The following is a 57,671-nucleotide window of genomic DNA, read 5'->3' as shown; positions in this document are numbered from 1 at the left end:
GACTTACAAACCGGGCGATCGTCTTCCGAGCGAAGCAGCGCTCATGTCGAACTACGGCGTGGCGCGCATGACCGCGCGCCACGGGCTGTCCATGCTCAAGGACGAGGGCCTGACCGTCACCCGGCACGGCTCGGGTGTGTTCGTCCGCGCCTTCGAGCCGATCATCCGGGACAGCACCGGCGGCAAGGTCGACGACTCCACGGTGACCGCCGAGATCGACGAGACCGGTGCCGGACTTCTGGTCCGCACGCTCGCCGTCACGGCGGAGACCGAGCCCTCGGAGAGGATCCGAACCACGCTCGGCCTCGCCGAAGGCGACAAGGTCACCGTGCGCGAGCGCCTGCACCTGCGAGAACGCAAGCCCGTGCTGTTCGCGACGTCGTACCTGCCCGCGTCGATCGCGGCGGGCACGCCTATCGCGGACCAGGACGTGGGCCCGGGCGGCACGCACGCGCGCCTGACCGAGGCCGGGCACGCGCCGGTGCGGTTCCGCGAGGACGTGGTGGCCCGGATGCCGACCATCGAGGAGATCGAGGAGCTGCGGATCGAGCCCGGTACGCCGGTGCTGTCGGTCACGCGGACGGCCTTCACGAAGGACGGCACGCCGGTCGAGGTCAGCCACGTGGTGCTCGACGCCGGGGAGTTCATGCTCCGGTACGACATCGACGGCTGAGCCGGAGAATCTGAGCGGCAGACTCTGAGCCGCGGGCTCAGCCTTGGCCTGGCCGCGCCCGCGGCTTGAGGCGCAGGTCGGGCAGTGCCGGCGCGCGCAGGGGCCCGCTCGAGTAGCCGTGCACCTGGCCGAACCGGCGCCCGGCGGCGCCGTCGGCGTATCCCGTCGCGCCGCCCTGCCCTGCGGGGCCGAGCTCCGCGACCTGAGCCATCCAGTCGTCGCGGGCCCGGACGATGTCCTCGTGCGTGCGGCCCATGAAGTTCCACCACATGATGACGTCCTCCGCGAACGGCAGCCCGCCGATCAGGACCGCCCGCGCGGGCGCCCCGGCGCCCGCCCGCACTACGAGCGCGGGCCGCCCCGGCGCCACGTAGCCGAGGTTCGACGTCGGCACGGCGCACCCCTCGAACGCCACCGCACCGGTGTCCACGAGCAGGGCGTGCTCGTGCGCAGGGTCGACGGCGAGCCGCACCTCGGCCCCCGGCTCCAGGTCGATCTGGGCGCCCACGAGCGGCGTGTACGCCGTCGCGGGTGAGTCCAGGTCCCGCCCGCCCACGGCGAGGCGTCCGATGAACACCTGCACGACGGCGCCGTCGACCCGCGCGACCGGGAGATCGCCGTGGTGCTCGAAGTGCGGGTCGACGCCGAGCGCGGAGCCGGGCAGCGCCGTCCACAGCTGGACGCCGTGCAAGCGGGGCGGGCGCCCTTCCGAAGGCGACTCCTCCGAGTGCGAGATGCCCGCGCCCGCCGTCATCAGGTTGAGCTCGCCCGGCCGGACCGTCTGGAGCGAGCCCACGGAGTCGCGGTGCAGGATCTCGCCCTCGAAGAGCCAGCTCACGGTCTGCAGCCCGGTGTGCGGGTGGGGTGGGACCTGCATGCCCGCGCTGGAGGACACGTCGTCGGGTCCGTAGTGATCGCTGAAGCACCATGCCCCCACGAGCGACCGGGACCGCTGCGGGATGGTGCGACGCACGTTCATCGCGCGAGGCCCACCGAGGGGCACGTCGCGGGGCGTGAGGAGCTCTATGCCGTCGCGCTGCTCGCCCGCAGTGCAGACCTGCTCGGCCGGCCGGGTCTCGAGGTTGCTCATGGGCCGAGCCTAGATCGGCGTCGGAAGATCGGAGACAAGGCCAGGGCCCCCGGGGCAGGCCGGGGGCCCTGGCTTGAACCGCGCAGCCATGGTCCGCTTTCTTCGAGGACCAGACCGTCGTGTCGACGTCACGACCCCGATGCGCTCGTCAGGCCCGGACCGCCAGGCCTGTTCTCCACGGACGCTTCGGACGCGGGCGGTCTTCCGGCCCCGTACAGGCACCTGTGGCGTCATCCACAGCCCGCACCGCGGTACGGGACGTCCTGTCGTTCTCCGGTCAACCATGTGTCCGATGCTCGGGCCGGTCGGTACTGCTGCAGCGCACCGTATCTGCACCCGAATCGTCGAACCATTGCCTCGTTTCTATCCGCGTGCCGTGAAAGCGGCAACCGCTCCACGGTTGTAATTTTCACCCTGTGTTTACCCACAGTTCTGTCCACAGGTGCAACCCCGGATTTCCCGCACCACACACAGGCCTGTGGACAAAATCTGTGGATAACTGGAACGGCGTCAGACCCAGGCGCGCGAGCCTGGCGCACCACCCGCGGTCGGGTCGTTGCGCCCCTCGAGCTCCTCGGGGGTGGCGATGAAGCCGCCGTCGTCCACGAGGATTCCCGCGATGCGGCTCTGGAGCGCTACCGCGAGGCGGGCGAGCGAGACGCGCATGCGTGCCCGGGCGATGACGTGCAGGCCGGACGCGTGCTCCAGCTCCAGCTCGTACGGGTCGGCGGGCATCCAGCTCAGGCGGTAGGCGAACGGTCCGTAGCTGCGCCAGTCCAGGGCACCGAGCGCGCGCGGCACCCGGTCGACGCGCTCCACGTCGATCACTATCGAGCCGTCGTACGCGGTGCTGCCCACCAGCGTGTAACGCGGCGACCCGTCGGGCGTGGCCTGGTCGGCGGACACGTCAGCGGTGGCGATCAGCGACCGCAGCATGGGCAGCACGTCGCCCGGCAGGAGCGCGTGCGCCGCGTAGAGCGCGAGGTTGACGGACGCGGCGGGGTCCGGGACCAGTGGCTGCCGGCCGTCGGCGAGCACGCCACCCGCCGTCTTCCGGGCCGCGGCGACCATCCACTGCACGATGCGCAGCTCCTCCCCCTGCGGGAGCGCGTGTGGGAAGGCGCGGGCGATACCGTCCCGGTCGCCGTACGACGTCGGCGCCGCGCCGCGGACGTCTCGCAGGCCGTCGCCGCGCGCGACCGAGTACGCCTCCGCCTTGGCCGCGGAGATCTCGAGCTCGGCGAGGTGCGCCTCACCGACCTCGAACGGGCCGGTGGCGACATGACCCTCGCCGAGGCGCATGACACCGGGAACGAGCGAGTCCGGCTGCGCCATGCCCCGGAACCGGGCACCCGCCATCCGTCGCGCGCCCGAGGTGCGGGACGGTTCTCGGAGCCATGCGACATCGGAGAACCACGCGGCAGCGAGCTCACTGACCGCGACCGGGCCGTTCGTACTGGGCAGGATCAGAATGTGACCCGAGGCGTGTTCCGCTGGAATCACACCCGCCAGAAATGTCATGCGGGGAACTTTACTGCCGGGCACTTTCCCCCATGATGCGGGCATGTTACAGAGAGGAAACACGCTCGTGACAAGACATGCACTTCCGGCTCGCCGTCGACCGAATCTGAATTGTGCGGAGGCGCAAATACATGCTTATGAATGCTCATGGCGACTGAGTCTCAGTACAAGAAGGTGAAATCTGCGGTTCAACTCGCGCAAAATCGGTTTATGACGACTCGGCGCCATCTCTCCGGAGGAGCGGGCGCGCCCGGGCAAGCGACGACCGATCCGGGGTTCCAGTTACCTGACGTGGCGGGCATATGATGTCAGCATGCCCAAGATCATCGGCAAGAGCCTGCACGAGCACCGCCAGATGACGAGGCACAAGCTGTTCACCGCTCTGTCCACCCTCATGGCGGAGCGCGGGTTCGACACCATCACCCTGGCCGACATCGCCGCGGCGGCGCACGTCGGCCGAACCGCTGTGTACAACCACTTCCACGACAAGGAAGCGCTGCTCCTCGGGTTCATCACCCACGAGACGGAGCAGTACGCCCACACGCTGGAGCGCGCGCTCGACGGCGTGAGCGACCCCGTGGAACAGCTGCGTACCTACATCCGCCAGCAGGCTCAGCTCACCCGTGTCTTCCATCTCGCCCCCGGCCCGGACCTGCGAACCGTCCTGTCCCGCGCCACGCAGCAGCGTCTGCGCGAGCACGCCGACATCGTGGAGGCGATCCTGCGCCGGATCCTCACCGCGGGGATCGACGCCGGGACGTTCCCGCCTCAGGACATCGAACCGACCGTGCACCTCGTCAACGCGTGCCTGTCCGGCCGGCTGATCCCCGACGAGCCCGTCGCCCGCGAGCGCACGATCCGCGCGGCCGAGTCGTTCGTGCTGCGCGCGGTCGGCGCCCGGGTGCCGGAGCGCGTCCCGGCCTGAGCCGGGTCATTCGCCGAGGTAGAAGTGTGGCGAGGTAGAACCGTAGATCGGCTGCGGTTCTACCTCGCCACAGTTCTACCTCGCCACAGTTCTACCTCGGCGTGGTGGGTGGGATGGGTGGGTGAAAGTTTGGTCTGGTGACGGGGTAGCCTCTGGCCGTGTCTTCCGCCGCCCGTCCTGCGCCCGCTCCCGGCACCCGCCCCGGGCCGCTCGGCGGCGCGTTCACCAGGGTCGTCGCGGCCAACCTCAGCTCGAGCGTCGGTGACGGCATCGCGCGGGTCGCAGCGCCGCTCCTGGCCGTGCAGCTGACGAACGACCCGCTGCTCGTCTCGCTCGTCGCGGTCGCGGCGCTGCTCCCCTGGCTGCTGTTCGCGATCCCGGCGGGCGTGCTCGTGGACCGGATCGACCGGCGGCTCGCGCTGGGTCTCGCGGGCGGTGTCCGCGCGCTCGTCGCGGCGGGCCTGCTCGCACTGCACGTCACCGGCGCTCTCACCATCTGGTGGCTCCTGCTGGTCGTGTTCCTCTACGGCATCCTGGAGACGGTGTACGACGGCGCCGTCCGCGCCGTCATCCCGTCCCTCGTCGGCAAGGGCGACCTGCCGCGGGCGAACTCGCGCATCGAGGCCACCGAGATCGTGGTGCAGCAGTTCCTGTCCCAGCCGCTGACGTCCTGGCTGCTCGCGTTCTCGGCCGTCTGGGCGCTCGGGCTGAACACGGCCGCCTACGCCGTGGCGGGCGGGCTGGCGCTCAGCCTCCCCGCCGTCGCGTCCGGCATGGCCGGACGCCGATTCGGCGGGCGCGCCGGCCGCTTCGGCGGACGTACCGAGCCGGCGCCGGACGCCGCGTCCACGACAGCCGGCGCGCCCGACGGCACGCAAGGCCCCGACTCGATGGTGGCCGGCTGGCGCGCCGAGCTGGTCGCCGGCTTCCGCTTCATCTGGAGCAGCGCGATGCTGCGGCCGCTGTGGGTGGTGAGCGTGCTCATCGGCCTCTGCCACGCCGCGATCACGTCCACGCTCGTGCTCTTCATCCTGGAGCGGCTCGACGTGCCCGAGGCCTGGTACGGCACCTTCCTGCTGGCCGGCGCCACGGGCTCGCTGACCGCCGCCGTCGTCACCAACCGGCTCAAGACGCGCTTCGGGACGGGTCCGGTCATGGCCGCCGCGAACGCCATCGGCCTGGGGGCGTGGTTCCTGGCCGGTGCGTTCCCCCTGGCCGGGGTGGGGGCGGCCGCCATCTTCGTCTCGTTCGGCTGCACGACGGCGTGGAACGTGCTGGTCATGTCGCTGCGCCAGGCCGCGGTGCCGAACGAGCTGCTCGGCCGGGTGCACGGCACGTGGCGCACCGCGCTGTGGGGCACGATGCCGCTGGGGTCGCTGATCGGCGGCCTGCTGGCGCGTTCCGGCTACAGCACGCCGCTGATCGTCGGGGCGACGGCGGGCCTGATGGTCGCCGCCGTCGGGCACCGGTACATCGTGTCGCTGCCCGACCCGGAGACCCTCGACCCCGCCTGACCTCCTCGTTGCGGGCGCGATCGTTGCGACTACGTGTCTCTCTTAGGCGCAACGGTCACGCTCACAACCAGGAGGGTCAGATCCAGCGCTTCCAGCGGAAGACGCCGAACAGGCCCACGCTCACGGCCAGCATCGCGACGAGAGCCGCCGGGTAGCCGTAGGCCCAGTCGAGCTCCGGCATGACGTCGAAGTTCATGCCGTAGACCGTGCCGACGAGGGTCGGGGCGAACAGGATGGCCGCCCAGCCAGAGATCTTCTTGACCTCCTCGCCCTGCCGGACGCTGACCTCCGACAGGTGCTTCATCTCCTCGTTCTGCCGCTGCGCGACGAGGGTGGCCGCAACGGTCAGGATGTCGCGGAGGGCCGCCCGGAACACCTCGATGCGGTCGGCGGTCTCGGTGAGGTGGTCCGCGACGTCGCGCAGGTAGGCCTGCAGCTCCGGGTCCACGCCGTACTTCTCGGCGCCCTTGGTGAGCGAGGCGCAGACGCCCTGCTCGGGCCGGACCGCGCGCTGGAAGTCGATGACCTCCCTGGACAGCTCGTAGATGCGCCGCGACACGTCGGGGGCACCGCCCCAGACGTCGGACTCGATCTCGTCGATGTCGTGGTCGAGACCCGCGACGACGGGCGCGTACCCGTCCACGACGCTGTCGAGGATCGCGTACAGGACGGCCTCGGGCCCGCGGGCGAGCATCTCGCGGTCCGCCTCCAGGCGCGCGCGCACCGCGGCCAGGTCCGGCGAGGCGCCGTGGCGCACCGTCACCACGAAGTCCGGGCCCACGAACACGTGCAGCTCGCCGAACTCGACCTCCTCGGCGTCGTCCAGGTAGCGGGCAGCATGCAGCACCACGAACAGGGTGTCGCCGTACCGCTCGATCTTGGGGCGCTGGTGCGCCTGGATGGCGTCCTCGATCGCGAGGGGGTGCAGGTCGAACTCGCGCGCGAGCGACGTCAGCTCGGCCTCGTCCGGCCGCTCCAGCCCGATCCAGGCCATCCCGCCGGGCCGCGAGCGGAGCGCGCTGAACGTCTCCGCGAGGTTGTCGTAGCCGGCGGTGCGCACGCCGTCGTCGTAGATCGCGGCGGCGACCACCGACGAGCGCGGGGCGGGAGGGGCGGGGCGGGGTGCGACGTCGGGCGCGACGTCGACGGCGCGGCGCTGGCGCAGGCCGCCCAGCAGCGGACGAGAAGGACGGGCAGGCAGGAACGTGGCCATGGGGAACTCCTGGGGTCGAGCGCAGGAAAAAGGACTGCGAACGGACACCGCAACAGGGACGGCCGAACGACCGGTGGACCTCACGCCCGGGAGGGGCGGAGCGCACCGGTGCGCGAGAACCCGCGCTCAGGCGGGCGGGGAACCGTCAGCTCAGCTGCGGTTCGGACTACTCGGAGGCTCGCTACGGGTCATGCGCGCCACCTCCTTGGTCCATGCGGCGGATCGCCGCGCCGTACGTTCTCGACGGGGTCAGTCTAGCCACGTCATGGCACGTAATCGAACCCATTCGAGAGCGGGATCACAAAATTCACCAGGCGTCGTGCGGACGGTGGTGCACGCCCGGCGGGGTGTGGAACTCGTGCGGCGTCGGGGCCAGGTAGGCCCGCGCGAACTGCAGCGAGGCGGCCAGGTCGTCGTGCCGCTCGGCGGCGGTCCGCGCCGCGCGCGTCGAGATCTCCACGCAGACGTCGCCGCTCCAGCGGCGCGCCACGAGCTCCTGCAGCACCTTCTCTGCCTGCATGCTGCCGCGGCCGGGCACCAGGTGCTCGTCGCGCGCGCCGTGGTTGCCGTCCGCGAGGTGCACGTGCCGCAGGCGGTCGCCGAACGTGTGCAGCAGCGTCAACGCATCCTGCTGCGCCACGCTCGCGTGCGACAGGTCGAGGGTGACGGCGTCGTAGTCGTGCTCCGCGGGGTCCCAGCCAGGCAGGTAGGCCTGGAACTCGCGCTTTCCGCCGCGCCACGGGTACATGTTCTCGACGGCGATGGTCACGCCGGTCGACTCGCTCAGCGCGCGCACCTGGTCCTGGAACTGCCGCGCGTACTTGTACTGCCAGCGGAACGGCGGGTGCACCACCACCGTGCCGGCCCCGAGCTCGAGGGCCATGTCCGTGGTCCGTTCCAGCTTGGCGACCGGCGACCGGCCCCAGACCCGCTGGCTGACCAACAGCGTCGGCGCGTGCACCGAGCGCACCGGCATGCCCGTGTCCGCGGACAGCTTCGCCAGGGAGCGAGGGTTCTGGGTGACTTCCTCCGACCAGATCATGACCTCGACACCGTCGTAGCCGAGCTCGGCGGCCGACTCGAAGGCGAGCGGCACACGACGCGGGAAGACCGACGCCGTCGAGAGCGTGACCTGCACGTCGGGTGCGGCCGGCTCCTGCGGATCGGTCCGGATCGGTTCGGGCATGCGGGCCACCTTAAAGCGCCTACGTGACTGGGATGTGACCAGGGGGTTCAGATGGAGTTCAGGGGAGAAGACGTTCCCGTACCACGGCGCGGGCTGCCTGCGCCGTCGGGCAGTCGAGAACCGTGCGTGCCAGCTCCGCGCACTCCTCGCGGGACACGCCTGCCAGGGTGCTCGCGACGTCGGCCAGCGCACGGGGGGTCATGGACAGAGACGTTACGCCCAGTCCCACCAGCACGGGGGCGAGGAGCGGATCGGCCGCGGCCTCACCGCACACTCCCACGGGAGCACCATGCACCGCACCGCCCTCGCACGCCACCCGGACGAGCTCCAGGACGGCGGGCTGCCACGGGGTCGACAGTGCCGCCACACCGGCCAGGTCGCGGTCGGCCGCCATCGTGTACTGCGTGAGGTCGTTCGTGCCGAGGCTGGCGAACGACACCTCGGCCAGCACGTGCCGGGCCTGCAGCGCGGCCGCCGGCGTCTCGATCATGACACCCGACTGCTCCAGGCCGTGCGCGGCGCAGGCGGCGGCGAAGTCGCGGGCCTCGTCCACGGTCGCGACCATCGGCGCCATCACCCAGACCTCCGCCGTCTCCGCGGCCGCGGCCTGCGCTATGGCGCCGAGCTGACGGTCCAGCACGCCCGGGTGCGCGACGGCGGTGCGTAGCCCGCGCACACCGAGCGCGGGGTTGTCCTCGTGCTCGGGCGTGAGGAAGCGCAAGGGCTTGTCGGCGCCGGCGTCGAGCGTGCGGACCACCACGCGGCCACCCGGGAAGTGGGACAGGACCGCCCGGTAGGCGGCCACCTGCTCCTCGACGCTCGGCTCCTCGCCCCGGCCCAGGAAGCAGAACTCGGTGCGGAACAGGCCGACGCCCCGAGCGCCGGCGGCCGCCGCGTCCGCTGCCGCCGCCGGGTCGGCGACGTTCGCCACGAGCTCCACCTCGGAGCCGTCGCGGGTCACCGCCCGGCCGTCGAAGGTGGCGGCGGCGATCCGTCGCCGGGCGCCTTTCACGTCCGCCGCTGACGGGGACCGCAGGACGGTGCCGAGGGTGCCATCGACCACCAGCTCCTCGCCGTCGACGAGGTCGCTCGCGCCGGGCAGTGCCACGACGGCCGGGATGCCGAGGGCTCGGGCCAGGATCGCCATGTGCGAGGTGGGGCCGCCGCGCGCCGTCACCACCGCCGTGACCACCGCCGGGTCGAGCATCGCGGTGTCCGCGGGGGCCAGGTCGCTCGCCACCAGCACGAACGGGTGACCCGGATCGGGTACGCCGGGTGGGGCGGCGCCAGTGAGGGCGGCGACTATGCGGTCCCGCACGTCCCGTACGTCGCGGGCTCGCTCCGACATGGGCGGGCCGAGCGCCTCGAGCTGCATCGCCACCGATCCCGCGGCGTCCCACACGGCGCGCTCCGGGGTGAGCCGGTCCTCCCGGACCCTGCGGGCGGCGCCGGCCGCCAGCGTCGGGTCGGCGGCCATCGCCGCGGTGACCGCGAGCACGTCGGCGGCGGTCCCCGAGGCACGACCCGCACGCTCCGCCAGGTCCCCTTCCACGCGGGCGGCAGCCTCCTCGACGGCGCGGACGGCGTCATCGGCCGAACCGGACAGGCGGCTGGTACTCGGCTCGGGGACCCGGGCCGGCATGCGCACCACGATCCCCACCGCACGACCCGGGCTCGCCGGGACCCCCGTGAGCCTCTCGCTCGTCATCCGTACGCTCCCTCAAGGCTCGTCGTCGAGTGCGCTCGGAACGTTACACGCGAGCGCCTCGGCGAGCGAGACTCGGTCGCTGCGGCGAGCTGGGAGCGCGCCGCGCCCCGGACCGCCGTCGGGCAAAGGACGGCTCTCGTGGTGGTCCGTGATCTGACAAGATGACCCCATGGCCGAGGCCCTGATCGTCGGATCCCCCGTCGCAGGACGGGTGGTCGCGATGCGCGACGTGCCCGATCCCGTCTTCGCAGAGAGCATCGTCGGCCCGGGGCTCGCGATCGACCCCGACCCCGAGCTCGGCGGGCGCGTCGTCGCGCCGTGCGCCGGGGTGGTGGTGAAGCTGCATCCGCACGCGTTCGTGCTGCTGGCGCCGCCCGCGGAAAAGCCGGCCCCGCCCGAGGGCGCTTCCGCGGCGCCTGCCGCCCCTGTCGCGGGCCGGGGCGTCCTGGTACATCTCGGCATCGACACCGTCCAGCTGAAGGGCGAGGGCTTCGCCCTGCTCGTCGCCGAGGGCGACACCGTCGCGGCCGGCCAGGAGCTCATCGTCTGGTCCCCCACCGAGGTGTCCGACGGCGGCCGCTCGCCCCTGGTGCCCGTCGTCGCCCTGGACCTGGGGCCGCGCGGCCTCGAGGAGCTGGTCCGGCCCGGTACGCGGGTCCAGGCGGGAGACGCGCTGTTCCACCTGCCGTGACCTGTCAGACGCTTCGGGAGGTGTCAGACCCTCAGGACACCTGAGTGATTTGTGGGTCTGACCGGTCCGCGGGATTCTGCCAGGTCAGGCGGCTCAGGTTGCCAGCACCTCGGGGAGCTCGGTCAGCGCGCTGATGACCGTGGTCCGTGCCGCCTCGGGGCGGAGGGCGTGCAGGTATCCCCACGGACCGCGGCGGAGCAGGACCGGCCGCATCCCGGCCTCGGCGGCGGGGAGGACGTCGTTGTCGAGCCGGTCGCCGACATAGGCGATCTCCTCGGGCGCGACACCCGAGAGCTCTGCGACGCGAGCGAAGAATCCGGGCTCCGGCTTCTGCACGCCCCACTCGTCCGAGGTGCGGATCGCGCTCGCCGGCAGGTCCATCGCCTCCAGCGCGGCGCGCGCCTCCGGCGGCTGGTTCCCCGCGATGACGACGTCGAAGCCCGCCGCGCGCAGCGCCGTGAGGGCGGGCCGGACGTCCGGGTAGAGGTCGTCGGCGTCGAACCCGGTGCGCAGGCCGTCCGGGTCGGCCTCCTCCCAGCGGGCGATCTCGGCCGCGATGTCGAGTCCCGGTCGCACCATCTCGAAGGCGTCGCGGTGCGGTCGGTCGAGCGCGGCGCAGCCGCCGAGCACACCCAGGAACGTGAGCGGCGGGACCCCGAGCCGCTCAGCCCAGCGGAGCCAGATCCGGGACTCGTCGATGAGCGTCTCTCCGACGTCGAACACCACGGTGCGCACCATGGGCCCGACCCTAAGACGTGTCAGACCCACAGGTCACCCGGGTGACCTGTGGGTCTGACACGTCGGGTGGGTGAGGCGGGTCAGCCGCGGAGCGGGAGCGTGAGCTCGGCGTCGCCGCCCGGCACCACGCGGACCGGGACCCCCCAGTCCTGCTGCGCCAGGTGGCAGGCGGGGAAAACGTCCGGGTCCGGCTCGCCGTTCGGCAGCAGCGGCACCTCGTCGCACGACGCCGCCTTCGCGGTCACGTGCAGCACACCCTCGGCCACCTCTGGGTTGATCACCAGGTCCCGGAACAGATCGGTCCCGTCCCCCGCCCCGGACAGCAGCAGCTCCGGCGGCGTCGCGCTGACCTGGAGCGACGTCGACGGACCCCAGCGGTCGTCGAGCTTCTGACCCGGCGCCGGCACGAACGGCACGTCCAGCCGGAGCGGCCCGGCGCCGACGTCGGTGGCAGGGCGGGCGACCCGGTGCGCACCGCCGTCGAGCACCTCGCCCGCCAGGGTCGCCGGGAGCGCGACCCGGGTGAGCCGGTGCGCCGCCGACTCGACCACGAGCAGGTGCACCGCACCGTCCGCGACCTCGACGAGCACGTCCGACGGCTCGGCGAGGTCCTTCGCGAGGGTGGTCACCTCGCCGGACGCCGGGTCGTACCGGCGCAGCGCGCCGTTGTAGGTATCGGCGACGACGACGGAGCCGTCGGGCAGCGTGGCCCCGCCGAGGGGGTGCTGCAGCAACGCCTGGTCGGCGGCGCCGTCGCGGTGCCCGAAGTCGAACAGGCCCTGGCCGACGGCGGTGCGGACGACAGCGCTGGGCGCGCCGTCGGCGCCGTCGGACAGCTCGACCCGGCGCAGCGACGAGGTCTCGGAGTCGGCTATCCACAGGCCACCGTCGGGCCGGCCCTCGGCATCGACGGAGGGCACGACGCCGGACGTCTGGGCGAACCAGGCGCCCTCGCCCGGACCGTCCTCCAGGCCCTCGTTCATGGTGCCGGCGAGCAGGGCCGCCGAGCCCTGCAGCAGGTCGACCTCCCACAGGGTGTGGTTGCCGGCCATGGCGACGACGAACGCGCCGCGCACCGGCGACCACGCGACGTCCCACGGGGAGCTCAGCCGCAGGTCGAGCGGCGCGACGGCCGTCCCGGCCTCGAAGGCCCGGGACGGGGCGCCGTCGCGCCCGGCGACGTTCTCCTGGCCGCCGACCATGAACTGCTCGCCGGTACCTGCCACCGTCGTGACCGCGCCGTCGTCGAGGCGCACGCCCCGCAGTGCGTGGTTGACGGTGTCCGCGACCACGACGTCGTAGCCGAGGTGGGCACGCAGCTCATCCGGCACCAGGCACAGGCCGTTCGGCTCGCTGAACCGCGCCTCGCGGGCGCGGGCGTCCAGCAGCCCGCGCTCGCCCGAGCCGATGCGCCGCACGAGCGTCTCGCCGTCGGGTGCGAGCTCGGCGAGGGAGTGGTGCCCGGCGTCCGCGACCAGGAGGTTCCCGTTCGGCAGCGCGAGGGCCTTCGCGGGGAACCGCAACGTGCCCGAGGCCGGGGCGGGCGGCACGTACGGCCCGTCGCCTCGGTGCAGCGTGCCCTTCGCGGCGTGCTCGGCGATCAGGTCGGTGACGAGCGCGGCGATCGCGGAGCCGTGCCCCTCGCCGGCCATCTGCGCCACGATGTACCCCTCGGGATCGATGACCACGAGCGTGGGCCAGGCCCGCGCGGTGTACGCGCCCCAGGTGATCAGCTCCGGGTCGTCCAGGACGGCGTGCCGCACCTCGTACCGCTCGACGGCGGCGGCGAGCGCGTCCGGATCGGCCTCGTGCTCGAACTTGGGCGAGTGCACACCGACGATGACGAGCTCGTCGCGGTGCCGCTCCTCGACCTCGCGCAGCTCGTCGAGGACGTGCAGGCAGTTGATGCAGCAGAAGGTCCAGAAGTCGAGGACGACCACCTTGCCGCGCAGCTCGGCGAGCGTGATGTCGCGGCCGCCGGTGTTCAGCCAGCCGCGCCCGACGAGCTCGGACGCGCGGACCCGGGGAAGACTCTGGACTCCTGTGCTCACCCGGCCATTGTCACTCCCGGGACGTGCTGCCCTTCCCGTTGTCCGGCCTGCGAGCACGCCACTGCTCGACCAGTGCCTTGTCGGCCCGACGGCGCGTGAGGTCGCTCTTGCTGGAGTGCACGGCCGCCCGGTGCGCAAGCAGAGCGTCGCGGTCCCGCTCGAGGGCCCACATCAGGGCCGCGCGCACGTCGGCGCGAGTCACCCGCGCGCTCCGCGTCTCATCCATCGTCCCGATCATTCTCGCCGTTCCGTGTTCACCGGGCCCGGAGCGGGCACCGCCAACGATTCAGGAGGAGACCCAGGACGTTTTGTGACATCCCAGGTCTTCCTGGCTTTCACCCGGCCATGGTTGGGTGTAGCAGAGGAACGTACCGCGCAAACCTGGCGAGGCGATATCCGTCTATCGGATGACTTTGTAGGACAGACCGGCGTGTCGCCACTGCGCGTGCCGTGTCGTGTGGGTGGGTGAGGAGAGGATCAAGGCATGGACCGCGACCAGGCCAGGAAGATGAAGGAGCAGCTCGCAGCCTTCGCCCGAGAGCTCGCTGAGAAGCATGGAGTCGTGGCAACGCCGCGGTCATTGGGCGGGCGATCGGCGTCGGAGGCCGCCGACGTCGTCCGCGCCCCCACCCTCGCCCTCGGCCTGGTTCCCCAGGCCGAAGGCGGTTTCGGCATCGCCGTCCGCTACCGGCTCGGGATCCCCCGGGCCCGTTCGATAGTGCGCAAGGTCTCGGCAGAGGTGGGACCCGACGTCGACATCCGACGCACCGGCCGCATCCGCCCCGTGAGCGAGCTGGGCCCGCGCCCACCCGCACCGACGTCGCAGGCCGACGGCGACACGGACCGACGCCGGCCGCTGCGGCCGGGCATCTCCATCGGCCACGTCGGTGTCACGGCGGGCACCCTCGGGGCGTTCGTGACCCGCGCGAGCCCCGGCGGCGACAGCGAGCTCTTCGCGCTCTCGAACTACCACGTGCTGGCCGGCTCCCCCGACGCACGGCCCGGCGACACGGTCCTGCAGCCCGGCCCCGCGGACGGAGGGCTGCCGCCGGGTGACCGGATCGGTGAGCTGACGGAGGTGGTGAACCTGGACGCGCACGAGCCCGCCTACACGGACGCCGCCATCGCACGGCTCGACCGGGTGCCGATCGACTTCGAGTACCCCGTCGGGCGCGTCGTGAAGACCGCACGCGCCCTCGGTGGTGAGATCGTCGGCAAGGTCGGCCGCACGACGGCGGTCACCCGGGGGCGGGTCACCGCCATCGAGCTGGACGACGTCATAGTGGGCTACGAGGATCTCGGCGCGCTCAGCTTCGACGACCAGATCGAGATCGAGAGCCTCGACGACGGCCCCTTCTCCCGGGGCGGCGACTCGGGGGCGCTCGTGTACCGGGAGGACGGCGTGGCGATCGGCCTCCTGTTCGCCGGGTCGGAGTCCGGCGGACACAGCGGGAAGGGACTCACCTATGCCAATCCGATCGACCAGGTCCTCGACATCCTGGAGATCGAGCTGGCCGGCGAGCCGGCGCATCCGTTCGGATGAAGTACGCACTGGCCGGAGTACGGAATGCACCAGTTCGAGTTTGTTCGGTATGCGCACCAGCGTTTCCCACGCCGGGCGTGTCGGTCCGGGCGTCCGCGAGCGCGGGCGTGTCCGCCCGGCGCGTCGCCGGCCGCAACCTGCCTGACCTGCGGCTCTGCTCGGGCCTCGAAAAGTGACCTTCGCCTCATGCCGAACACCATGCAAGGGGGTAGACACGGGGGACACAATGGATGACCAGGAGGTGATCGGGATGGCAACACTCGACGAGGCTCGGTCCGCAAAAGCCGCATTGCGGGAAAAAGTGACCGGGCTCGACGGTGTGATCGGAGTTGGCGTCGCCCCTGAGTTCACGACGTCCTTCGGGCAGCCTCCGCGCGAGTACCCAGCACGAAAGCACACTGAACCCGGCACGTCCGGTGGATCACCGGTCGAGGTGCTCGCCGAGGAGGTCTCGGTGGAGCAAGTGACAGGACCCGGCGGAAGCTGGGTACTGCAGGTCAATGTGACGGACCCAGGCCTCGTGGACAAGGTTCCCGAGGAGATCGACGACGTCGCTGTGCGCGTGCGCGTCGTGGGCGCCGTCCGCGCAGGCTGAACCCCATCGCGCCGAAGTAGAGCGTCCGTCCGGACGCACGCTCTACTTCGGCGACCAAGGTGCCGGGCGTCGGACGGACGCTCTACTTCGGCGTACTTCAGTCAGCCCAGCGTGGTCGGCAGGTTCGGCGTCTCGTCGAGCACCTGCTCGGCCAGGAAGGCCGAGACCACCTGGTACCAGACCTTGGCGTTCTGCGGCGTGAGGACCCAGTGGTTCTCGTCCGGGAAGTACAGGAACCGGTGCACGGTCTCGCCGTCGTCGGAGGCGGGCAGGCCCGACTTCGTCAGCAGCTCGAACCACAGGCGCAGGCCCTCGCCGATCGGCACGCGGTAGTCCTTGTCACCGTGGATCACGAGCATCGGCGTGCGGATATCGCCCACCGCCAGGTGTGGGCTGTTCTCCAGCGCCATCTCGGGAGTCATCTCGCGGGCCCAGTAGAAGCCGGCGTCCGTGGTGGGGCCGAACTGGTCCAGCGCCCACAGGCTGGCGTGCGTCACCACCGCCTTGAAGCGGTCGGTTTGTCCGGCCACCCAGTTCGCCATGTAACCGCCGAACGAGCCGCCCATCGCGGCCGTGCGTGTCTCGTCGATCTCGGGCAGCGCCTCGGCGGCGTCAGTGATCGCCATGAGGTCGGTGAACGGCGCCTTGCCCCAGGCGCCCCACCCCCGCTGGACGAACTCCTGGCCGTACCCGGTCGACAGCGCCGGGTCCGGCAGCAGCACGGCGTAGCCCTGGGAGACCATCAGCCACGGGTTCCAGCGCCAGCTCCAGGCGCTCCAGGAGCTCAGCGGGCCGCCGTGGATCCACAGCAGGAGCGGGGCCTTGGCATCCGGCCCCGCATCACGGGGCAGCGCCAGCCAGGCGCGTACGCGCGTCCCGTCCTCGATGGTGGTCTCGATCTCGGTGAGCGCGCCCGGCAGCTCCGGGGCCGGCACCGGCGAGCGCAGGAGGGTCGCGGCGAGCGGGGTCCGCTCGCCCGGTTCGCCCGAGGCGCGGAAGCCCGCCAGGTCGATCCGCACCGGCTCGGCCGGGGCCGCGTAGGAGGTGCGCAGCGCGAACAGAGTGGCGCCGTCGTGGGTGACCGATAGGTCGGAGAAGACGGCGTCGTCGGCGGTCAGCTTCTCGACCACGACGTCGCTGCCCGGGAGTGCCCCGGAGAACGTGAGCAGGAAGACCGGGCCGCGGCCGTCGTCGTCGGCCTGGACCAGCAGGCCGCTGCCGTCCGGCAGCCAGGTGGGGCCGCCGGGCCAGCGGTCCCAGTCGTCGGCGAGGACCACCGGCTCCGCGGAGCCGTCGGTCGGCACCAGGGCCAGCCGGATCACCGGGGCCTCGTCCGGGGTCGAGATGGACTCGGTCACGTAGGCGACCCAGGCGCCGTCGGGCGAGATGCAGGGGCCGGTGGCGTCGGCGTCGGGGTCGTCCACGAGCACCCGGCGGTCACCGGTGGCGGTGTCGATGGCGACGAGCGTGCTGCGGACGGCGGCACCGGCGTCGGGCACCGACCAGGTGGTGACCAGCGTGGCGCCGTCCGCGGACAGGTCCGCCGAGTGCTCGAAGAGGTGCCGGCCCGCGCCGGTGAGGTCGCGCAGGTCGAGGTGCTTGCCCGAGACCGGGCTCTCCTCGTCCGGGGTCTCGCCCTCGGCGGCCGGGGTTCCGGGCAGCGGCGCCGCCGGTTCGTCCGCGAGCGCCGCGAGGTCGCCGGCGAAGCGCCGTGGCTGGTCGGGTCCGAGGTCGTGGTCCCAGAGCCGGACCGGGTAGCCGGTGTGCAGGATCGCGGAGACTTTCTGGTCCTTGCGGGCCTTGCGCAGCTCGGCGTCCTGCGTCAGGTCCTTCGCGGAGGGCAGGAGGCCGGCGGCGACGCTCACCGTGTCGGAGTCGCGGGCCGTGAGCGGCCCGGAGGTGCCGCCCGGCGGCGCGGCGATCACGCGGGCCTCGCCGCCGTCAGCCGGCAGGAGCCAGAGGGCGGACGTGGGCTCGTCGCCTTCCTTGCCGTCCGGGTCCGGCCGGGCGGAGGTGAACAGGAGGTCGCCGGAGCGGGTGAAGACGGCGGACGACTCGCCCTTCGCGGACCGGGTCAGCCGTCGTGCCGGTGCCTCGCCTGCCGGGTCCACCTCCCACAGGGCGGTGCGGTAGGCGGTGCGCTCGCCGTCGAGCGTCTGGACTCCTACGACGATGCGGGTGCCGTCCTGGCTGGCCGTGAGGCCGGTGAGCCGCGGGATGGCGACGTAGTGGTCGAGGTCGTGGAACGGGGTCTGCGGAGATTCGCTCACCGAACACGTCTACCACGCACCCCCCTGGTTGTGGGCGCGATTTTTGCGACTACGCGCCCGTTTTAGGCGCAACGATCTCGCCCACAACCAAGGTCCGGTCAGGGGTCACCTCGCTTTGCGGCCTGGTCTGCCTTTTCGGCCAGCATCTTGTTGTAGGCCTCGAGCTCGGCGTCGCCGTCGCGTTCCGCCTTGCGGTCGTTCCGCTTGGCCTCGCGCGCGTCGGAGCGGGCCCAGGAGATGGCGACGCCGACGGCGAGCAGCAGGGTCGGCAGCTCGCCGATGCCCCAGGCGACGGCGCCGCCCTTCTGCTGGTCCTCGATCGCGCTGGGTCCCCAGGGACGGCCCATGAGCCCGAACCAGTCGGGCACGAGCAGCGCGGTCCCCGAGGTGAGCGTGACGCCGAAGAACGCGTGGAACGCCATGGTGGCGAACAGGAGCACGAGCCGCAGCGGGTACCCGGGGCGGGAGGGCCCGGGGTCGACGCCGATCAGGGCGTTTGCGAAGAGGTAACCCACGAGCGTGAAGTGGGCGACCATCCACAGGTGACCCGCGTAGGTGGTCAGCGCCAGCTCGAACAGGGGCGTGAAGTAGAAGACGATCATCCCGCCCGCGAACAGGACGGCGGCCACGACCGGGTTCGCCAGGAACCGGCCCACTGCCGAGTGCACCAGGACCAGGACCCACTCGCGAGGACCGCGCGATCCGTCCTTGCGCGCCGGGACGGCCCGGACGAGCAGGGTGACGGGCGCCGCCAGCACGAGGAACAGCGGCACGACCATCGCGAGGATCATGTGCTGCACCATGTGCGCGCTGAACAGGACGTGTCCGTAGGCGGCGGCCCCGCCGTTGGTGGCCCAGAACAGGACGAGGATGCCGAGGCACCAGGAGATGGTGCGGCCCACGGGCCAGGCGTCCCCGCGGCGCCGCAGCCGCAGGGCCCATCGCACGTACACGAACAACGCGGCCGCGCAGGCGAACGCGAGGATGACGTCCCACTGGAACTCGGTGAGCCAGCGCAGCGCCGTCGGCTCGGGCGGCAGCGGGTGGCCGGTGACGATCTCGGCCGGGGTGGGGTCGACTATCTCGTCGTCGGGCACGGGGGGCGCCGTGGAGCCGAGGGCGACCGCCACACCGGACACCGCGCCCATCACCCCGACCTCGACGGCGGCGAGCCGCCAGAACAGGCCGATCGCGGCATTCCTGGTGGTGGTGCCGGCGGAGAGCCGGGCGACCACGGTGCTGCGGTGCAGGTAGCCCAGGCTGCCCAGGACGATCAGCAGCGCCGCCTTGACCACCAGCAGGGTCCCGTAGTCGGTGCTCAGCCCGTCGAGCGAGCCGATCCGGATCCAGGCGCTGACCAGACCCGAGACCGCCACGGCGAGGAAGCACCAGAAGGCGATCTCGGAGTAGCGCCGGATCACGTCGGCGGTCACGGCGTGCCGCAGGCCGACGAGGGCGATGGCGCCCAGGCCGCCGATCCAGAGGGCCGCGCCGCCGAGGTGCAGGAACAGGGCCGAGATGGCGACGTCGTGGCTCGCGGCGCCGGCGGCGTGGCCGGTCGAGGACTGCATTCCGAGGGCGACCAGCGGCAGCGCGAGCGTGCACAGGGCACCGACCGGTCCGCGCACCAGGAGCGCGATCGCCGCCGTCAGCGCGGCGACGATGACGATCCCCAGGTAGGTACGCCCGATCTCGAGGTTCGACACGTACTCCATCAGCGCGGTGCCGAACGTCGGTGAGTCCAGGGGCACGTAGAACGACCACGAGAACCGCAGGACGAGCTGCACCAGCGCCGCGAGGGTCCACACGCCGGCGGCGACGCCCGCCACCCCGAGGGCTCGGTCCACCAGCGGCCCGCGCGGCAGCACGCAGGCTGCCAGCGCGAGCGCGCCCACGGTCACCGCGAGCGACAGCTCGGTGAGCACGGTCGCGACGGGTGCGCCCCAGCGGACGACGGCGCCCGGGTCGGTGAAGTTCGCGAACGCGGTGAAGGCACCGGAGAAGGCGCCGGCCGCGAAGAGTGCCGCGAGCGCCACCAGGCCCGCGGCGGGCAGGGCGACGACGAGCCAGGAGGGGCTCGTGGGGCCGCTCGCGGTGCTCGTCCGAGCAGGTCTGCTGGTCCTGTTCCGGGCGTCGGTCGGGGTCACGCAGTCCAGCCTAGGCGCGCTGCGGGGCGGTTCTGACCGCCTGCAGGTGTCCGGTTGACCACGCCGTGAGCTCCTCGGAACCGGGCATTCCGACAGCGTTCAGGAAAAGTTCGGCCGGATTATGCACCAAACCCAACCCTTTAGCCCTCTTCTGCGTTGTGACCAGTGTGGACCTCGCGAACATCATCACCGAGACCGACGACTCCGTGCCGTGCTCGGAACAGCCCGAGCTCTGGTTCGCGGAACATCCCGCGGACCTTGAAGAAGCGAAGCGCGCGTGCGCGGTCTGCCCGCTCAAGGCCCAGTGCCTCGCGGGCGCCCTCGCCCGCCGCGAGCCGTGGGGCGTCTGGGGCGGCGAGATCGTCGTCGACGGCACGGTGCGCAGCCGCAAGCGTCGTCGCGGCCGGCCGCGGTCGATCGGGGGCATGCGCGTGGCCTGACGGCCACGCGACCACTGAACTTTGCCCGAGGCACGGCGAACCGAGTCCAGTCGCCGTGAGACGCCGGAGCAGTCCGCTCTCCGCACCCAGGATCTCCCAGACGGATCCGGACGGGCGCACTGCCCCGGTCGCCAGACGTGTCAGACCCCCAGGTCACCATGGTGACCTGGGGGTCTGACACGTCACATCGGCTTCAGCCCCATACCAGGCCGTGCGCCGGCTCCTCGAGCACGCGCGCGACGTCAGAGAGGAACCGGGCGCCGAGCTCGCCGTCGGCCAGCCGGTGGTCGAAGCTGAAGCTCAGCTGCGTGACCCACCGCGGCTTCACCTTGCCCTTGTGCACCCACGGCTGCTTGCGGATCGCGCCGAAGGCGAGGATCCCCGCCTCCCCCGGGTTGAGGATCGGCGTGCCCGTGTCGATGCCGAAGACCCCCAGGTTGGTGATCGTGATGGTGCCGTCGGACATGTCCGTGACCGAGGTGCGCCCGGCCCGCGCGGTCGCCGTCAGCCCGGCCAGCGCCTTCGCGATGCCGAGCAGGTCGAGCGTGTGCGCGTCCTTGATGTTCGGCACCACGAGCCCCCGCGGCGTCGCCGCGGCGATGCCCAGGTTCACGTAGTGCTTGTAGATGATCTCCTGCGCCGCGTCGTCCCAGGAGGCGTTGATCTGCGGGTGCCGCTTCACGGCGAGCAGCACCGCCTTGGCCGCGACCAGCAGCGGCGTCACCTTGACGTCGGTGAAGTCGCGGTCCTCCTTGAGGTCCGCCACGAGCCGCATCGTCTTCGTGACGTCCACGCTGTGCAGGACCGTCACGTGCGGTGCCGTGAACGCGCTGGCGACCATGGCCTCGGCGGTGCGCTTGCGCACCGACCGCACCGGGACACGCGTCTGGCGCCCGTCCGGCGAGACCACGCCGGAGGCGAGCCACGGCTCGTCGTCCGGGTAGTGCGTCAGCGTGCGCACCGACGAGCGCTCGGCGTGGGCGACCACGTCCTCGCGCGTCACGATGCCGCCGGGACCCGACGCGTGCACACCCGCCAGGTCCACCCCCAGGTCCTTGGCGAGCTTGCGGACCGGCGGCTTCGCCAGCACGCGCGCCCGCGCGGCGGTGGTGGTCCCGGTGTCGGACGGCGGAGTGGCCGGCCTGGCCGGGGCGGGTGCGGGGGCCTCATCGGGCTCGGCCACCGGAGCAGGCTTGGCCACCGGGGCCGCGGCGGCCACCGGAGCAGGAGCAGCCGACGGCGCGGCGGCCGGGGCCGCCTGGTGCCGGCGACGCCGTCCGCCGGCCTTCGCCTCGGCCGTGCCGTAGCCGACGAGCACCGATCCGGAGCTCTCGTCCTGGGCGCCCGCAGGGGCGGGGGCGCCGGAGCCGGCGTCCGAGGCGGCACCGGAGACGGTGCCGTTCGGAGCCGACCCGCCGTCGGCGCCGTCGGACACCGTGATCTCGATGATCGGGGTGCCGACGTCGACCGTGGTACCTGGCTCCACGAGCAGGGCGGAGACCGTCCCGTTCCAGGGCGACGGCAGGTCGACGAGCGACTTCGCCGTCTCGATCTCGACGATCGTCTGGTTCACCTCGACGGTGTCGCCGACGGCGACCTGCCACTCGACGATCTCGGCCTCGGTGAGACCCTCACCGACGTCGGGGAGCGGGAACCTCTGGTTCTTCGAACTCACTCTCGGCTACTCCTGGCTCAGTGCGCGAAGGCACGGTCGACGGCATCGAGCACGCGATCCACGCTCGGCAGATATTCGTGCTCGTGCTTCGCCACCGGGTAGGGGGTGTGGAAGCCGCCCACGCGGAGCACGGGCGCCTCGAGAGCGTAGAAGCACTCCTCGGTCACCCGTGCGGCGATCTCGGCGCCGGACCCGAAGAACACCGGCGCCTCGTGGATGACGACGCAGCGCCCGGTCTTGCGCACGCTCGCCACGACGGCTGCCGTGTCGAGCGGGGAGATGGCACGCAGGTCGAGCACCTCGGCGGAGCGGCCCTCCTCGGCCAGCGCCTCGGCGGTCTTGACAGCAGTCGCGACGGACGGCCCGTACGCGACGAGCGTGACGTCGGTGCCCTGGCGGACCACCTTGGCCGCGTTCAGCGTGTCCGTGCCGACCGGTGCGTCCAGGTCGACCGGGCCCTTGCCCCAGTACCGGCTCTTCGGCTCGAAGTACAGCACGGGGTCCGGGGAGGCGATGGCCTCCTGGATCATCGTGTAGGCGTCCTGTGGGCTGCTCGGCGAGACCACGCGCAGGCCCGCGGTGTGCGCGAACAGCGCCTCCGGGCTCTCCCCGTGGTGCTCCACGCCGCCGATGCCGCCACCGTACGGGATGCGGATCACGACGGGCATCTGCACCGCGCCGCGCGTGCGGTTGTGGATCTTCGAGAGCTGCGTGGTGATCTGGTTGAACGCCGGGAAGACGAACCCGTCGAACTGGATCTCGCACACCGGCCGGTAGCCGCGCATGGCCAGGCCGATGGCGGTGCCGACGATGCCGGACTCGGCCAGCGGCGTGTCCACGACCCGCTGCTCGCCGAACTCCGCCTGCAGGCCGTCGGTCACGCGGAAGACGCCGCCCAGCGGGCCGATGTCCTCACCCATGAGCATGACCTTGTCGTCGCGCCGCATCGCGGCGCGCAGGCCCTCGTTGATCGCCTTGCCGAGCGAGAGCGTCTGGGTGCCCGACGCCGGTTCGGGGGCGCCGGATGTGGTCTGCGTGCGTTCCGCCATGGTTGTCATCGTGCGCCTCCCTGCGCTGAGTCCGCGATCGCATACTGCGGGGCCGGCGGCTCACCGGCGTCGTAGGCCTCGTACCAGGCCCGTTCGGCGGCGACGGTTCCGTGGGGCGTCGCGTACACGTGGTCGAACGTCGAGACGGGCGCTCCGCCGTCGAGGGCGCGGACGCCGGTGCGCAGCTTGGCGCCCAGCTCGTCCCCCGTGGCCTTGATCTCGGCCTCGAAGTCCTCGTCGAGCGCGCCCTCGGCGCGCAGCAGGGCGGCCAGGCGGTCGATCGGGTCCCGGCGTTGCCACTGCTCCTCCTGGTCGGAGGTGCGGTAGCGGGTCGGGTCGTCCGACGTCGTGTGGGCGCCCATGCGGTACGTGAAGGCCTCGATGAAGCTGGGCCCCTCGCCCGCCCGGGCCCGCTCGAGCGCTTCCTGCGTCGCGGCGTACACGGCGAGCACGTCGTTGCCGTCCACCCGCAGGCTGGGCAGGCCGAACGCCTCACCGCGCCGGTACAGCGGCGTCTTCGTCTGCCGGGTGGTCGGCTCGGAGATCGCCCACTGGTTGTTCTGCAGGAAGAACACGACGGGCGCGTCGTTCACCGCGGCGTAGACCATCGCCTCGTTGACGTCACCCTGCGAGGTGGCGCCGTCGCCGAAGTAGGTGATCACGGCGGTGCCGTCGTGCTTGTCGTGCGGGGTGCCGTCCCGCTGGACGCCCATGGCATAGCCGGTCGCGTGCAGGGCATGGGCACCGATGACGATGGTGTAGACGGCCGAGTTGTGCTCGGTCGGGTTCCATCCACCGTGGTCCGAACCGCGGAAGAACCGCAGCCGGTCGACAGGGTCCACGCCACGGACCTGCAGCACGCCGTGCTCCCGGTACGACGGGAACACGTAGTCCTGCGGTCGCAGGGCGTAGGCACTGCCGACCTGCGCGGCCTCCTGGCCACGAGCCGGCGCGAACAGGGCGAGCTCGCCCTGTCGCTGGAGCGAGGTCGCCTCGTCGTCGAATCGGCGAGTCAGGACCATGTCGCGGTACATGCCACGGAGGTCTTCCGTGGTCAGGGCAGCGGCGCGGTCGCGATAACCCTTGGAGCCGCGTGTCGTGACGCGGTTCCCTTGGGGATCGAGTAGCTGCAACGTCGGGATCGCCTCGTTGGAGCCGTTGGTCGTAGTCACGCTTCCTCCTTCAACTGCGGACGCGAGCGCCCGCTGTTGCGGAGACGCCCGGTCCGTTCCGGGGACCTTTCCATCCTGGCACGGGTCCAGCCGGAAATTTGGCCGATCCGCAACCTACGCTCTCGTAGCCTACGCAAGCGTAGGCTACGGCTCCGTAGGTTGGTCTGCCACGATGCCACCCAATCTCTCCGGGAACCGTTTGTCGGATTCCACCAAGCCGCGCGACGGAGTCTCGGCGCCCCGGACCCAGTACCTGCTGACCGGCCTGCCGACCGCCCGGCCGCGCGGCGTCCGCGTCCCGGTCGGACCAGTGCCGATACTGATCCGGTGCCCCTTCCCGAGCCGTACGACAGCTGGTTTCCCGACGCGCCCATCGACGGCACCTACGGGTACGACCGCGCGGCGCTGCGTGCGGTCGAGCCGGTCCCGCCGCCCGCCGGCTTCGGCGACCTGTGGCACGGCTGGTTCGCCGCGTCCCGCGGCGTGGGCCCCGAACCCCGGCTGACGTCGCTCGGCAGGCAGGGCGCGCACGACGTCTACGAGCTGGAGCACACCGGCACCGGCGGGCTGCGGCTGCGCGGCTGGCTGGCCCTGCCCTCCGACGGCGCCGCCCGGGTCGGCGTCGTGCGCGGCCACGGGTACGGCGGCCGGGAGGCGCCCACCTTCGACCGCGTGCCCGACGACGCGGCCGTCGTCTTCCCCGTCGCCCGCGGGCTCGGAGCGCTCAACACCGGCGTCGGCGCCCCGGACACGGCGGCCGAGCACGTCCTGCACGGGATCAGCTCGGTGGAGACGTACTCGCTGGGCCGCTGCGCCGTCGACCTCTGGCATGCCGCCGACGCCCTCGTGGATGTGGCGGGCGACCTGCCGCTGTACTACGTGGGCGAGAGCTTCGGCGGGATCGGGGCACTGGCGGTGCCGTGGGACCAGCGGTTCGTGGGCGCGACCTTCGTGGTGCCCAGCTTCGGGCAACACGACGTGCGCCTCGGCCTGGAGTGCACGGGCAGCGGGGAGGCCGTGCGCCGGTACGTCGCCGAGCATCCGGAGGCCCGGGACGTGCTGCGCTACTTCGACACGTCGACGGCGGCCGGCTACCTCCGGATCCCCGTGCGCTGCGAGTGTGCGCTCTGGGACGCCGCGGTGCCGCCGCCCGGGCAGTTCGCCGTGGCGAACGCGGTGCCGGCGGCTGCGCTGGAGCTGCAGGAGGTGCCGGCCGGGCACGCGGAGTACCCCGGCAAGGAGGACGACATCGCCCTGGCCGCCCGGGCAACTCGGGCCCACATCGCGCGCTGCCTGGAGCGCTGACAGGGCTGATTGGGCTTGGTCAGGCCGATTGGGCTTGGTCAGGCCGATTGGGCTTGGTCAGGCCGAGCCGGGCCGGCCCGCCCGGCTCAGCGCGCGACGCCGTGCCGTGTGACGCGGTGGGCCAGGAGCGCAAACACGACGGCACACCCGGCCTGGACCGTCAGGGCGGTCACGAACCCGAGCGCGAGGCCCGACCCGAAACCGCCGGCGTCCGCCGCGGCCGTTCCGCCGCCGTGCCCGCCCGCAGCACCGGCCACCGTGTGGAAGAGCCCGCCGAGCAGCGCCACGCCCAGCCCCAGGCCGAGCTGCTGCAGCGTCGTGAGCAGGCCGCCGGCGACGCCCGCCGCCCAGGTCGGCGTCCGGGACAGCACGGTCTGCAGCGCGGGTCCGAACATCATCGCCTGCACGGCGCCCAGCGCGACCAGCAGCGGCTGCAGCATTAGCGGGGCGCTCCGCCCGCCGTCGAGCCAGACCACGAGGGCGATGCCGAGCAGCACCAGAGCCTGACCCGTCGCGGCGTAGACCATGATCCGCGGCCCGACCCGGCGCAGGATCCGCGGCAGCACCAGCGCGGTGACGACGAAGGTTCCGCCGAAGCCGAGCAGGAGGACGGCGGCGCCCCACCCATCGGCGCCCCACACGGTCTGCGAGTACTCCGAGATCTCAAAGAGGAAAGCACCGTAGGTGACGAAGAAGAGCATCGTCATGATCAGGCCGATGCGGACCACCGGAACGCGCAGCACGCTCGGTGGCACCACGGGCAGCAGACCGCGCCGCTCCGCCCGCAGCTGGGTCACCTGGAACACCACGAGCGTCCCCGCCGCCACGGCCAGCAGCCCCAGTGCCCAGGCGGGCCAGCCCGCCGTCGGGCCGATCGTCAGCGGAACCACGAGCGCCACCAGCCCACCACCCAGGAGCGCGGCGCCCGGCACGTCGAGCACGAGCGGCGCGTCCGACCGTGACTCGGGCACCGCTCGCAGGCCCAGCAGGGCTGCGAGCGCGATCACGGCGGTGACGAGCTGGACCGCGCGCCAGCCCAGGTGCTCGGGCGCCGAGACGACGACGGCGCCCGCCACCACCTGGCCCGCGATCGTGGCCACCGCGGAGGACGCGGTGAAGAGGATGATCCCCCGGGCGCGCAGGTCGTCGGGCGCGGTCGCCTGGATGGTCGACAGCACCTGCGGCGTGAACAGCCCGGCCGCCAGGCCGAGTGCGGCCCGCAGTACCACGAGGTCGACAAGGCCTTGCGCAAGCGCGGTGAGCGCGGCCAGCGCCCCGAAGCAGGCCAGCCCGACCGTGAAGAGCCGGCGCCGTCCGTACCGGTCGCCCAGCCGTCCGGAGATCACCAGGCCCGCGGCGAACGTCGTCGTATAGGCGGACAGGACGAGCAGGCCACCCGACGGCCCGGTGTCCATGTCGGCGGCGATGGCCGGGACCAGCAGGTTCACCGCGCCGAACGTGAAGTTCACCGGGAGAAAGCCCAGCAGCAGGACGGCGAGGCCGCCGGGGGTCAGGGCTCGGGCGGAGCTCAATGCTGCCGGGGTGGTGGCGGGGGTGGCTGCCGGTGTACCGGCCGGAGTTGCCTGGCGTGCGCCCTGGTCGACCGCCGCAGGAAGGGACGATGTCATGCTCCGACGATGCGGGTACCGGAATCCTGGTACCAGGAGCCTGTTCATACGGGTACTGGCACCACCTGGTTGTGCGGGCGCGGCGGGGTGACACTGGTCCGGTGACCAGAACGACCCCGGACCACAAGGCGCTCGGCGCCTTCCTGCGCGAGCGACGAGGGCGCGTGACCCCCGCCGACGTCGGGCTGCCGCAGGCCGGTCGCCGCCGGACCCCTGGCCTGCGCCGCGAGGAGGTGGCGCAGCTCGCCGGGGTCGGCGTCACCTGGTACACGTGGCTGGAGCAGGGTCGCGCGCCCAACCCGTCGGACCAGGTGCTCGACGCCGTCGCGCGGGCGCTGCAGCTGCGGCCCGAGGAGCGGCGGCACCTCATGCTGCTGGCCGGGCGGACCGCCGACGCCGGGCCGCACGCCCCGAGCCCGCTCATGGAGGTGCGGCCGGAGCACGTGGCGATCCTGGAGCGGCTGCTGCCCTTCCCCGCCGCGATCCAGACCGCCGCCTACGACCTCGTCGCGGTCAACCGCAGCTACCGGTTCTTCTTCGGTGACCTCGACTCGGTCGACTCGGTCGACCGGAACTGCGCATGGCTGCTGTTCACGCACGAGGAGTGGCGCGACTGCCTCGTGGAGCCCGAGCTGGTGCTCCGCGACCTCGCCGGACGGCTGCGCGCCCGGCAGGCCGAGTTCCCGCACGAACCGCGCTGGCCCGGCCTGCTGAGCAGCCTGCGCGAGCACTCGCCCGAGTTCGTGCGGTACTGGGACGAGCACGAGGTGCGGGGCGACCGGACGCAGCTCCGACGCTACCGCTCGGCGCGCGTGGGCCGGCTCGACACGATCTTCCAGAGCCTGTGGCTCGACCGCGAGCGCGGCGAACGCATAGTCGTGCTGACCGCCGCCGACGCCGCCTCGGCCCGTCGGCTGGACCGGCTCGACGCACTCGTCGGCGCGGCCCCGGCGTGGACCGCCCGGGACGGCGTCCTCACGGACGCGCTGATCAGCTGACCAACAGCCCTTTGATGTGGGCGTGATCGATGTGGGCGTGATCGTTGCGCCTATAACGGGCGGGAAGTCGCAACGATCACGCCCACAACAAGGCGTCAGCGCCAGGCCGAGGCGACCTTCAGGAACGCGTCGTTCGCCTCCGGGGAGCCGATGCTCACGCGGATCCCGTGCCCGGCGAACGGGCGCACCAGCACTCCCGCCGCCTTCGCCTCGGCGGCACGCTCCATCGTCTGCTCGCCCAGGTCGAACCACACGAAGTTGGCGTGCGTCTCAGGAAGCACCCAGCCCTGGCCGCGCAGGCTCTCGACGACGCGGGTGCGCTCGCCGACCAGTGCCTCGACGTGGGCCATGAGCTCGCTCTGCGCAGCCGGTTCCAGCGAAGCCAGCGCGGCGACCTGCGCGACGTGCGAGACGCCGAACGGCGTGGACACGGCGCGGATCCCGGCGGCGAGGCGCGGCTCGGCGATCGCGTAGCCGACGCGGAGCCCGGCCAGGCCGTGGGCCTTGGAGAGGGTGCGCAGCAGCACCACGTTCGGGTTTCGCGTGAACACGTCGAGGCCGTCGGGCGCCTCCGGGTCGCGCACGAACTCGAGGTACGCCTCGTCGAGCACCACCAGGACGTTCTTCGGCACCGCCGCCAGGAACGTCTCGAGCTCGCCCGCGTGCACCGCCGGACCGGTCGGGTTGTTGGGCGAGCAGACCAGCACCACGCGGGTGCGCGGCGTGATCGCGGCCGCCATCGCGGGCAGGTCGAGCCGGCCCGTGCCCTCCTCGAGCGGCACGGTCACGGCCGTGCCGCCGGACACCGCGGCCGCGATGGGGTAGGCCTCGAACGAGCGCCACGGGAACACGATCTCGTCCCCGTGGTCGACGACGGCGTTCAGGACGTGCGCCAGCAGCGCGACGGAACCGTTGCCGACGACCACGTTCTCGACGGTCACCCCGCTGTGCGCCGCGAGCGCCGCGACGAGCTTTTCGGCGTACATGTCGGGGTACCGGTTCACCTCGGCCGCGGCACGCGTGATGGCGGCCTGGACGGACGGCAGCGGCGCGTACGGGTTCTCGTTCGACGAGAGCTTCCACGCCGGGGCACCGGCACCGGCGCTCGCGCCCGGAACGTAGGCGGGGAGTGCCGACACGGCCGGCCGGAGCGGTACGAATGCTTCTTCCACGAGGGTCAGCATGCCACGATGGCGAGATGAAGCTCGTGGCGCGCATCCTCATCACCGCACTGGCAATCTGGCTGTCGGCCCTGATCCTCGGCTCTCATATGGACGTCGTGAGCGACGGCACCACCCTGGGCACGATCCTCGCGACCGTGGTGGTCGCAGTGGTCTACGGCCTGGTCCACATGATCGTGAAGCCGATAGTCCAGCTCATCTCGCTCCCGCTCTACATCCTTACGCTGGGCCTGGTGTCGGTGCTGGTCAACACGCTCATGCTGTGGATCACCACGCTCATCACCAACCAGTCCTGGTTCTCGGACCAGCCGAACTGGGGCCTGGAGGTGACCGGTGGCTTCTGGTGGTTCGTGCTGGCGGCGCTCGTGATCTCGGTGGTGCAGACGATCCTGCTGGCGCTGCTGCCCAACCGGATCTCGGACTGACGTCACGGGCCGGCCCGTTCAGTCCGGTAGAACGTGGTGCTCGCGGTCGTTCCCCGCAGCCGTGAGCCGATCCGGTCGGCCACCTCGGTCACCCGGAGGTCGCCCGACCCGATCGCGAGGTCCAGCGTGCGGACATGCGTGGTGACGGAGTGCGCCTGGACCAGGCTGCCTGACGCCGCGCGATCGATCGCCCCGGTCGAGTCCTGGAGGGACCGGACCACCGTGACGCGGTCCCGCGTGCGGGGGTTCTCCCCGGCGGAGCGGCCGTCGGCGTGCGCGACCAGCTCCTCCGGGGTCTCCAGGTGCAGCACCGGGACGCCAGGCGGCGTGGCCGGCAGGCCCGTTGGTGAGCCGGCGGTGACGAGCCCGCCCACCCGGTAGCGCTCCGCGAATCCGGCCCGCGCCACCAGCGCGGTGGCGGCGATCCCGCCCAGACTGTGGCCCACGAGGGTGACGGGCTCGTCGGGTCCGACGCCGGAGTCGGCGAGCGCCTGCTCGATCGCCGCCGTCACGCCGTCGGCCTGGCCCGCCATCAGCTCGAGGTCGCTCCGGCCGTCCAAGGGATGATCGGCGGACAGCGTCGACTGCGTGCCAGGGATCAGGACGGTCCAGGACACCGCGCCGTGGGGCCCGAGCACCTTCTGGACAGCCATCGTGCCCGCCGGCGCCCCGCCCGCCGCCGGGTAGAGGCCGTCCATCCTGGCCAGTGCCTCCCGCACTGACCCGGCTCCGGTTTCGGACCAGGCGGGGACCGAACCCGCGGCGAAGTCCTCAGGGGCGAGCCGGGTGACCCGCACCCCGCTGTCGTCGCTCCCCAGCACCGGGAGCTCGCGGGCCACGTGTGCCAGCACGCCCGCCCCTCCGGCGATGCCCGGGCGTCTCCGAGCCAGTGCCGGCTGTGCCAACGCGACGCCGCTGCCCAGACCCGCGAACGCCTCGTCCGAGTACGGGGCCAGGCCCCGCGTCGCGGCGGACGCCACTCGTCCTGCGATCGCCAGGGAGCCGCCGCCGGCGACCATTCCACCGCCCAGCCGCCCGGCCACCTCCCCGACGCCCAGGACGCCGGCCCCGGCGAGGCCCGGCCCGCCCAGGACGCCGAACGCCGCCCCGATGCCGAACGCCCCGGCGGTGACGAGCACACCGACCAGGCGCTCCGCCGTCGACTCCGCCTCCTCGTACAGACCGGCCGCACGCAGCAGGCGCCACCCGAGCAGGTCGCACCGGTCGGCGTGGGCCATGAGTCGCCGCGCGGCCTCGTGCGCGGCTGCCTCCAACGCCCGAGCAGCCGGGCCGAGCGCGGCTCCGCCCGCCAGGTCGACGCCGCCCGCCAGGCCGAGGGTGGTGTCGGGCCGCCGGAGTGCTCCGGCTGCTCCGGCGATCCCGGGCAAGACGATGTCCTCGCTCGCCGCCAGGCACTGCGTCGCGGCGGCCCGCAGGTCGTCGGCGGCGTCGGCCACCCGGGCGGCCGCGCGACGCACCGAGTCCGACTCGACGCTGGTGGCTCCCGCTCCGCCGAACACCGTGACGGTGTCCGCGGGCAGGCGCGGGCCCTCCGGCGGGCGCGGATCGTCCGGCGGCGGTCCGAGCGCCGTGGTCCCGGTCGCGCTCATCCCGGCCCACCCGCGGCGAGGTACTCGGCGGCGCGGCGCATCGCCTCCTCCAGCAGACCCAGCTCGCGCGCCACGGCGCTCACTGCCTCGCCCACTTCCGCCCGGTACAGCCGCGCGGCCGGCGCCTCCCACTCCACCTCCATCGCCGCCCGGAGCTGGTCGGTCCCCCGGGCCACCAGCTCCAGCGCGGTCGCGAGCGCCGCCCTCGGGTCGCCCCCGCTGGGCGCGGGCGGCAGGCACGCACCGTTCATCAGGCCTCCTTCGCTGTTCGTCCGACACTGTTCACACGGCGCCGTTCACCCGGCGCCGTTCGTCCGGCGCGGTCCTCGTCCGGCCGGCCTGGAACGACCTCCCACGACGCTAGGCGCGGAGGGGGCACCGCCGTCGGGCACGAACGCCCACCTGTGCACGAGTCATCGGGAAGGCCGGTTGTGGTCAGGCTCGCAGCCGCGGAACGGCGTGGGGCGGGTCTGTGCGGGCTCCCTGCGGATCTCCCGTGGGAGAATGGGGCACGTGCCTGAGACCACCACCACAACCGCCGGCCCCGCCACCCGCGTCACTCTCGCGGACGTGAGCCCGGCCATCGCGCTCGGCCCCCTGGACGGCCGGTACCGCAAGGCCGTCGCGCCGCTCGTGGACCACCTGAGCGAGGCGGCGCTGAACCGCGAGCGCATCCACGTCGAGGTGGAGTGGCTCATCACCCTGTGCAACGGCGCGTCCGGCGTCAGTGCGCCGGTGGTCCCCGGGGCACCCACGCTGTCGCCGCAGGAGATCGACTACCTGCGTGCGATCCCCGCTACGTTCGGCGCGGACGAGATCGCCGAGCTGGCCGAGATCGAGCGCGAGACGGTGCACGACGTGAAGGCCGTCGAGTACTTCATCAAGCGTCGCATCGCCGCGGCTCCGGAGGCCCTGGGCACGACGGGCCTGCCCGCAACGAGCGAGCTCGTGCACTTCGCCTGCACCAGCGAGGACATCAACAACCTGTCGTACGCCCTGATGGTGCGGGGCGCGGTCCGCGACGTGTGGCTCCCGGCCGCGACCGCCGTCGTCGACCAGCTCGCGGGCATGGCGCGCGAGCATGCTGCGGCGCCCCTGCTCAGCCGCACGCACGGGCAGCCGGCCACGCCGTCCACCCTGGGCAAGGAGCTTGCCGTCCTGGCGCACCGCCTGCGCCGTCAGCTGCGCCGCGTCGACGGCGCCGAGTTCCTGGGCAAGCTCAACGGCGCCACCGGCACGTACGGCGCGCACACGGTCGCCGTCCCGACGGCCGACTGGCCCGCGGTGTCCAAGGCGTTCGTCGAGGGCCTCGGCCTGGACTGGAACCCGCTGACCACGCAGATCGAGTCGCACGACTGGCAGGCCGAGGTCTACGCGGACGTCGCGCGCTTCAACCGGATCCTGCACAACCTCGCGACGGACGTGTGGACGTACATCTCGCTCGGGTTCTTCACGCAGATCCCGGTGGAGGGCGCCACTGGCTCGTCCACGATGCCGCACAAGGTGAACCCGATCCGGTTCGAGAACGCCGAGGCCAACCTCGAGATCTCGTGCTCGCTCCTGGACACGCTCTCGGCGACGCTCGTGACCAGCCGCCTGCAGCGTGACCTCACCGACTCGACGACGCAGCGGAACATCGGTCCCGCGTTCGGGCACAGCCTGCTCGCGATCGACAACGTGGCGCGCGGCCTGGACCGGCTCGCCGTCAACGAGACGCTGCTGCGCGAGGACCTCGACGCCAACTGGGAGGTGCTGGGCGAGCCCGTCCAGTCCGCGATGCGCGCGGCGTCCGTCGCCGGCGTGGCTGGCATGGAGAACCCGTACGAGCGCCTCAAGGACCTGACCCGCGGCCAGCGGGTGGACGGCGCGCGCATGCGCGAGTTCGTGGCCGGCCTCGGCCTGCCCGACGACGTCGCCGCCCGCCTCGCCGCGCTCACCCCCGACACGTACACGGGACTGGCCGAGCAGCTGGTGAAGGACTACCTGGACTGACCGACCCGGTCACTCCAGGAAGATCCCGTTTCCTGGCCCGACCGGCAGGTCGAAGAAGAAGAACACCGACAGGATCGCCGCCCACACCAGCCAGAACGCCACGGTGAACGGCAGCAGCCGCGCCATCACCGTGCCGAGGCCGGCGCCCGGCTCCCAGCGCCGCAGGAACGTGAGCAGCACGATCATGTAGGGGTTGAGCGGCGTGATGATCTGCGTCGCGGAGTCGCCGACGCGGAACGCCGCCTGCACGAACCCGGGCTCGTACCCGATGAGTGCGAACATCGGCACGAACACCGCGGCCATGATCGTCCACAGCGACGAGCCCGAGATGATGAACAGGTTCAGCAAGGACGCGAGCACCAGGAAGCCGATGATCGCCCCGTAACCGGTCAGGCCGGCCGACTGGAGCCCCTCCGCGCCCGCCACGGCGATCCACTGGCCCACCCCTGACCAGTTGAACAGCGCGATGAACTGGCCCAGCACGAACGCCAGCACGAGGAACCCCGCCATGTCCTTGATGGACTGCTCCAGGAGTCGCGGGATGTCCTTCATCGACGTGACGGACCTGGTCACCACGCCGTAGACGACGCCGGGCACGAGGAACAGCACGAAGATCACGAAGGTGATCGAGCTGAGCAGCGGCGACTCCGGCAGGAACCCGCCGTCCTCGTTGCGCCAGGGCGAGCCGGGCACCACGAAAGCGACCACCATGACCGCGGCCACCAGCAGCAGCGCCGCGACGGCGAAGCCCAGGCCGCGCCGCTCGGTCGGCGACAGGTCGGCGGACTCCTCGGTGCCCTCCGGCTCGGTGGATGCGCTCGCTCCGGGAACCGTCCTGGCGGCGCCGGGCACCACCGTGCCGGCGAACCGCGCCTCGTCGACCGGGACCGACTGCCGGACGAGCCGGGGCTCCAGCACCTTGTCGATCAGGAAGCCCGCGACCACGGACAGCAGAAGCGCCGAGACGACGTTGAAGTACCAGTTCGACACCGGGTTCACGGGGTCACCCGGGTTCGGCAGGATCTGCGTCACCGAGACCGTGATGCCGGAGAACAGCGCGTCCAGGCTGGTCACGGCGAAGTTCGTCGAGTACCCGGCGCCCGTCGCGGCGAAGCCGCCGAGCAGGCCCGCGACCGGGTGCCGGCCGGCGGCCTTGAACACCATCGCCGCGAGCGGCGGGATGACGATGAAGCTGCTGTCGGACATGACGCTGCCGGCGACGCCCACGAAGCCGACGGCGTACGGCAGCGCCCAGCGGGGCGCCGAACCGAACACCGCACGTACTCCCGCAGCGAGCAGACCGGTCTTCTCGGCGACGCCGACGGCGAGCCAGATCGTCAGGACCGTCATCAAAGGCGGGAAGCCGATGTAGTTCGCGCCGATGTTCTCCGTGAACCACGTCATTCCCTCGGGCGTGAACAGCCCTTGGATCTCCGTGACCTCCTCGGCGCCCGGGACCTGCACGGTCACGTCCGCGAGCGCCATGAATGTCGAGACGAGGGCGATGACCAGGAACAGGATCAGGAAGAGCGTGAACGGCTCGGGCAGCCGGTTGCCCACCCGTTCGACGGCGCCCAGGAACCGGTCGGCGCGGGACGGGCGGACAGGCGGTGCTGCGGTGCTCATACGGTCTCCCTTGGTTCTCCGTTGGTCAGGCAGCGTAGGTCCGTAATGTAAAGGGTGATTTTTCGGCCGGGTAACGACTTCCATACGATGGACCGCATGAACCGCGCCATCCCGCCCAGCACCGCCTATCTCGACCATCTGGTCGCCGAGACCGCCGGGCGGCGGGAGGCTCTGACCGGCGCGTCGGCCGGGTCCGGTGCGTCCAGCTCGTCCGGCGCGTTCGCCGTGGGCGGCCCCGGCGCCGTCGGGCAAGCTGGTGCAGGTCTGCCCGACGGCGGTGCGCCGGCCGCCCAGGTCTCCGCGGTCGAGCACGCGGCCGAGGAACTCGAGCCGGAGCTGGCGGAGATCGTCCGGCGCCTGCACGAGGACCCGGAGACGGCCTTCGAGGAGCACCGCAGCGCGGCGACGCTGGTCGAGGTGCTGGCGCGGCACGGCGTCGAGGCCCAGCTCGGTGCCCACGGGGTGCCGACGGCGTTCCGGGCCGAGGTCGGCGATGCCGCGGGGCCCACCATCGCGATCTGCGCGGAGTACGACGCGCTGCCCGGCATCGGCCACGCCTGCGGCCACAACGTCATCGCGGCGTCCGGCGTCGGCGCCTTCCTCGCCCTGCACGACGTCATGACCTCGGCCGACGCCCCGGCGGGACGGGTGGTCCTGCTCGGTACGCCCGCAGAGGAGGGGCACACCGGCAAGGAGGTGCTGGCCCGGAACGGGGCGCTCGAGGGCATCGACGCCGCGATCATGGTGCACCCGTACGGGCTCGACGTCGCCGACCAGGTCTGGCTCGGCCGCCGTCTGCTGACCTGGACGTTCACGGGGCGCCCGGCGCACGCGTCCGCCCAGCCGTACATGGGCCGCAACGCGCTGGACGCCGCCAGCCTCGCGTACCAGGCCATCGGCCTGCTGCGGCAGCAGATGCCGCCGGTAGACCGCGTGCACGCGACGATCGCGGAGGGCGGCACGCGGCCGAGCATCATCACCGAGCGGGCGGTCGTGCACCTGTACGCGCGGTCCAAGTACGCGGACACGCTGCGCGACCTCTCGCACCGCCTCGACGACATCGCCCACGGCGCGGCCCGCATGACGGGTACTGACGTCGAGATCACCTGGGACGACGGCGCCCATCCGAGCCTGCCGGTGCGCACCAACCGGGCGCTCACCGACCGCTGGGTCTCCGCTCAGCGTCGTCGTGGGCGTGACCCGTTACCGGCGGGCGTGCTGTCGGAGACGCTCGCGGCGTCCACCGACTTCGGCAACTTCTCGTTCCGGATCCCGGGCATCCACCCGCTCGTGCAGGTCTCCGACCCGGACGTCGCGCTGCACACCGCCGAGTTCGCCGCTGCGGCGGCGACCCCGGCGGCGGTGTCGGCCGCCGTCGACAGCACGGCCGGGCTCGCATCGACGGCCCTGGACTACCTGTACGACGCCGGGCTGCGGGCCGCCGTCCACGACGAGTTCGCCGAGGAGGGCGGCCCGGTCGACGTCGAGACGTACTTCGACTGACCCGCTCGCCGAGAACCAGCGCGAGGTAGAACTCTGGCGAGGTAGAACTCTGGCGAGGTAGAACCGCAGCGCACCTTGGTGCGCTGCGGTTCTACCTCGCTGCACTTCTACCTCGCCAGAGTTCTACCTCGGCGCACGGCACAGAGTGACTGGTCCGGTTGCCGTAACGGCGAGCACACACGGGGGAAATCTCCGGTTCCTACCGTCGAGACCGTGCGGCGCCCGGCCGCGCCATATCTAAGGAGCGTGGAGCCGTGATCCTTCCCCGACACCAATCCGGACGTGCCGCGGCAGAGACTCTGGTCTCCGCACTGGGCCGACGGCGGTTCCTGCAGGCGGCGCTCGGGATGGGCGCGGGGTCGGCGCTGGCGGCCGGCTCGGCGGTCCCGGCTGCGGCGTCGGCCACGAACCGAGGCGCGGGGGCCGCGCTCAGCTCAGGGAGGTTCTCCGGCGTCCTGCAGCCGGGCCGCGGCCATATCCCGGGCGACGTCTACCTGGGCTCGGAGGCCGACGAAGTCCTCTGGGGCTACGTTCCGTCCGTGCACGCCGACGCCGTGGCGCGGGTGCGCTCCGGCCAGACGGTCACCATCGACTCCGTCTCCCACGAGGGCATCCTCGAGGACCAGGGCCGCGACCCCGTCGCGTACTTCGCGCAGCACGGCGTCCGACGGCGCGAGGTGCTCGACGACGCCGTCGCGATCGCCGCCGGATACTCCCGCACTCCGCGAGACTTCGACGTCGACGGGCCGCACGTCGTGACCGGGCCTGTGTTCGTGGAGGGCGCCCAACCTGGCGACGTCCTCAAGATCGAGACCCTGGCGGCCACGCCGCGCGTTCCGTACGGGTTGGTCTCGTCCCGGCACGGCAAGGGCGCTCTGGCGGCGACCACCACCGGTGCGCCCGCCGGGATCACGCTCGACGAGGTGATGCCGCCGGTCGGTTCCGACGGCCGGGAGTCCGGCATTCCCACCGAGTACGGCAACGTGTCGGTATTCGCGAGCGTGCGGGGCGGCCACGCCGTGATGGGCTCCGGCTCGGGCCGCGTCCGGTTCCCGCTGCGGTCGTTCTTCGGGATGATGGGCGTCGCGTTCGCCGAGACGACGAACCTCACCGCCCCCGAGGCCAACTCGATCCCGCCCACGCTCGGCGGCGGCAACATAGACATCAGCCACCTGGGTGCCGGCTCCGCCTTCTACCTGCCGGTCAGCGCCGAGGGCGCGCTCTTTTATGTCGGGGACCCGCACATGGCGATGGGCGACGGGGAGGTGGCGCTCACCGCGATGGAGGGATCACTGCGCGGAACGTTCCGGCTCACCGTCTGCAAGCCGGGCTCAGGCGATGCGCCGTCGGTCGCGTACTCGTACCCGTTCGCGGAGACTGCGGACGCGTGGATCCCCATCGGGCTGTCCGACCCGGACGGCTCGGTGGGCGGGCAGCTCAACGACCTGGATGTCGCCATGCGCCGGGCGGTCGTCAACGCTCTCGACTTCCTGGAGCACGACCACGGCCTGGACCGGGCGGTCGCCTACGCCTACCTGTCGGCCGCGGCCGACTTCGCGATCTCGCAGGTCGTCGACCGGACGGTGGGCGTGCACGGTCTGATCCGGAAATCGGACCTGGGCTGACGCCGGTCTTCTGAGGGCTGAGGCTCCCGGAGGAAAACAGCGCGCTCCAGGGCGACGGCCGACCGTAGGGTCGGGCCATGACCATGCCGGAGATCGCCCCTGTGGACACCTGGCTCGCCGTCACGCGAGAGGACGGTGAGACCGTTGGCTACCTCGAGCCCGTGACCGACGACTACGCCGACGTGATCCCCCGCAACCGGCTGGGACACGCCGTCGGCGAGGTGTGTGACTACCACGTGGCCGAGGAACTGGTGCTCGATCGCGGCTTGCGCGAGCTCGCGGAGTACTGGCTGCTCGACGGCGAGGGCCCGGAGCTCACGGTCATCGAGCTCTCTCCCGAGGGGATCGTGCTGCGCGACGCGTTCCTGGCCAAGGCGCTGGCCCCCACGAAGCGAGTACACGTCGCCTGGCCGGACACGGCGGCCCGCCTCCGCCGCGCACCCCGTCGTTGAGTGCGGGATATTCGCCCTTTGCGGACCGCCCGACAGGGCGAACATCCCGCACTCAACGGAGCGCGCTGGTCAGGCCGGGCGGAGGTCTCCGATTCTGACCGTGCGCTGGCGCGCCACCATGATCGTCGTCACGGCGAGCCCGGCGATGCCCCAGAGGACCACCGAGGCGATCGCCAGACCGACGCTTCCCGTGCCCGGTTCGACGAGACGGCCCAGCCCGACGGTTGCGGGGCCGACCGGCAGGAACGCCGACAGCCCTTCGAGGACGGCCGGCACCGTCGACACCACCCCGGTCGCGATGACGAGGACCGCCACCAGCAGGCTCACCCCACGGCCCACATGGCCGAGCGCGGCGGCCAGCGCCTGGTTGGCAGCGACGAAGGCGACCGAGATCAGCGCGCCGAAGCCCATGGTCGCGATCCACCCCCCGGCGTCGAGATCCTCGATGCCCGCGAGGACGGCGCCCGTCGCGAGGCCGGTGACCAGGCCGATCACCGCCGGGATCGCGAACGTCTCGAGCGTGAGCCGCAGTGCACCGCGGGTCGACCCGCGGGCGTGCAGCGGCACCGGCGTGAACACGATCATCAGCGCGAGCGCGCCGAGCCAGAGCGCCAGGACCGCGAACATCGGGCCCGTCGCGCCGGTGTCGAGGTCGGTGACCTCGCCGTCGGTGGCGACCGGGTCGGCCACGACGGACGCGAGCGACTTGCGCTCCTGCTCCGTGTAGCTGGGGATCTCCTCCGTGGCCTGCCCCAGACCCTTGGACAGGTCCTTCGCGCCGCCGGACAGCTCGCCGACACCATCGGCCAGGCCGTCGACGCCGGTCGCGAGCTGGCTGGTGCCTGTCTCCAACTCGCCGACGCCGTTGGCGAGCTCCGTCGCACCTGAGGCGAGGCCGCCGGCGCCGCCGGAGAGTTCGCGCGCGCCGTCGGCCAGGCCGGACGCTCCAGTGGCCGCCTCGTCCGCGCCTGCCTGCAGCTGCGTCAGACCACCCGATAGCTGGTGTGCGCCATCGGCGAGCTCCGACGCGCCGCCAGACACCTGCTCCGCGCCGCCTACGAGCTGGTTCGCGCCCTGGGAGAGACCGCCGATACCGGCAGTCAGTTCGTAGAGGCCCGTGGGCTTGGCACCAGGGGCACCGGCGAGGCCGGATGCGCCGGCCGCGACCTGCTTAGCGCCTGCATCAAGCTTCTTGAGATCGGGCAGCTGGTCGCACAAAGCCGTGAGCCGAGGATCGAGCGAGGGTACGGTGCAAGCCTGCTCCATGCCCTCGACCAGCTGAGTTACTCCGCCCGATACATCTGTCGCACCCGACGCGAGCGCTGTAGCTGCCTCCGCAGGACCTGGAGTACCACCGGTCCCCTCGAGCTTGGCCGACGTCTGTGCCAGCCCGCCCGCCAGTTTCTTCGCACCCGTCGCAACGCCCTCGGTGCCCGTCGCGAGCTGGTCGGCGCCAGTTGCCAGGTCCGCTGCGCCCGACGCCGACTGCCCGGCGCCGTCCGCCAGCTGGCCCACGCCCGCCGCCATCTGGTCGGCGCCCGCAGCCCACTCACCCGCGCCCGACGCCCACTCTCCGGCTCCCCCGGCCAGGCTGGTCACGGCGTCGCCGACCCCCGCCACGCCGGCCGAGGTCTGACGCGCACCACTCGCCAGCTCCTTGGCACCCTTGCCCGCCTCGTTCGCGCCGTCGGCGAGCTGGTCCGCGCCGTCGGCGGCCTTGCCCAGCTCCTTGGAGAGCGTGGAGAAGCCGACGAGGACGTTGTCCACGTAGGTCTCGGTCAGGGTGCTGCCGAGCACGCCGGTGGCGGTCTGTGCCACGATCTGCGCGAGGGCGTCGTCAAGCACGCGGCCGTTGGCCGGCGTCGCGACGTCGATGGTCGCCTGGCGTGCCTTCGCCGGGTCGTCACCGCTGAACGACGTCGCAGCGGCGGAGAAGCCCTCCGGGATGGTCACGACGGCGGCGTACGTACCGTCGGCGAGGCCGTCGGCCGCACTCGCCTCGTCGCTGATCTCCCAGTCGTAGCTGGCATCGGACGCGGGGACCGCCGCCGCCTCGCCCACCGGGGCGTCGGCGGTCTCGCCGCCGCTCACCAGGCCCGCGGCGAGCTGGCGCCCCAGCGGCACCGTCTGGCCGTTGACCTTGACGGGCTCGTCGAGGTTGACGATCGCCGCCTTGACGGTGTCGAGCCGGTCCTGCGGGTTCCACAGGGCCGAGATCAGCAGCCCCAGGATCATCAGGGGAAGGAGCGCCACGGCCACGGCACGCCACGGGTTGCGGAAGGGCTCGGGCCGCAGCCATCTCGTTGCGGTGCTCATGCCCGCACCTCCTGCTCGGTCACGTCGGTCTGTTGGTCACGTTCTGTTCTGCGATCGGCGCGCGCACTCGCACTGACGTCCAGCACCGGGGTGCCGGACGACGCCAGGTCGGTCGCCGCGGAGCCCGTGGAGCCGAGCAGCACCGCGACGCCCGAACGCTGCGCGCCCGCCACGGCCTGGGCCAGCTCGGCCCGCGCCGTCAGGTCGCCCACCGTCTCGGTGGCGTCCACGACCAGCACCGTCGGCTTGTCTCGCAGCGCCCGGCGGACCGCCTCCGCGGGGTGCCCGCCCTCGGCGGCCGAGTCGACGACCGCCACCTGGTGCCGCACGGACGACGCGCGCTCGGGCAGCACGAGTCCGGCGGTCTTCGCCACGCCACCCGTCACGGCGAGCCGACCGGCCACGGCGAGCAGGAACGCGCTGACCGGCGCGGTAGCGTCGCCGCGGACGAGCAGCGTGCCGCCGTCCGGCACCCGCACGCTCACCGGGCCGACGATGACGCCGGACCGGCCGCGCACCTCCAGGTCCCCGGTCGCCACCGCATCGGTGGCACCCGGCTCGGGCCAGTCCGCGAGCGACAGCTCGCGCGCCAGTCCCTCGCCCTCGACGTCGAACGACGGCAGCACGCGGTCGAGCCACTTCGGCATGTACCAGGCCTTCTCGCCCAGCAGCGCGAGCACCGCCGGGACGAAGACCATGCGCACCACGAAGGCGTCCACAGCCACACCGATCGCGAGGCCCAGGGCGATCGGTTTGAGGTTCATGTCGCCGTGCGGGACGAACGCCACGAAGACCGCGATCATGATGATCGCCGCGGCGGTGACGACCTTGGCGGAACCCTGGAATCCCGTGGTGATCGCGTGCTTCGCACTGCCCCCGTGGACGTAGTCCTCGCGCATGCGGGACACCAGGAACACCTCGTAGTCCATCGCGAGGCCGAACAGGATGCCCATGAGCACGATCGGCATGAAGCTGATGACCGGCCCGGTGCGGGTCACGTTGAGCGCTTCGGCGAAGACACCATGCTCGAACACGAGCGAGACCACGCCGAACGCCGCGCCCACCGAGAACAGGTAGCCCACGGTCGCCTTGATCGGCACGGCGATGGAGCGGAACACCATGGTCAGCAGGATCAGCGACAGGCCGACGACCACGATGGCGAACGGCAGCAGCGCGTCGCCGAGCTTGTCGGACACGTCGATACCGACAGCCGTGAAGCCGGTGACGGACAGGTCAACGCCGTACTCGTCGAGGAAGTGGTCGTGCTGCGCGCGGATCTCGCGCACCAGGTCCTCCGTCTCGGCCGAGGTCGGGCCGCCCTCGGGGACCACCTGGATGATGCCGGTGTCCGCGGTCTGGTTGGGCGTCGCCAGCGGCACGTCGGCCACTCCGGGCAGGTCCGCGATCTCGTCCCCGAGGTCGTCCATCAGCGCGACCGGGTCGGTGCTGGTCACGATGGACCCGGTCACGATCAGCGGGCCGTTGAACCCGTCGCCGAAGTGCTCCGAGACCAGGTCGTACGTGATGCGCGCCGGGTCCTCCTCGGCCATCACGCCGGCGTCCGGCAGCGCGAGGCGCAGGTCCAGCGCGGGGTAGCTCAGCGCCCCCATGGCGACGATGACCAGCGCGACGGTCAGCGCCGGGATCTTGGTCACGAGCCGGACCCAACCGGCGAAGAAGCGGTTCGGCTTCTGCTCGGGCTGGGTCGTGGCGGCCCCGCGCCGGCGAGTCGTCTCCGGCTCGTCGCCGGCGGCGACGGCGGCAGCTGCCGCCCTGGCGGCCGCGCGCCGGGCCGTGCGTGACGGCTTGGGCCGCAGCCGCTCGCCCGCGAACCCCAGCAGCGCCGGCAGCAGCGTGAGCGACACCAGCACGGTGATGCCCACCGTCACGGCCGCCGCCACACCCATGGTGGTGAGGAACGGGATGCCGGCCACACTGAGGCCGACCAGCGCGATCATCACGGTGAGGCCCGCGAACACGACCGCGGAACCCGCGGTCCCGGTCGCCCGCGCTATCGACTCGTTGACCGAGAGCCCCTTGCCGAGCTGTTCTCGGTGCCGGGACACGATGAACAGCGCGTAGTCGATACCGACCGCCAGGCCGAGCATCACCGCCAGGAGCGGCGTGGTCGAGTTGATCGGGCCGAGCGCGGTGGCCGCGAACAACAGCCCCATCGAGGCGCCGACGCCGAGCAGCGCGTTGAGCAGCGGCAGTCCCGCGGCCACGAGCGAACCGAGCGTCAGCACCAGCACCACGAGTGCGACCAGCAGGCCGATGCCCTCGGTGAGCGTCATCTCGGGCAGCTCCGACGAGAAGAGCTGACCGCCCAGCTGCGCCTCCGCGCCGTCGGGCAGGGCCTGCGCCAGCGCGTCGGCCTCCTCGCCCAACGCGTCCTTGGTCTCGTTGGTGATGGACCCCTGGTCGCCGTCGAGCTGGATGGTGAGGAGCGTCGCGCGCTCGTCGTCGGAGACCGAGGCCGGCATCTGCTCGTCGTACGGCGAGGTGACCGCGGCGACCTGGGAGACGTCGCCGAGCGCCTCGACGCCTTCCGTGATGGCCGAGCGCATCGGTTCGTCCCTGACGGACTCACCCTCGGGTGCGACCACTATCACCTGGGCAGAAGCGCCGCTGACCTGCGGGAACGTCGCTGCGAGGCGGTCGAGCGCCTCCTGGGACTCGGTGCCGGGGATGGTCACCTCGTTGCTGAGGCCCTGCTGCAGGACGCCGGCCGCACCGCCCACGAGGACGAGCACAACGACCCATCCGGCGACGACGAGCCGGCGGGCGCGCACGGCCCAGCGGCCGAGTGAATAGAGAACGGAGGACACGCAGACTCCAGGGCGAGGCGGGGAACGACGATGGCGGTTCGATGCACCACTGTATCCGATACACGAGTGCATCCGATACGCGGGCGTATTGATAGACTGGCCGCTTGACACCCCGAGGAGTTGCCGTGACCACTGAGTCCGCCACTGACGTCGGCTCCGGGTCGTCCGTCGAGCGCGCGCTCGCCACGGCCCTGACCCCGCGACGCGAACGAACCCGTGAGCGCCTGCTCGACGCTGCCTTCACCGTCTTCGCGCACCACGGCATCCGTGGCGCGTCGATCGAGGCCGTCTGCGAGGCCGCCGGGTTCACTCGCGGCGCCTTCTACTCGAACTTCAGCAGCAAGGAAGAGCTGTTCCTCGCGCTCGCCGAACGGGCGATGCGCCGGCAGCTCGCCTCGCTGGAGTCCGTCGGCAAGGAGCTGCGACCGGACATCGTCCGGGGCGGCGCCGTGGACCACGACGCGATCCGGACCGTTCTCTCCGTGGTGGTCACGGATCCAGGAGACGCCCGGCAATGGGCGCTGATGCGCGCGGAGCTGGAGCTGCTCGCGATGCGCGATCCCGCCGTCGGCCGCCCGTTCCTCGCCCAGGAGGAGACGCTCCGCGCCGAGGTCGGCGCGGCGATCGAGCGGATCCTTCAGGACCTCGGCCTGCGGTTCACCGTCGATCAGCGGACGGCGGTCGACCTGCTGCTCAGCATCTACGAGTCGTCCGCGCGGAGCGCCGTGGCCGCGAACCCCACGCCGGAGGACGGCGACGCCGCACCCGACACCGCCGTCCTGACCGAGCTCGTCAACCTCCTGGTGACGACCGCCGACTGATCGCGTACCCGCCGCTCACCAATGGGCGTTGGCCGCCAGCTCCAGTGCGATCTCCTGCCACCACTGGCCGGCGGCGGGCCCGCCGTTGCACGCGCCGTCCGACTCGCCGGGGAGCTTGACCCAGAGGAGCGCGTCGAGCGCCGTCCCGTCGTCGACGAACCGCGGCTGCTCGCCCAGGGCGCGGCCGCGCGGATTGCACCACTCGCCGTTGGAGCCGTTGCCGTTGCGCGAGGTGTCTATCACGTACGGATGGCCGCCCACCTGCGACGACACCTGCTCGGCGTACGCCTGGGTGTCCGCCGTCGTCTGGTAGTTGGACGTGTTGAGCGCGAAGCCGACGGCGTCCGTGAAGCCGATGAGCTGCAGCCGCCGCGCGGCCTCGCTCGCGCTCAGCCACCCCGAGTGCCCGGCGTCGATGTAGACGCGCGCGCCGGCGTCGCTCAGCGATGCCGCCGCGTACCGCAGGTAACCGACCCGGTCGCCCTGGCCGTCGCAGTCGCCGAGCTGGGCGAGCGCGTCGGGTTCGAGGACCACTATCGGGCTGCCCTCGATGCCTGACGCGACGGTGTCCACCCACCGTGCGTACTCGCTCTCGGGCACACCGCCGCCGGAGTGGTTGCCGCAGTCGCGGCCCGGGATCGCGTAGACGGTGAGCATGCCGGTCTGTCCGGCGGCCGCGGCGCGGCCCGTGTAGTCGGCGACCTGCTGGCGGGTCTGGTCGGCGTCGGCCCAGTCGCCCACCCAGTACGCCTGCGGCGTCAGGGCGATCTTCGCGAGCAGGTCCTTGTCCGTGCCGCTCGCAGCCTCCCACGCGGCGTACGCCTGGGTGGTGGGGTCGACGTAGAGGTCCGACGCCGCGGGTGCCGCCTCGAGGCTGGTCACCCCGGCGACGGCACTCTGCGACACCGCGACGGCGCCGGTGGTCATGAGGGCGAGGGCTGCGGCAAGGGCCGCCGTTCGGGTACGACGTCGTACGCGAGACATGGCGCTCTCCGTTCAGGTCGGGTTCACCGCGGCCGGATCGACCGAGGCGTACCCACGTGACGGTAGAAAGACGCAATCACCCCGAGAACCACGCGAATCGATTAACCCCGCCACCCGTCCTGGTTGTGAGCGTGGCGGTTGCGACTACATGCCCGTTTTAGGCGCAACGATCACGCTCACAACCAAGACCTGGTGGGCCTGTGTCGGCCTAGGTGAGGGCCTCGTCGACCAGCGTCTTCGCGGCGTCCTGGACCTCCGTGAGGTGCTCGGCCGACACGAAGGACTCCGCGTAGATCTTGTACACGTCCTCGGTACCGCTCGGCCGCGCGGCGAACCACGCGTCCGCCGTCGTGACCTTGAGCCCCCCGATCTTCGCGCCGTTGCCGGGCGCCTCGGTGAGCTTCGCCGTGATGTCCTGCCCTGCGAGCGTGGTGGACTTGACGTCCGACGGCGACAGCGCGCCGAGCCGGGCCTTCTGCTCCCGCGTCGCGGCGGCGTCGACGCGGGCGTACCAGCTCTCCCCGTACCGCTCGACCTGAGACGCGTGGTGCTCGGACGGCGACTTGCCGGTCGCCGCCAGGATCTCCGAGGCGAGCAGCGCGAGCAGGAGACCGTCCTTGTCCGTGGACCAGACCCGGCCGTCCTTGCGCAGGAACGAGGCGCCCGCGGACTCCTCGCCGCCGAACCCGACCTCGCCCGAGAGCAGGCCCGGGACGAACCACTTGAAGCCGACCGGCACCTCCACGAGGCGCCGGTTCAGCCCGCCCGCCACCCGGTCGATGAGCGCCGACGACACGAGGGTCTTGCCGACCGCCGCACCGGTGGGCCAGCTCGGCCGATTCCCGCCGTAGAGGTACTCGATGGCCACCGCGAGGAAGTGGTTGGGGTTCATCAGACCGTCGGCCGTGACGATGCCGTGCCGGTCGGAGTCGGCGTCGTTGCCGGTGGCGACGTCGAACGGGGCCGGCTGGCCGGGCGCCCCGCCCGTCATTCGCTCCACCAGCGACGCCATCGCGTACGGCGAGCTGCAGTCCATGCGGATCTTGCCGTCCCAGTCGAGCGTCATGAACGCCCAGCGGGGGTCGACCTGCGGGTTGACGACGGTCAGGTCGAGGTCGTACCGCTCGGCGATGGTGCCCCAGTACTCGACCGACGCCCCACCCAGCGGGTCGGCGCCGATCCGCACGCCCGACGCGCGGATGATGTCCAGGTCCAGCACGCTGGCCAGGTCGTCCACGTACGTGGACAGGTAGTCGTGGCGGTGCGTCCGCTCGGCGGCGAGCGCCGCGTCCAGGGACACCCGCTTCACCTGGCCGACGCCGGTGCGCAGGAGCTCGTTGGCCCGGTCCGCGATCCAGCCGGTCGCATCGGAGTCGGCGGGGCCGCCGTGGGGCGGGTTGTACTTGAAGCCGCCGTCGCGCGGCGGGTTGTGCGACGGCGTCACGACTACCCCGTCCGCGAGGCCCGATCCGGGTGCCGCCAGGCCGGGCGTTCCCTCCGCGAACCGCGTCTGGTTGTGCAGCAGGATCGACTGGCTGACGGCGGGCGTCGGCGTCCACGAGTCACGCGCGTCGACCATGACGTCGACGTCGGCCGCGGCGAGCACCTCGAGCGCCGTCTGCCAGGCCGGGCGGGACAGCGCGTGCGTGTCCCGCCCGATGAACAGGGGCCCGTCGGTGCCCTGGCCGCGCCGGTACTCCACGATCGCGGCGGTGATCGCGACGATGTGCGCCTCGTTGAAGGCATGGTCCAGGCTCGACCCACGGTGACCGGAGGTGCCGAAGGCGACCTGCTGGCCTGGGTCGTCCGGGTCCGGCGAGAGGTCGTAGTAGGCGCCGACCACCTGGTCGACGTCGATCAGGTCGCTGGGCTGGGCGGGGGTTCCGGCACGCGCATCCATGGAGCCGATACTGCCAGGTACCGGGCGTGTCCGTCGCCGCCGGGAACCCTCGCGGCGCCGTCGTAGGCTGGGGGCATGTTCCAGCCCATGCTGCCCGAGGTCCCCTCGGTCCACCCCAGCGAGCTCGACCCGACCTCCCCCGTCCCCGAAGGATCCGTCCTCCTGGACGTGCGCGAGCAGGACGAGTGGGACGCGGGCCATGCTCCCGGCGCCGTGCACATCCCGCTGAGCGACCTGCCCGCCCGGTTCGCCGAGCTCGACGCCGAGTCGCCGGTGCTGGTCGTCTGCCACTCCGGCGGCCGCTCGGCGCGCGCCACCCAGTGGCTCAACGAGGCCGCGGGCTTCGAGGCGACGAACCTCGAGGGCGGCATCCTCGCCTGGCAGAGCGCGGGACTGCCCGTCGAGCGCTGACGTCTACTCGGCGACGCGCGAACGGCTCGGGCCCGTCTCGTTCCAGACCCGGTCGAGGGCGGTGACGGCGTACGTGTAGTCGGTGCCGGGCGCCGCCGAGGTGTCGAGCCACGACTGGAGGCGCCCGCCCACGGCGCGAAACGTCCCCACGAGGTTCGCCGGCTCGTTCGTGTTCACGGCGTCGGTGGCGCCGGTCACGCGGTACACCGCGAACGACGTCGCACGCGCGATCTTGGCGCCGATGTCGGCGACATGGATCCGGACGCCGCCGGACACCCGGCGCGCGTTCGCCAGGACCGGCGCGACGACTGGCTCCGCCGGCAGATGCGGCATCGGCGGGATCAGCGCCGGGTGCTGGTAGTGGTCCTGCACGACCTTCGACATCCCGCCCTGCGCGTCCAGCGGCAGGTGCTTCGCCGAGTAGTAGACGTTGCCGTGGATCGGGCCGACGTCGCGGCTGACCTCGCGGCACAGGTCGAGGTGGTTGGTGAGCTCGTCCGGGTCGGTGAAGACGCCGCTCGTCATCTTGTACAGGCCCTCGCCCACGTAGAGCTGCGTCCCGGACTGTGCCGCGACCTCGGCCCACCACGGGACCAGGGCCGCGTAGTCGGCGATCGCCAGCCCGATCTGCCAGTAGATCTGCGGGTTGATGTAGTCCAGCCAGCCTTCGAGCACCCACTTGCGGGTGTCGGCGAACTGGTCGTCGTACGACTGGGACCCGCCCGTGTCCGAGCCCATCGGGTCGGAGCCGGAGTTGCGCCAGATGCCGAACGGGCTGATCCCGAACTTCACCCAGGGCTTGGCCTCCTTGATGCGGACGCTCATCGTCTCGACGAAATGGTCCACGTTGCCGCGGCGCCAGTCCTCGATGGTGTCGAAGCCCGCGCCGTACTGCTCGTACGTCGCGGCGTCGGGCAGAGTCTGGCCGGCCACCGGGTACGGGTAGAAGTAGTCGTCGAAGTGCACGCCGTCGATGTCGTAGTTCTCGACGGCGTGCAGGATCGCCTGCTGGATGTGCTCCTGCGCCTCGGGGATGCCCGGGTCGAAGTAGAGCTTGCCGCCGTACGCCCAGACCCAGTCCGGGTGCTGCCGCGCGGGGTGGTCCGCGACGAGCTGCGCCGGGTCGGTCTGCATCGACACGCGGTACGGGTTGAACCAGGCGTGCAGCTCGATGTTGCGCTTGTGCGCCTCGGCAACCATGAACGCGAGTGGGTCGTAACCCGGGTCCTGCCCCTGCGTGCCCGTCAGGTACTGGGACCACGGTTCGTACGGGCTGTCCCAGAACGCGTCGGCGGTGGGCCTGACCTGCACGAACACGGCGTTCAGCCGGTTTTCCTCGGCCACGTCCAGCCAGTGCAGGAACTCGGCCTGCTGCGTCTCGGCGTCGAGTCCGCTCGCGGAGGGCCAGTCGATGTTGACCACTGAGGCGATCCACATGGCGCGCAGCTCGCGCTTGAGGCTGAGAGCCGACGACGGCTGCGGCGTGGCGTTACCCGTCATCGCGGGGGCACCGAGCGCCGTCGCCGGGTCGAGCGCCGCGATCGTGACACTGATCGCGGCTGCCGCCGTGCCCGCCGTCGCCATGGTGAGGAACTCCCGGCGTCCGATGCCCGACATCACCCCCGACAGCTTTGCCGGCGGAAGCGTCCTCGTGCCCGCATAGGGGGGCACGGGTGTCGCCTCGTTGCTGGCGGGTTGCCTCACGTGCTTTGACCTCCGGTAATGGCTGCTGGGGGTTGGTGCCGTGGTGCTCTGTGTTGTGATGTCGCGTCCTGCTGCTGCTAGGTTGGCCGGCGCCGATCCGGGAGCACTGAGGTGACGAACAATGCCACCGGGCGGCGCCGTGGGGAAACTCTCGCACATGTCGCCTCGGATGTGAAGTTTGCAGAGCAATCGGGTTTGCGAAATTTTGTTTCACGCCCGGCTCGTCGCATCGGACGGCGTCAGTCCGACAGCGGGGACCGCAGCAGGTCGTCGTACTCGGGCGCGTGCTTGCGCACGTAGGAGCGGATGTACGGGCACAGCGGCACGATCTTGCCGCCCGCCTCGCGCACCATGCCGAGCGCCGCCTTCGCGAGCTGCCCCGCCAGCCCGCGGCCCGCGTACTCCTCGAACACCTCGGTGTGCACGAAGATGACGGTGCCCGGATCCGTCTCGTAGGCGGCGAAGCCGGCGAGCGTGCCGTCGACCCTCACCTCGTAGCGGGACTCCTCCGGGTTGTCGGTCACGGCCACCTGCGGTTCGTCGGTCATGGAGACATCGTGGGCCCTCCGGACCGCCACCTGCCACCGTCCGCTCTGTGGCGTCGGCCACCAGAGGCCACCAGAAACAACGGGACCAGTGTCAGTGGTCGGTGGGACACTCGATCCGTGCCCGAGACCGCCGCCTCACCCCGCTCCAACCCGTACACGGCGGTGCTCCGCACGCCGGGCGCGCTCAGGTTCTCCGCGGCCGGCGCGCTCGCCCGGCTGCCCATGTCGATGGTCGGTATCGGCGCCGTCCTCATGGTCCAGGGCCTGTACGACAGCTACGCCATGGCGGGCCGCGTGGCGGCGGTGCTGGGCCTGGCCCAGGCGTTCCTCGCCCCACAGATCGGGCGCTGGGTCGACCGGCACGGCCAGCGGTCGGTGCTCCTGCCCGCGCTCCTCGTGTCCGCCGTCGGGCTGGGCGGTCTGATCACCGCCGCCGTGCTCGGCGCCCCGGAGTGGGTGCTGTGGCCGTTCGCGGTGCTCGCCGGCGGCAGCCAGGGCTCGTACGGCTCCATGGTGCGCGCGCGGTGGAACCACGCGCTCGACGACCCGCGCCGCGTGCACACCGCCTACTCGCTGGAGTCGTCGATCGACGAGCTCGTCTACATCGTGGGCCCGGTGCTCGCCACGACGCTCGCTACCGCGGTCGCGGCGCCCTCGGCACTGGTCGTCGCCGGGATCGCCGCGGTCGCGGGCGGACTGCTGTTCGTGGTGCAGCGGACCACCGAGCCGCCCGTCGTGGTGCCGGACGCCGAGGTGCGGCACCGCCCCGTCGCCCTCATCCCGGGCATGCCGGTGGTGGTGCTGGTCTTCGTGGCGATGGGCGTGATCTTCGGCTCGATGGAGGTCGTCACGGTGGCGTTCGCCGAGGAGCGGGGCAGCAAGGGCATGTCCGGCGTCGTCCTCGCGGTCTTCGCGCTCGGCTCGATGCTCGCAGGCCTCACCTACGGTGCCCGCCACTTCACCAGCCCGGCGTCGCGCCGGTTCGTGATCGGGATGGCGACGCTGGGCCCCGGCGTGTCCCTGTTCCTCCTGGCGGAGTCGCTCTGGGTGCTGGCGATCGTCATGTTCGTGGCCGGCCTCGCCATCGCGCCCACCGTCATCACGGGCAACGGTCTGGTGCAGGACATGGTCGGCAAGCATCAGCTCACGGAGGCCCTGACGTGGGTGGGCACGTCGATCGGTATCGGCGCCTCGCTGGGTGCGTCGGTCGCCGGGGCGCGGGTGGACGCCGCCGGCGCGGACGCGGGCTTCCTCATCACCGTCGGCGCGGCCTGGTTCGCCACCCTGCTGACGCTCGCGGCGAGCGGCACGCTCCGGCGCCAGTCGGCGGCGCGGTGACCGATATCGCGTCCCGTCCACGTCCGTCCGACGGGTACGCCGTTTCACCCCTCCAACGCCGATACTGCGCGAGCCGCCCTGATACGTTGCATCCGACTTTTCCAAATCTTCACGAATGGACCCGGGATGCTCGTCTTCATCATCATCGGTCTTCTCGGGCTCGCGATGGCCGTCGCGTCGCTCCTGCTCGGTGACTTCCTCGAGCTGGCCGACGGCGCCCTCTCGGGCACCTCGCTCGGCGCCGGAGGGCTGCTGTTCGGCGCGACCGGCATGGTGGTGCTGTCCGCCGGGCTCGAGCCGTGGGTCGCCTACCCGGCCGGCCTGGTCGTCGCGGTCTTAGTGATCATCCTGGTCAACGTGCTGCTCAAGCGCCTCAAGGCGGGTGACGACGGCGTACCCGTCTCCCTGGTCGGCGCGCAGGGCACCGTGACGTCGGGCGTCGACCGCGGGCACGGCGAGGTGTCCCTCGACGCCGCCACCGAGCTCGAGACCCGGCTCGCCTTCTCCGACGAGCCCATCGACCAGGGCACCCGCATCGTCGTCGTCGAGCAGCACGGCGCGCGGGTCAAGGTCGAGCCGGTGCGCTGAGCGTCCCGACGTCGGCCGTCCCCCTTCCCGTAACACCATCTCACCGGCCGGGACCGACTGTCGGCCTGGCCGCCGCATCCAATCCCCAGGAGCCGACATGGAACTGACCGGTCAACTAGTGGGCGTGATCGCCGTCGTGGCGGGCGTGCTCGCGATCTTCCTCGTCCTCGCGTTCGTGGCGAGCCGCATCCGGCGCGTGCCGCCGAACGAGGCGCTGATCGTCGTGGGCCGCGGCGCCGGCAAGTCCGAGGCGCAGATGGCGAGCCAGCGGGTCGTCGTCGGCGGCCGGGCGTTCGTGTGGCCGGTGCTGCAGCAGGGCTTCGCGATCTCGCTGGAGCAGCGGCAGATCGGCATCACCGTCGAGGGCGTCGACAAGAACCGCATCAAGATCGCGATCAAGGCGTCGATCAACTTCAAGGTGCGCGGTGACGAGGAGGGTGTGCGGCGGGCCGCCCAGCGCTTCCTGTCCCAGCAGCACCTGCTGACCGAGATCATCAAGGAATCCCTCGAGGGCTCCTTGCGGTCGATCGTCGGCGACATGACGATCGAGCAGATCATCTCGGACCGCAAGGGCCTCTCGGACCGCGTGGTGCAGTCCACCAAGACCGACCTCTCCGAGCAGGGCCTCCAGGTCGACCTGCTGAACATCTCCGACATCTCGACGCCGGGGTCGGACTACCTCGCGAACCTCGGCCGTGCCGAGGCCGCCAACGCTCGTCAGCTCGCCGAGGTATCCGAGGCGGAGGCCAACCGGGCGTCGGAGTTCGCCGTGATCGAGGCGGCCGAGCAGATCGCCGAGCGGCAGAAGGCGCTCGACCTGAAGAAGGCCGCCATCAAGGCGGAGACGGACAAGGCGAACGCCGAGGCCGACGCCGCCGGCCAGCTCGCCCGTGCCGAGCAGGACCGTCTCGTGGCCCAGCAGGAGCGCGAAGCCATGGCCGAGAAGGCTCGCGTGGAGCAGGAGCGGCTCGACATCGAGGTCCGCAAGCCGGCCGAGGCCCAGGCCTACGCGGAGGTCCAGGGCGCCAACGCCCGCCGTGACGCCAACAACGCGGCCACGGAGGCCGAGGCGTTCAAGCGCACCACCATCGCCGAGGCGAACAAGACCGCGGCGCTGCAGGACGCCGAGGCATCCGCCGAGGCGGTACGCCGCGCCGGTGAGGCCGAGCGCGACAAGCAGGTGGCGCTGGCAGCCGGTATCGAGGCGGAGGGCCGGGCACGGGCCATCGCCGTCGAGGCCGAGGGTCTCGCCGAGGCAACCGCCATCGACGCCAAGGCCGAGGCCCTGCGCAAGTATGGCGAGGCGGCCCTGGTGCAGGAGCTCATCGAGCGTCTGCCCGACATCGTCCGCGCCGCCGCCGAGCCGATCGCCTCGATCCAGGGTATGACCGTGATCTCGACCGACGGCGCCTCCGCGGTCACGAAGAACGTGGCGTCCGTGCTCGGCGAGGGCCAGGGCGTCATCAAGCAGCTCACGGGCGTGGACATCAACCAGCTCATCTCGACCCTGGCGGCGGCCCCGGCCAACGGCACCCCCGCGGAGACGACCAAGAAGTCCTGACCGCGGACGCCGAAGTAGAGCGCCTGTCCGGCCCGATCCCGCCCTCCAGCACGGCCGGGCCGGACAGGCGCTCTACTTCGGCAGCGCTCAGGGTTCCGGGTGGCGGGCGTCGTAGCGCCAGAACCGTGGGGTGAGGCGGACGGTCAGCCAGAGCAGCGCCACGCATGTGAGGCCCCCGAAGACGGCGGCCCAGCCCTCGCCGAACCACGTCGCCTCGGCCCCGAGGACCATCTCCCCGAGGCGCGGCCCGCCCGCGACCACGACGATGAACACGCCCTGCAGGCGCCCGCGCATGTGGTCCGGCGTCGCGGTCTGCAGGATGCTCTGCCGGAACACTGACGAGATGCTGTCGGAGCCCCCGGCGAACGCGAGGGCGATCCCCGCCGCGATGACGGCGCCGACGATCGCCCCGTCCGGCGAGTCCCGGCCCACGAGCACGAGCACCAGTCCGAAGGCCGCGATCGACAGGCCCCACGCGGTGATCGCCCAGACGATCACCTGTCCCTGCTTGCGCATGCGCGTCAGCCCGCCGGAGAACACGCTCGCGAGGACTCCGCCGATGGCGAAGGCCGCGGCGAGCACACCCGTCGTCGTCTCGCCGCCGCCCAGGTATATGACGCCGGCCGCGGGCCATAGGACGCGCGGGAAGGCGAGGACCATCGCGCAGATGTCGACGAGGAACGTGGTGCGCACGTTGGGCTGGGTGGCCAGGTAGCGCAGGCCGTCCAGGACGGAACGCAGCCCGACGGCGCCCACCCGGCCCTTGGCGTTCAACACCGCGCCGTTGCCCTCCGTACGCTCCGGGAGCACGGGTGGCAGCCGGAACACGGCCCACAGGGCGGCGAGGAAGAGCACCATGTCGAGCGTGTACGCCCAGGCGTAGCCGAGCTGGGCCACCAGGAGGGCACCGATCAGCGGCCCGCCGGTGAGCGCGACGTTCATGGAGAGCGTCGTCAGCGCGTTGGCCGCGGGCATGAGCTCCTTGGGGAGCAGGCGCGGGATGATCGCCGACCGGGCCGGGTTGTTGATCGCGAAGGCCGCACTCTGCACGGCGACCAGGCCGTACAGGAGGTGCACCGACTCCAGCTCGAACCACGCCTGCGCCGCGATGCCGGCCACGACCACCCACAGCACGAGCGAGGACACGAGGGACACCTTGCGCCGGTCGTAGTGGTCCACGAGCGCCCCGCCGTACAGGCCGAGCACCACGAGCGGGAACAGCGAGAACAGGCCCAGCACGCCGACCGCGAGCGTGGATCCGGTCAACGCGTAGATCTGCAGGCCCACCGCGACGATGGTCACCTGCGTGCCGATGTTCGAGACCGACAGGCCGAACCAGAGGCGCCGGTAGTCCGGCGACACCCTCAGTGGCGTGGTGTCGGCGAGCAGGCGGCGCATGATGCTCCGATCGTAAGCCTCGGCCCGGCGCCCGACCGGTGCCCCGGATGTGTCCTGCACCTCCCGGACATGACAGAGCGGGCGCTCAGGCCACCCCCCGATGTCCCGAGCTCCCGCTCTGTTCAATCCCGGTCCGCGGGCCGGGGCGCCCCCCAGCGGCGCCCCGACCCCACGAACCTGCCGACCCGGACCTGGTTCGGCCCTCGATCGCGAGTCACCTTGATGGCTCACGACCGGGGACCGCGCCCGGATCGTTGTCGCCCGTCACAGCGTGGTCAAGCCACGCTTCAACGGCGACGCATGCGGAGCGCCGCGATCCCCAGCCCCAACAGGAGCGAGATCAGCGATAGCTGCCCCGTAAACATGTGGCCCGTCCAGACGTCGGCGTCACCGGGCACAACCGCCGGTCTCGCCTCTGCCTCGGGCTCGGATTCGAGCTCAGGCTCGGTGCCCGTGAGCCCAGCCTGCAGGCCGTCGCCCGACAGGAAGCTCCCGTCATATGTCGTCTCCCGGTGGGCGTCGGCCTTGTCGCCCCACGTGATGTCGACGCCTCCGCCGGGGAGCTCCCGATCGGCTGCGGGCGCCTCGGCGTCCTCCGGGCCGTTCGTACCCGGGGTCCGGGTGTCACGGCCGGAGCCGGCGCTGCCAGGACCGCCCTGGAACGCGTCGGTGAGCGTCACGTCCACAGGACGCTCGGCTCCGTCGTTGGCGTGGCTGCCGCCGTGTCCGACGGTCGTCGATCCGGTGCCGGGAGGGGTGGTGCCGGGACGGTCCGTTCCGGCTCCGGGGTCACCACCATCGGCTCGTGGACTTCCGGTGCCGGGCTTGCTGGTACCGGGCTTGCTGGTACCGGGCTTGCTGGTACCGGGCTTGCTGGTACCGGGCTTACCTGTTTCGGGCTCGTCGGTTCCGGGCTCATTCGTTCCAGGCTCGTCGGTCCCAGGCTCGTCGGTCCCAGGCTCGTCGGTCCCAGGCTCATCCGGCCCGGGCTCGTCGGTCCCAGGCCCGTCGACGCCAGGATCGATCCCCGGGTCAACCGGGCCAGGGTCGTCAGTACCAGGGTCAGTTCCCGGCCCGTCCGTACCCGGCTGCTCCTGTCCAGGTCCATCCGGTCCCGGCTCCTCCGGCCCCGGAACATCCGGCCCAGGAACATCCGGCCTCGGAACATCCGGCCCCGGAACCTCGGCCGGCGGGAGACCGCCCAACAGGTCGTCGACCAGGCCGTCCTCGCCGAGCGCCCCGTCCACGACTCCCCCGACGTCGCCCTCGGCGAGCGATCCGAGAATCCCCTCCGGGCCGACGACGTCGCCAGCCGGGCCGCGATTGCCGGCAGCGCCATCGCCGCCGGCGGCGTCCTCGGCCGCGCCGAGGTCACCGCGCGTGGCGGCGGAGCCCTCGATCGCGTCTGTGGCTCCCTGAGTGGCTGGCTCCGGCAGACGCTCCGCGGCGTGCGCAGCGGCGGCGCCGGCGAGCACGATGCCGCCTGCGACAAGAGCCGTGTACAGCGCGCGTCGGATGTTCCTGTCCATGGATCTCTCCTTGCCTGGCGTGGAGCCGACGGCAGATGCACCGTCGGGCGTGCCGCACGCGTGCGCGCGGCCCAGCCAGGTCAGGCAGGAGAGACAGGGATATCCGTGTAGCTGCTGGACAGCTTGGCGCGCGACTCGTCGGTCGCCATCCGCCAGGCTCGGGCCCGGAAGACCAGCAGCGCCGACAGCACCGCGAGGAGCTCGCCGCCCATCAGCTTCTGCTGCGGCGCGCCGCCGCCCACGAGGCCACCGGCGCTCGCCAGCACGGCGTTCCCGCCGCCCCCGGAGAGCGGAAGACCCGCACCGAGGAGGCCGGGGCCGCCCGTCTGGACGACGCCCGCCGTCACGACGCTCAGCGCGCGCGTGCTGTCCGCCGCGGTGACGCCCACCTGCATCAGATCGAGCATCGCGTGCTGGACCCCCGCTGAGGTCCAGACCACGACACCCTCGGCGCCACCGGAGGCCTGCAGCGACCCCGGGGACGCCGGCTCGGGGTGCTCCACGGCCGGCGCGGGCGGGAGCACAGTCGTAGGCCCGCCCGGCTCCGACGGCACGGCGGGAAGCTCAGGCACGAGGACCTCGGTCACGGGCGCGAGCGGCTCCACGATCGGGGTCAAGGGCTCGACAACCGGGGCGAGCACATCGCCCACGGGGGCGACGACCGAACCGACCGGCGTCAGGACCGGCGCGAGCGCGTCCGTGACCGGAGCGGTCGCGGGTTCGAGCGCCCGCACGATCGGGGCCGTCACACCGCCCACGACGTCGGTCACCGGGGAGACCAGGCCGACGACGGGCTTCAGGATGCCGCCGGTCACCGGAGCGAGCGGCTCCGTGACCGCGCCGAGCACCGGCGTCAGCGGCGAGACGACCTCCCCGACGAGGCCGGTCACCGGGGCGAGCCCTTCGCCGAGGGGCTCCGTCACAGGCTTGACGACGTTGCCGACCTGCTTCGTGACGGGCTTGAGCACCGGGTCGGAGACCTGCTCGACGACCTCGGCGACGCCCGCTACGGGCTTCTCGGTGATCTCCGTGACGACGCCGCCCACGGGTTCCGCCACAGACGTCCGGACCGGCTCCGTCACCGGCTTCAGCAGGCCCTCGGAGACCGCGGTGACCGCACCATCGACGGTCTGGGTGATCGGCTCGGCTCCCTGGAGAACCGGCTCGGTAGCCGACGTCGTCCCGGTCCCGGCGGACTG

Annotated in this window: 46 protein-coding genes (2 of these 46 only partly in view); 19 read left to right on the top strand and 27 right to left on the bottom strand. The window is 72.0% G+C overall.

The genetic code is table 11. The features are described 5' to 3' along the window. Nucleotides 1–673 carry the 3' portion of a GntR family transcriptional regulator gene (locus EW117_RS14845; protein ID WP_340641092.1) on the top strand. It extends 77 nt beyond the left edge of the window, so only the last 673 of its 750 coding nucleotides appear in the window; its start codon lies off the left edge, out of view; its stop codon occupies nt 671–673. A 37-nt stretch (nt 674–710) separates the two neighbouring features. Here the strand turns inward: EW117_RS14845 and EW117_RS14840 are convergent, their stop codons facing one another. Further along, entirely contained in the window at nt 711–1,763 is a 1,053-nt protein-coding gene (locus EW117_RS14840) for a pirin family protein (RefSeq protein WP_129787492.1), read from the bottom strand. Between the two features lie 510 nt (nt 1,764–2,273). Further along, nucleotides 2,274–3,284 carry a hypothetical protein gene (locus EW117_RS14835; RefSeq protein WP_242504300.1) on the bottom strand — a complete coding sequence of 337 codons (1,011 nt, stop codon included), beginning with the start codon at nt 3,282–3,284 and terminating at the stop codon, nt 2,274–2,276. 313 nt (nt 3,285–3,597) lie between these two features. Between EW117_RS14835 and EW117_RS14830 the strand changes: the two genes are divergently transcribed. Continuing rightward, nucleotides 3,598–4,209 carry a TetR/AcrR family transcriptional regulator gene (locus tag EW117_RS14830; RefSeq protein ID WP_129787491.1) on the top strand — a complete coding sequence of 204 codons (612 nt, stop codon included), beginning with the start codon at nt 3,598–3,600 and terminating at the stop codon, nt 4,207–4,209. Between the two features lie 158 nt (nt 4,210–4,367). Continuing rightward, a complete protein-coding gene (locus tag EW117_RS14825; RefSeq protein WP_165362699.1) occupies nt 4,368–5,723 on the top strand; it encodes an MFS transporter in 1,356 nt (451 codons plus the stop codon). A gap of 76 nt (nt 5,724–5,799) precedes the next feature. Here the strand turns inward: EW117_RS14825 and EW117_RS14820 are convergent, their stop codons facing one another. The 3 genes from EW117_RS14820 to ptsP all read right to left on the bottom strand — a co-directional run bounded on the left by EW117_RS14820 (nt 5,800) and on the right by ptsP (nt 9,830). Then, nucleotides 5,800–6,936 (bottom strand): magnesium and cobalt transport protein CorA, encoded by a 1,137-nt coding sequence (locus tag EW117_RS14820; RefSeq protein ID WP_129787489.1) that lies wholly within the window; start codon nt 6,934–6,936, stop codon nt 5,800–5,802. A gap of 307 nt (nt 6,937–7,243) precedes the next feature. Then, a complete protein-coding gene (locus EW117_RS14815) occupies nt 7,244–8,122 on the bottom strand; it encodes a sugar phosphate isomerase/epimerase family protein (RefSeq protein WP_129787488.1) in 879 nt (292 codons plus the stop codon). Nucleotides 8,123–8,180: 58 nt separating this feature from the next. Beyond that, nucleotides 8,181–9,830: a phosphoenolpyruvate--protein phosphotransferase gene (gene ptsP, locus EW117_RS14810; RefSeq protein WP_129787487.1), complete on the bottom strand. Its 1,650-nt coding sequence runs from the start codon at nt 9,828–9,830 to the stop codon at nt 8,181–8,183. 169 nt (nt 9,831–9,999) lie between these two features. Here ptsP and EW117_RS14805 point away from each other — a divergent pair, with 169 nt between their 5' ends. Further along, complete coding sequence (locus EW117_RS14805) at nt 10,000–10,521, top strand: PTS sugar transporter subunit IIA (RefSeq protein ID WP_129787486.1); 522 nt, start codon at nt 10,000–10,002, stop codon at nt 10,519–10,521. Nucleotides 10,522–10,614: 93 nt separating this feature from the next. Here the strand turns inward: EW117_RS14805 and EW117_RS14800 are convergent, their stop codons facing one another. The 3 genes from EW117_RS14800 to EW117_RS14790 all read right to left on the bottom strand — a co-directional run bounded on the left by EW117_RS14800 (nt 10,615) and on the right by EW117_RS14790 (nt 13,536). Next, the gene (locus tag EW117_RS14800; RefSeq protein WP_129787485.1) at nt 10,615–11,259 is read right to left on the bottom strand and encodes an HAD family hydrolase; all 645 of its coding nucleotides are present in this window, start codon (nt 11,257–11,259) and stop codon (nt 10,615–10,617) included. An 80-nt stretch (nt 11,260–11,339) separates the two neighbouring features. After that, nucleotides 11,340–13,310 carry an NHL domain-containing thioredoxin family protein gene (locus tag EW117_RS14795; protein WP_129787484.1) on the bottom strand — a complete coding sequence of 657 codons (1,971 nt, stop codon included), beginning with the start codon at nt 13,308–13,310 and terminating at the stop codon, nt 11,340–11,342. A 10-nt stretch (nt 13,311–13,320) separates the two neighbouring features. Continuing rightward, nucleotides 13,321–13,536, bottom strand: a complete 216-nt coding sequence (locus EW117_RS14790) for a hypothetical protein (RefSeq protein WP_129787483.1) — start codon at nt 13,534–13,536, stop codon at nt 13,321–13,323. A 258-nt stretch (nt 13,537–13,794) separates the two neighbouring features. Between EW117_RS14790 and EW117_RS14785 the strand changes: the two genes are divergently transcribed. Both EW117_RS14785 and EW117_RS14780 read left to right on the top strand, forming a co-directional pair. Next, complete coding sequence (locus tag EW117_RS14785; protein ID WP_129787482.1) at nt 13,795–14,853, top strand: chymotrypsin family serine protease; 1,059 nt, start codon at nt 13,795–13,797, stop codon at nt 14,851–14,853. A 250-nt stretch (nt 14,854–15,103) separates the two neighbouring features. Further along, nucleotides 15,104–15,448 carry a hypothetical protein gene (locus EW117_RS14780; protein ID WP_129787481.1) on the top strand — a complete coding sequence of 115 codons (345 nt, stop codon included), beginning with the start codon at nt 15,104–15,106 and terminating at the stop codon, nt 15,446–15,448. A 101-nt stretch (nt 15,449–15,549) separates the two neighbouring features. Here the strand turns inward: EW117_RS14780 and EW117_RS14775 are convergent, their stop codons facing one another. Together EW117_RS14775 and EW117_RS14770 are read right to left on the bottom strand one after the other, a co-directional pair. Next, nucleotides 15,550–17,718 carry a S9 family peptidase gene (locus EW117_RS14775; RefSeq protein ID WP_129787480.1) on the bottom strand — a complete coding sequence of 723 codons (2,169 nt, stop codon included), beginning with the start codon at nt 17,716–17,718 and terminating at the stop codon, nt 15,550–15,552. A gap of 98 nt (nt 17,719–17,816) precedes the next feature. After that, complete coding sequence (locus tag EW117_RS14770; RefSeq protein WP_129787479.1) at nt 17,817–19,865, bottom strand: bifunctional copper resistance protein CopD/cytochrome c oxidase assembly protein; 2,049 nt, start codon at nt 19,863–19,865, stop codon at nt 17,817–17,819. Between the two features lie 158 nt (nt 19,866–20,023). Between EW117_RS14770 and EW117_RS14765 the strand changes: the two genes are divergently transcribed. Then, nucleotides 20,024–20,305 carry a WhiB family transcriptional regulator gene (locus EW117_RS14765; protein ID WP_308434123.1) on the top strand — a complete coding sequence of 94 codons (282 nt, stop codon included), beginning with the start codon at nt 20,024–20,026 and terminating at the stop codon, nt 20,303–20,305. A 193-nt stretch (nt 20,306–20,498) separates the two neighbouring features. On the opposite strand, the gene EW117_RS14760 is transcribed toward EW117_RS14765, so the two are convergent. Genes EW117_RS14760 through pdhA form a run of 3 tightly spaced genes read right to left on the bottom strand, consistent with a single transcriptional unit; the run spans nt 20,499 to nt 24,201 of the window. Then, nucleotides 20,499–21,980: a dihydrolipoamide acetyltransferase family protein gene (locus EW117_RS14760; RefSeq protein WP_129787478.1), complete on the bottom strand. Its 1,482-nt coding sequence runs from the start codon at nt 21,978–21,980 to the stop codon at nt 20,499–20,501. Between the two features lie 17 nt (nt 21,981–21,997). Next, nucleotides 21,998–23,029, bottom strand: coding sequence for an alpha-ketoacid dehydrogenase subunit beta (locus EW117_RS14755; protein WP_129787517.1), 1,032 nt, complete (start codon nt 23,027–23,029; stop codon nt 21,998–22,000). A 5-nt stretch (nt 23,030–23,034) separates the two neighbouring features. After that, nucleotides 23,035–24,201, bottom strand: a complete 1,167-nt coding sequence (pdhA, locus tag EW117_RS14750) for a pyruvate dehydrogenase (acetyl-transferring) E1 component subunit alpha (RefSeq protein WP_165362698.1) — start codon at nt 24,199–24,201, stop codon at nt 23,035–23,037. Nucleotides 24,202–24,528: 327 nt separating this feature from the next. Here pdhA and EW117_RS14745 point away from each other — a divergent pair, with 327 nt between their 5' ends. Beyond that, a complete protein-coding gene (locus EW117_RS14745; protein ID WP_129787477.1) occupies nt 24,529–25,506 on the top strand; it encodes an acetylxylan esterase in 978 nt (325 codons plus the stop codon). A gap of 86 nt (nt 25,507–25,592) precedes the next feature. On the opposite strand, the gene EW117_RS14740 is transcribed toward EW117_RS14745, so the two are convergent. Further along, the gene (locus tag EW117_RS14740) at nt 25,593–27,134 is read right to left on the bottom strand and encodes an MFS transporter (RefSeq protein WP_129787476.1); all 1,542 of its coding nucleotides are present in this window, start codon (nt 27,132–27,134) and stop codon (nt 25,593–25,595) included. 101 nt (nt 27,135–27,235) lie between these two features. On the opposite strand from EW117_RS14740, the gene EW117_RS14735 reads away from it, so the two are divergent. Continuing rightward, the gene (locus EW117_RS14735; protein WP_129787475.1) at nt 27,236–28,132 is read left to right on the top strand and encodes a helix-turn-helix transcriptional regulator; all 897 of its coding nucleotides are present in this window, start codon (nt 27,236–27,238) and stop codon (nt 28,130–28,132) included. 95 nt (nt 28,133–28,227) lie between these two features. On the opposite strand, the gene hisC is transcribed toward EW117_RS14735, so the two are convergent. Beyond that, entirely contained in the window at nt 28,228–29,316 is a 1,089-nt protein-coding gene (gene hisC / locus EW117_RS14730; protein WP_129787474.1) for a histidinol-phosphate transaminase, read from the bottom strand. A gap of 14 nt (nt 29,317–29,330) precedes the next feature. Between hisC and EW117_RS14725 the strand changes: the two genes are divergently transcribed. Next, nucleotides 29,331–29,738, top strand: coding sequence for a phage holin family protein (locus EW117_RS14725; protein WP_129787473.1), 408 nt, complete (start codon nt 29,331–29,333; stop codon nt 29,736–29,738). Between the two features lie 2 nt (nt 29,739–29,740). Here EW117_RS14725 and EW117_RS14720 read toward each other — a convergent pair whose 3' ends face one another. Both EW117_RS14720 and EW117_RS14715 read right to left on the bottom strand, forming a co-directional pair. Further along, complete coding sequence (locus tag EW117_RS14720; RefSeq protein ID WP_129787472.1) at nt 29,741–31,348, bottom strand: lipase family protein; 1,608 nt, start codon at nt 31,346–31,348, stop codon at nt 29,741–29,743. Further along, nucleotides 31,345–31,599, bottom strand: a complete 255-nt coding sequence (locus EW117_RS14715; RefSeq protein ID WP_129787471.1) for a hypothetical protein — start codon at nt 31,597–31,599, stop codon at nt 31,345–31,347. Before EW117_RS14715 ends, EW117_RS14720 begins: the two co-directional genes overlap by 4 nt. A gap of 253 nt (nt 31,600–31,852) precedes the next feature. On the opposite strand from EW117_RS14715, the gene purB reads away from it, so the two are divergent. Further along, nucleotides 31,853–33,340, top strand: a complete 1,488-nt coding sequence (gene purB, locus EW117_RS14710; RefSeq protein ID WP_129787470.1) for an adenylosuccinate lyase — start codon at nt 31,853–31,855, stop codon at nt 33,338–33,340. 9 nt (nt 33,341–33,349) lie between these two features. Here the strand turns inward: purB and EW117_RS14705 are convergent, their stop codons facing one another. Next, entirely contained in the window at nt 33,350–34,966 is a 1,617-nt protein-coding gene (locus EW117_RS14705) for an AbgT family transporter (protein ID WP_129787469.1), read from the bottom strand. 87 nt (nt 34,967–35,053) lie between these two features. On the opposite strand from EW117_RS14705, the gene EW117_RS14700 reads away from it, so the two are divergent. The 3 genes from EW117_RS14700 (at nt 35,054) to EW117_RS14690 (ending at nt 38,546) form a co-directional block, all read left to right on the top strand. Further along, nucleotides 35,054–36,469 (top strand): amidohydrolase, encoded by a 1,416-nt coding sequence (locus EW117_RS14700; protein WP_129787468.1) that lies wholly within the window; start codon nt 35,054–35,056, stop codon nt 36,467–36,469. Between the two features lie 254 nt (nt 36,470–36,723). Then, a complete protein-coding gene (locus tag EW117_RS14695) occupies nt 36,724–38,094 on the top strand; it encodes an acetamidase/formamidase family protein (protein WP_129787467.1) in 1,371 nt (456 codons plus the stop codon). Nucleotides 38,095–38,171: 77 nt separating this feature from the next. Continuing rightward, on the top strand, nt 38,172–38,546 hold the full coding sequence (locus EW117_RS14690; protein ID WP_129787466.1) for a hypothetical protein: 375 nt from the start codon (nt 38,172–38,174) through the stop codon (nt 38,544–38,546). Nucleotides 38,547–38,615: 69 nt separating this feature from the next. Here the strand turns inward: EW117_RS14690 and EW117_RS14685 are convergent, their stop codons facing one another. Both EW117_RS14685 and EW117_RS14680 read right to left on the bottom strand, forming a co-directional pair. Beyond that, nucleotides 38,616–40,862: a YhgE/Pip domain-containing protein gene (locus EW117_RS14685; RefSeq protein WP_129787465.1), complete on the bottom strand. Its 2,247-nt coding sequence runs from the start codon at nt 40,860–40,862 to the stop codon at nt 38,616–38,618. Continuing rightward, the gene (locus EW117_RS14680) at nt 40,859–43,690 is read right to left on the bottom strand and encodes an MMPL family transporter (protein WP_129787464.1); all 2,832 of its coding nucleotides are present in this window, start codon (nt 43,688–43,690) and stop codon (nt 40,859–40,861) included. The genes EW117_RS14685 and EW117_RS14680 overlap by 4 nt, the downstream gene beginning before the upstream one ends. Before the next feature lie 125 nt (nt 43,691–43,815). Here EW117_RS14680 and EW117_RS14675 point away from each other — a divergent pair, with 125 nt between their 5' ends. Then, nucleotides 43,816–44,511 (top strand): TetR/AcrR family transcriptional regulator, encoded by a 696-nt coding sequence (locus EW117_RS14675; protein WP_129787463.1) that lies wholly within the window; start codon nt 43,816–43,818, stop codon nt 44,509–44,511. 15 nt (nt 44,512–44,526) lie between these two features. On the opposite strand, the gene EW117_RS14670 is transcribed toward EW117_RS14675, so the two are convergent. Together EW117_RS14670 and pgm are read right to left on the bottom strand one after the other, a co-directional pair. After that, the gene (locus tag EW117_RS14670) at nt 44,527–45,495 is read right to left on the bottom strand and encodes a glycoside hydrolase family 6 protein (RefSeq protein ID WP_129787462.1); all 969 of its coding nucleotides are present in this window, start codon (nt 45,493–45,495) and stop codon (nt 44,527–44,529) included. A gap of 208 nt (nt 45,496–45,703) precedes the next feature. Then, nucleotides 45,704–47,395, bottom strand: coding sequence for a phosphoglucomutase (alpha-D-glucose-1,6-bisphosphate-dependent) (gene pgm / locus EW117_RS14665; RefSeq protein ID WP_129787461.1), 1,692 nt, complete (start codon nt 47,393–47,395; stop codon nt 45,704–45,706). 75 nt (nt 47,396–47,470) lie between these two features. On the opposite strand from pgm, the gene EW117_RS14660 reads away from it, so the two are divergent. Further along, complete coding sequence (locus EW117_RS14660; RefSeq protein ID WP_129787460.1) at nt 47,471–47,806, top strand: rhodanese-like domain-containing protein; 336 nt, start codon at nt 47,471–47,473, stop codon at nt 47,804–47,806. Nucleotides 47,807–47,809: 3 nt separating this feature from the next. Here EW117_RS14660 and EW117_RS14655 read toward each other — a convergent pair whose 3' ends face one another. Further along, nucleotides 47,810–49,510 (bottom strand): glycoside hydrolase family 10-like protein, encoded by a 1,701-nt coding sequence (locus tag EW117_RS14655; protein ID WP_242504299.1) that lies wholly within the window; start codon nt 49,508–49,510, stop codon nt 47,810–47,812. 239 nt (nt 49,511–49,749) lie between these two features. Then, a complete protein-coding gene (locus EW117_RS14650) occupies nt 49,750–50,058 on the bottom strand; it encodes a GNAT family N-acetyltransferase (protein ID WP_165362697.1) in 309 nt (102 codons plus the stop codon). A gap of 117 nt (nt 50,059–50,175) precedes the next feature. On the opposite strand from EW117_RS14650, the gene EW117_RS14645 reads away from it, so the two are divergent. The 3 genes from EW117_RS14645 (at nt 50,176) to EW117_RS14635 (ending at nt 53,545) form a co-directional block, all read left to right on the top strand. Then, nucleotides 50,176–51,396, top strand: coding sequence for an MFS transporter (locus EW117_RS14645; RefSeq protein WP_129787459.1), 1,221 nt, complete (start codon nt 50,176–50,178; stop codon nt 51,394–51,396). A 126-nt stretch (nt 51,397–51,522) separates the two neighbouring features. Beyond that, nucleotides 51,523–51,984 (top strand): NfeD family protein, encoded by a 462-nt coding sequence (locus tag EW117_RS14640; protein ID WP_129787458.1) that lies wholly within the window; start codon nt 51,523–51,525, stop codon nt 51,982–51,984. 97 nt (nt 51,985–52,081) lie between these two features. After that, a complete protein-coding gene (locus EW117_RS14635; protein ID WP_129787457.1) occupies nt 52,082–53,545 on the top strand; it encodes a flotillin family protein in 1,464 nt (487 codons plus the stop codon). Between the two features lie 87 nt (nt 53,546–53,632). Here the strand turns inward: EW117_RS14635 and EW117_RS14630 are convergent, their stop codons facing one another. The 3 genes from EW117_RS14630 to EW117_RS14620 all read right to left on the bottom strand — a co-directional run. Beyond that, the gene (locus tag EW117_RS14630) at nt 53,633–54,943 is read right to left on the bottom strand and encodes an MFS transporter (protein ID WP_129787456.1); all 1,311 of its coding nucleotides are present in this window, start codon (nt 54,941–54,943) and stop codon (nt 53,633–53,635) included. A 287-nt stretch (nt 54,944–55,230) separates the two neighbouring features. Then, on the bottom strand, nt 55,231–56,472 hold the full coding sequence (locus EW117_RS29775) for a hypothetical protein (RefSeq protein WP_207211879.1): 1,242 nt from the start codon (nt 56,470–56,472) through the stop codon (nt 55,231–55,233). Between the two features lie 80 nt (nt 56,473–56,552). Then, a protein-coding gene (locus EW117_RS14620; RefSeq protein WP_129787455.1) for a hypothetical protein crosses the window boundary here: on the bottom strand, nt 56,553–57,671 show its 3' portion. It continues 417 nt past the right edge of the window; 1,119 of the gene's 1,536 nt are visible here — the last part of the coding sequence; its start codon lies off the right edge, out of view; the stop codon is at nt 56,553–56,555.

The sequence above is a fragment of the Promicromonospora panici genome (genome assembly GCF_900608595.1).
Classification (GTDB): domain Bacteria; phylum Actinomycetota; class Actinomycetes; order Actinomycetales; family Cellulomonadaceae; genus Promicromonospora; species Promicromonospora panici.
The sequence above is the reverse complement of the archived record's forward strand: the minus strand, read 5'-3'. Positions and strand labels throughout refer to the sequence as shown.

Excerpts from the sequence above, each read along its gene's own strand:
- EW117_RS14840 (WP_129787492.1), bottom strand. The coding sequence starts at position 1,763 with ATGAGCAACCTCGAGACCCGGCCGGCCGAGCAGGTCTGCACTGCGGGC.
- EW117_RS14835 (WP_242504300.1), bottom strand. The coding sequence starts at position 3,284 with ATGACATTTCTGGCGGGTGTGATTCCAGCGGAACACGCCTCGGGTCAC.
- EW117_RS14830 (WP_129787491.1), top strand. The coding sequence starts at position 3,598 with ATGCCCAAGATCATCGGCAAGAGCCTGCACGAGCACCGCCAGATGACG.
- EW117_RS14820 (WP_129787489.1), bottom strand. The coding sequence starts at position 6,936 with ATGGCCACGTTCCTGCCTGCCCGTCCTTCTCGTCCGCTGCTGGGCGGC.
- EW117_RS14815 (WP_129787488.1), bottom strand. The coding sequence starts at position 8,122 with ATGCCCGAACCGATCCGGACCGATCCGCAGGAGCCGGCCGCACCCGAC.
- ptsP (WP_129787487.1), bottom strand. The coding sequence starts at position 9,830 with ATGACGAGCGAGAGGCTCACGGGGGTCCCGGCGAGCCCGGGTCGTGCG.
- EW117_RS14805 (WP_129787486.1), top strand. The coding sequence starts at position 10,000 with ATGGCCGAGGCCCTGATCGTCGGATCCCCCGTCGCAGGACGGGTGGTC.
- EW117_RS14800 (WP_129787485.1), bottom strand. The coding sequence starts at position 11,259 with ATGGTGCGCACCGTGGTGTTCGACGTCGGAGAGACGCTCATCGACGAG.
- EW117_RS14790 (WP_129787483.1), bottom strand. The coding sequence starts at position 13,536 with ATGGATGAGACGCGGAGCGCGCGGGTGACTCGCGCCGACGTGCGCGCG.
- EW117_RS14785 (WP_129787482.1), top strand. The coding sequence starts at position 13,795 with ATGGACCGCGACCAGGCCAGGAAGATGAAGGAGCAGCTCGCAGCCTTC.
- EW117_RS14780 (WP_129787481.1), top strand. The coding sequence starts at position 15,104 with ATGGCAACACTCGACGAGGCTCGGTCCGCAAAAGCCGCATTGCGGGAA.
- EW117_RS14755 (WP_129787517.1), bottom strand. The coding sequence starts at position 23,029 with ATGGCGGAACGCACGCAGACCACATCCGGCGCCCCCGAACCGGCGTCG.
- EW117_RS14740 (WP_129787476.1), bottom strand. The coding sequence starts at position 27,134 with ATGACATCGTCCCTTCCTGCGGCGGTCGACCAGGGCGCACGCCAGGCA.
- hisC (WP_129787474.1), bottom strand. The coding sequence starts at position 29,316 with ATGCTGACCCTCGTGGAAGAAGCATTCGTACCGCTCCGGCCGGCCGTG.
- EW117_RS14725 (WP_129787473.1), top strand. The coding sequence starts at position 29,331 with ATGAAGCTCGTGGCGCGCATCCTCATCACCGCACTGGCAATCTGGCTG.
- EW117_RS14720 (WP_129787472.1), bottom strand. The coding sequence starts at position 31,348 with ATGAGCGCGACCGGGACCACGGCGCTCGGACCGCCGCCGGACGATCCG.
- EW117_RS14715 (WP_129787471.1), bottom strand. The coding sequence starts at position 31,599 with ATGAACGGTGCGTGCCTGCCGCCCGCGCCCAGCGGGGGCGACCCGAGG.
- purB (WP_129787470.1), top strand. The coding sequence starts at position 31,853 with ATGGGGCACGTGCCTGAGACCACCACCACAACCGCCGGCCCCGCCACC.
- EW117_RS14705 (WP_129787469.1), bottom strand. The coding sequence starts at position 34,966 with ATGAGCACCGCAGCACCGCCTGTCCGCCCGTCCCGCGCCGACCGGTTC.
- EW117_RS14700 (WP_129787468.1), top strand. The coding sequence starts at position 35,054 with ATGGACCGCATGAACCGCGCCATCCCGCCCAGCACCGCCTATCTCGAC.
- EW117_RS14690 (WP_129787466.1), top strand. The coding sequence starts at position 38,172 with ATGACCATGCCGGAGATCGCCCCTGTGGACACCTGGCTCGCCGTCACG.
- EW117_RS14685 (WP_129787465.1), bottom strand. The coding sequence starts at position 40,862 with ATGAGCACCGCAACGAGATGGCTGCGGCCCGAGCCCTTCCGCAACCCG.
- EW117_RS14670 (WP_129787462.1), bottom strand. The coding sequence starts at position 45,495 with ATGTCTCGCGTACGACGTCGTACCCGAACGGCGGCCCTTGCCGCAGCC.
- pgm (WP_129787461.1), bottom strand. The coding sequence starts at position 47,395 with ATGGATGCGCGTGCCGGAACCCCCGCCCAGCCCAGCGACCTGATCGAC.
- EW117_RS14660 (WP_129787460.1), top strand. The coding sequence starts at position 47,471 with ATGTTCCAGCCCATGCTGCCCGAGGTCCCCTCGGTCCACCCCAGCGAG.
- EW117_RS14650 (WP_165362697.1), bottom strand. The coding sequence starts at position 50,058 with ATGACCGACGAACCGCAGGTGGCCGTGACCGACAACCCGGAGGAGTCC.
- EW117_RS14640 (WP_129787458.1), top strand. The coding sequence starts at position 51,523 with ATGCTCGTCTTCATCATCATCGGTCTTCTCGGGCTCGCGATGGCCGTC.
- EW117_RS14635 (WP_129787457.1), top strand. The coding sequence starts at position 52,082 with ATGGAACTGACCGGTCAACTAGTGGGCGTGATCGCCGTCGTGGCGGGC.
- EW117_RS14630 (WP_129787456.1), bottom strand. The coding sequence starts at position 54,943 with ATGCGCCGCCTGCTCGCCGACACCACGCCACTGAGGGTGTCGCCGGAC.
- EW117_RS29775 (WP_207211879.1), bottom strand. The coding sequence starts at position 56,472 with ATGGACAGGAACATCCGACGCGCGCTGTACACGGCTCTTGTCGCAGGC.